General features: G+C 33.0%; 55 protein-coding genes (2 of these 55 cut by a window edge). 40 read left to right on the top strand and 15 right to left on the bottom strand.

The window, feature by feature from the left end:
* On the top strand, positions 1-96 hold the 3' portion of the coding sequence (locus EV196_RS12970) for a right-handed parallel beta-helix repeat-containing protein (RefSeq protein WP_132218201.1). 1281 nt of this gene lie to the left of the window's left edge; the window shows 96 of its 1377 coding nt (coding positions 1282-1377); its start codon lies beyond the left edge, outside the window; the stop codon is at positions 94-96.
* A 144-nt stretch (positions 97-240) separates the two neighbouring features.
* Here the strand turns inward: EV196_RS12970 and EV196_RS12965 are convergent, their stop codons facing one another.
* Complete coding sequence (locus tag EV196_RS12965) at positions 241-873, bottom strand: dioxygenase family protein (protein WP_132218200.1); 633 nt, start codon at positions 871-873, stop codon at positions 241-243.
* A 285-nt stretch (positions 874-1158) separates the two neighbouring features.
* Here EV196_RS12965 and EV196_RS12960 point away from each other — a divergent pair, with 285 nt between their 5' ends.
* From EV196_RS12960 to EV196_RS12940, 5 genes are all read left to right on the top strand, one after another.
* Positions 1159-1728, top strand: a complete 570-nt coding sequence (locus EV196_RS12960; RefSeq protein WP_132218199.1) for an acetate uptake transporter — start codon at positions 1159-1161, stop codon at positions 1726-1728.
* Positions 1729-1973: 245 nt separating this feature from the next.
* Positions 1974-2552, top strand: a complete 579-nt coding sequence (locus EV196_RS12955) for a TetR/AcrR family transcriptional regulator (protein WP_132218198.1) — start codon at positions 1974-1976, stop codon at positions 2550-2552.
* 7 nt (positions 2553-2559) lie between these two features.
* Entirely contained in the window at positions 2560-3225 is a 666-nt protein-coding gene (locus EV196_RS12950; RefSeq protein WP_132218197.1) for an NAD(P)H-binding protein, read from the top strand.
* A gap of 19 nt (positions 3226-3244) precedes the next feature.
* Entirely contained in the window at positions 3245-3877 is a 633-nt protein-coding gene (locus EV196_RS12945) for an NAD(P)H-dependent oxidoreductase (protein ID WP_132218196.1), read from the top strand.
* Positions 3878-3912: 35 nt separating this feature from the next.
* Positions 3913-5073: an iron-containing alcohol dehydrogenase gene (locus tag EV196_RS12940; protein ID WP_132218195.1), complete on the top strand. Its 1161-nt coding sequence runs from the start codon at positions 3913-3915 to the stop codon at positions 5071-5073.
* A gap of 203 nt (positions 5074-5276) precedes the next feature.
* Here EV196_RS12940 and EV196_RS12935 read toward each other — a convergent pair whose 3' ends face one another.
* Positions 5277-5831, bottom strand: a complete 555-nt coding sequence (locus EV196_RS12935) for a DUF4251 domain-containing protein (protein WP_165876168.1) — start codon at positions 5829-5831, stop codon at positions 5277-5279.
* 83 nt (positions 5832-5914) lie between these two features.
* Positions 5915-7147 carry a glycoside hydrolase 5 family protein gene (locus EV196_RS12930; protein ID WP_132218193.1) on the bottom strand — a complete coding sequence of 411 codons (1233 nt, stop codon included), beginning with the start codon at positions 7145-7147 and terminating at the stop codon, positions 5915-5917.
* 94 nt (positions 7148-7241) lie between these two features.
* Here EV196_RS12930 and EV196_RS12925 point away from each other — a divergent pair, with 94 nt between their 5' ends.
* Entirely contained in the window at positions 7242-9587 is a 2346-nt protein-coding gene (locus EV196_RS12925) for an outer membrane beta-barrel family protein (RefSeq protein WP_132218192.1), read from the top strand.
* Here the strand turns inward: EV196_RS12925 and EV196_RS12920 are convergent.
* From EV196_RS12920 to EV196_RS12895, 6 genes are all read right to left on the bottom strand, one after another.
* Positions 9584-10633 (bottom strand): glycosyltransferase family 9 protein, encoded by a 1050-nt coding sequence (locus tag EV196_RS12920; protein ID WP_132218191.1) that lies wholly within the window; start codon positions 10631-10633, stop codon positions 9584-9586. The genes EV196_RS12925 and EV196_RS12920 overlap by 4 nt on opposite strands.
* A 45-nt stretch (positions 10634-10678) precedes the next feature.
* Positions 10679-11524: a DMT family transporter gene (locus EV196_RS12915; RefSeq protein WP_132218190.1), complete on the bottom strand. Its 846-nt coding sequence runs from the start codon at positions 11522-11524 to the stop codon at positions 10679-10681.
* The gene (locus EV196_RS12910; RefSeq protein ID WP_132218189.1) at positions 11514-12428 is read right to left on the bottom strand and encodes an EamA family transporter; all 915 of its coding nucleotides are present in this window, start codon (positions 12426-12428) and stop codon (positions 11514-11516) included. Before EV196_RS12910 ends, EV196_RS12915 begins: the two co-directional genes overlap by 11 nt.
* A 33-nt stretch (positions 12429-12461) precedes the next feature.
* On the bottom strand, positions 12462-12914 hold the full coding sequence (locus EV196_RS12905; RefSeq protein ID WP_132218188.1) for a cold-shock protein: 453 nt from the start codon (positions 12912-12914) through the stop codon (positions 12462-12464).
* 25 nt (positions 12915-12939) lie between these two features.
* On the bottom strand, positions 12940-14058 hold the full coding sequence (locus EV196_RS12900) for a DEAD/DEAH box helicase (protein WP_132218187.1): 1119 nt from the start codon (positions 14056-14058) through the stop codon (positions 12940-12942).
* A 94-nt stretch (positions 14059-14152) separates the two neighbouring features.
* Positions 14153-15706 carry a DEAD/DEAH box helicase gene (locus tag EV196_RS12895; RefSeq protein WP_132218186.1) on the bottom strand — a complete coding sequence of 518 codons (1554 nt, stop codon included), beginning with the start codon at positions 15704-15706 and terminating at the stop codon, positions 14153-14155.
* 160 nt (positions 15707-15866) lie between these two features.
* Here EV196_RS12895 and EV196_RS12890 point away from each other — a divergent pair, with 160 nt between their 5' ends.
* Both EV196_RS12890 and mgrA read left to right on the top strand, forming a co-directional pair.
* Positions 15867-18146, top strand: coding sequence for a S9 family peptidase (locus EV196_RS12890; protein WP_132218185.1), 2280 nt, complete (start codon positions 15867-15869; stop codon positions 18144-18146).
* Positions 18147-18282: 136 nt separating this feature from the next.
* Complete coding sequence (gene mgrA / locus EV196_RS12885) at positions 18283-19296, top strand: L-glyceraldehyde 3-phosphate reductase (protein WP_132218184.1); 1014 nt, start codon at positions 18283-18285, stop codon at positions 19294-19296.
* A 4-nt stretch (positions 19297-19300) separates the two neighbouring features.
* Here the strand turns inward: mgrA and EV196_RS12880 are convergent, their stop codons facing one another.
* Positions 19301-19984: a hypothetical protein gene (locus tag EV196_RS12880; protein WP_132218183.1), complete on the bottom strand. Its 684-nt coding sequence runs from the start codon at positions 19982-19984 to the stop codon at positions 19301-19303.
* Between the two features lie 250 nt (positions 19985-20234).
* Between EV196_RS12880 and EV196_RS12875 the strand changes: the two genes are divergently transcribed.
* Entirely contained in the window at positions 20235-20792 is a 558-nt protein-coding gene (locus EV196_RS12875; RefSeq protein WP_132218182.1) for an ExbD/TolR family protein, read from the top strand.
* 2 nt (positions 20793-20794) lie between these two features.
* On the opposite strand, the gene EV196_RS12870 is transcribed toward EV196_RS12875, so the two are convergent.
* A complete protein-coding gene (locus EV196_RS12870; protein WP_394343247.1) occupies positions 20795-21217 on the bottom strand; it encodes a 3D domain-containing protein in 423 nt (140 codons plus the stop codon).
* Positions 21218-21411: 194 nt separating this feature from the next.
* On the opposite strand from EV196_RS12870, the gene EV196_RS12865 reads away from it, so the two are divergent.
* The 7 genes from EV196_RS12865 to lgt all read left to right on the top strand — a co-directional run bounded on the left by EV196_RS12865 (position 21412) and on the right by lgt (position 27437).
* On the top strand, positions 21412-22362 hold the full coding sequence (locus EV196_RS12865; protein WP_132218181.1) for an isopenicillin N synthase family dioxygenase: 951 nt from the start codon (positions 21412-21414) through the stop codon (positions 22360-22362).
* 59 nt (positions 22363-22421) lie between these two features.
* Positions 22422-22751: a translation initiation factor gene (locus EV196_RS12860; RefSeq protein ID WP_132218180.1), complete on the top strand. Its 330-nt coding sequence runs from the start codon at positions 22422-22424 to the stop codon at positions 22749-22751.
* 5 nt (positions 22752-22756) lie between these two features.
* On the top strand, positions 22757-23698 hold the full coding sequence (locus tag EV196_RS12855; protein ID WP_132218179.1) for a DUF1835 domain-containing protein: 942 nt from the start codon (positions 22757-22759) through the stop codon (positions 23696-23698).
* The gene (locus EV196_RS12850) at positions 23688-24557 is read left to right on the top strand and encodes a nucleoside phosphorylase (RefSeq protein ID WP_132218178.1); all 870 of its coding nucleotides are present in this window, start codon (positions 23688-23690) and stop codon (positions 24555-24557) included. The genes EV196_RS12855 and EV196_RS12850 overlap by 11 nt, the downstream gene beginning before the upstream one ends.
* Before the next feature lie 12 nt (positions 24558-24569).
* Positions 24570-25424, top strand: coding sequence for a substrate-binding domain-containing protein (locus EV196_RS12845; protein ID WP_132218177.1), 855 nt, complete (start codon positions 24570-24572; stop codon positions 25422-25424).
* A 79-nt stretch (positions 25425-25503) separates the two neighbouring features.
* Positions 25504-26535, top strand: coding sequence for a TlpA family protein disulfide reductase (locus tag EV196_RS12840; RefSeq protein WP_132218176.1), 1032 nt, complete (start codon positions 25504-25506; stop codon positions 26533-26535).
* Between the two features lie 50 nt (positions 26536-26585).
* Positions 26586-27437 (top strand): prolipoprotein diacylglyceryl transferase, encoded by an 852-nt coding sequence (gene lgt / locus EV196_RS12835; RefSeq protein WP_132218175.1) that lies wholly within the window; start codon positions 26586-26588, stop codon positions 27435-27437.
* A 166-nt stretch (positions 27438-27603) separates the two neighbouring features.
* On the opposite strand, the gene EV196_RS12830 is transcribed toward lgt, so the two are convergent.
* Positions 27604-29166 (bottom strand): NAD(P)H-hydrate dehydratase, encoded by a 1563-nt coding sequence (locus EV196_RS12830; RefSeq protein ID WP_132218174.1) that lies wholly within the window; start codon positions 29164-29166, stop codon positions 27604-27606.
* A gap of 133 nt (positions 29167-29299) precedes the next feature.
* Positions 29300-29950 carry a T9SS type A sorting domain-containing protein gene (locus EV196_RS12825; protein ID WP_132218173.1) on the bottom strand — a complete coding sequence of 217 codons (651 nt, stop codon included), beginning with the start codon at positions 29948-29950 and terminating at the stop codon, positions 29300-29302.
* Between the two features lie 612 nt (positions 29951-30562).
* Here EV196_RS12825 and thrA point away from each other — a divergent pair.
* From thrA to EV196_RS12715, 23 genes are all read left to right on the top strand, one after another.
* A complete protein-coding gene (gene thrA / locus EV196_RS12820; RefSeq protein ID WP_132218172.1) occupies positions 30563-33007 on the top strand; it encodes a bifunctional aspartate kinase/homoserine dehydrogenase I in 2445 nt (814 codons plus the stop codon).
* A gap of 86 nt (positions 33008-33093) precedes the next feature.
* Positions 33094-34017 carry a homoserine kinase gene (locus EV196_RS12815; RefSeq protein ID WP_132218171.1) on the top strand — a complete coding sequence of 308 codons (924 nt, stop codon included), beginning with the start codon at positions 33094-33096 and terminating at the stop codon, positions 34015-34017.
* Between the two features lie 70 nt (positions 34018-34087).
* Complete coding sequence (thrC, locus tag EV196_RS12810) at positions 34088-35383, top strand: threonine synthase (RefSeq protein ID WP_132218170.1); 1296 nt, start codon at positions 34088-34090, stop codon at positions 35381-35383.
* A gap of 19 nt (positions 35384-35402) precedes the next feature.
* Positions 35403-35729 carry a DMT family transporter gene (locus EV196_RS12805; RefSeq protein WP_132218169.1) on the top strand — a complete coding sequence of 109 codons (327 nt, stop codon included), beginning with the start codon at positions 35403-35405 and terminating at the stop codon, positions 35727-35729.
* A gap of 115 nt (positions 35730-35844) precedes the next feature.
* On the top strand, positions 35845-36711 hold the full coding sequence (locus tag EV196_RS12800) for a DKNYY domain-containing protein (RefSeq protein ID WP_132218168.1): 867 nt from the start codon (positions 35845-35847) through the stop codon (positions 36709-36711).
* A gap of 233 nt (positions 36712-36944) precedes the next feature.
* Positions 36945-38486 carry a T9SS type A sorting domain-containing protein gene (locus EV196_RS12795; RefSeq protein WP_132218167.1) on the top strand — a complete coding sequence of 514 codons (1542 nt, stop codon included), beginning with the start codon at positions 36945-36947 and terminating at the stop codon, positions 38484-38486.
* Between the two features lie 114 nt (positions 38487-38600).
* Positions 38601-39143 carry an Hcp family type VI secretion system effector gene (locus EV196_RS12790; RefSeq protein ID WP_132218166.1) on the top strand — a complete coding sequence of 181 codons (543 nt, stop codon included), beginning with the start codon at positions 38601-38603 and terminating at the stop codon, positions 39141-39143.
* A 362-nt stretch (positions 39144-39505) separates the two neighbouring features.
* Positions 39506-40588: a glycine cleavage system aminomethyltransferase GcvT gene (gcvT, locus tag EV196_RS12785; protein WP_132218165.1), complete on the top strand. Its 1083-nt coding sequence runs from the start codon at positions 39506-39508 to the stop codon at positions 40586-40588.
* Position 40589: 1 nt separating this feature from the next.
* Positions 40590-41504, top strand: coding sequence for a glutaminase (locus EV196_RS12780; RefSeq protein ID WP_132218164.1), 915 nt, complete (start codon positions 40590-40592; stop codon positions 41502-41504).
* A gap of 14 nt (positions 41505-41518) precedes the next feature.
* A complete protein-coding gene (locus EV196_RS12775) occupies positions 41519-42349 on the top strand; it encodes a sugar nucleotide-binding protein (RefSeq protein WP_132218163.1) in 831 nt (276 codons plus the stop codon).
* A gap of 243 nt (positions 42350-42592) precedes the next feature.
* The gene (locus EV196_RS12770; RefSeq protein ID WP_132218162.1) at positions 42593-42889 is read left to right on the top strand and encodes a 4a-hydroxytetrahydrobiopterin dehydratase; all 297 of its coding nucleotides are present in this window, start codon (positions 42593-42595) and stop codon (positions 42887-42889) included.
* Positions 42890-43027: 138 nt separating this feature from the next.
* Positions 43028-43738, top strand: a complete 711-nt coding sequence (locus tag EV196_RS12765) for a YebC/PmpR family DNA-binding transcriptional regulator (protein ID WP_132218161.1) — start codon at positions 43028-43030, stop codon at positions 43736-43738.
* Between the two features lie 278 nt (positions 43739-44016).
* Complete coding sequence (locus EV196_RS12760; RefSeq protein WP_132218160.1) at positions 44017-44478, top strand: GbsR/MarR family transcriptional regulator; 462 nt, start codon at positions 44017-44019, stop codon at positions 44476-44478.
* A gap of 66 nt (positions 44479-44544) precedes the next feature.
* The gene (locus EV196_RS12755; protein WP_132218159.1) at positions 44545-45882 is read left to right on the top strand and encodes a TolC family protein; all 1338 of its coding nucleotides are present in this window, start codon (positions 44545-44547) and stop codon (positions 45880-45882) included.
* Positions 45883-45904: 22 nt separating this feature from the next.
* A complete protein-coding gene (locus tag EV196_RS12750; protein WP_132218158.1) occupies positions 45905-46969 on the top strand; it encodes an efflux RND transporter periplasmic adaptor subunit in 1065 nt (354 codons plus the stop codon).
* A gap of 4 nt (positions 46970-46973) precedes the next feature.
* Positions 46974-50108 carry an efflux RND transporter permease subunit gene (locus EV196_RS12745; protein WP_132218157.1) on the top strand — a complete coding sequence of 1045 codons (3135 nt, stop codon included), beginning with the start codon at positions 46974-46976 and terminating at the stop codon, positions 50106-50108.
* 90 nt (positions 50109-50198) lie between these two features.
* Positions 50199-50432, top strand: coding sequence for a hypothetical protein (locus EV196_RS12740; RefSeq protein WP_132218156.1), 234 nt, complete (start codon positions 50199-50201; stop codon positions 50430-50432).
* Positions 50432-51118, top strand: coding sequence for a mechanosensitive ion channel domain-containing protein (locus EV196_RS20290; RefSeq protein WP_317128020.1), 687 nt, complete (start codon positions 50432-50434; stop codon positions 51116-51118). Before EV196_RS12740 ends, EV196_RS20290 begins: the two co-directional genes overlap by 1 nt.
* Positions 51115-51549 (top strand): mechanosensitive ion channel family protein, encoded by a 435-nt coding sequence (locus tag EV196_RS20285; RefSeq protein ID WP_317128019.1) that lies wholly within the window; start codon positions 51115-51117, stop codon positions 51547-51549. Before EV196_RS20290 ends, EV196_RS20285 begins: the two co-directional genes overlap by 4 nt.
* 10 nt (positions 51550-51559) lie before the next feature.
* The gene (locus EV196_RS12730) at positions 51560-52555 is read left to right on the top strand and encodes a hypothetical protein (RefSeq protein WP_132218155.1); all 996 of its coding nucleotides are present in this window, start codon (positions 51560-51562) and stop codon (positions 52553-52555) included.
* A gap of 66 nt (positions 52556-52621) precedes the next feature.
* Positions 52622-52894 carry a hypothetical protein gene (locus tag EV196_RS12725; protein ID WP_132218154.1) on the top strand — a complete coding sequence of 91 codons (273 nt, stop codon included), beginning with the start codon at positions 52622-52624 and terminating at the stop codon, positions 52892-52894.
* 62 nt (positions 52895-52956) lie between these two features.
* Entirely contained in the window at positions 52957-53559 is a 603-nt protein-coding gene (locus tag EV196_RS12720; RefSeq protein ID WP_132218153.1) for a GrpB family protein, read from the top strand.
* A 271-nt stretch (positions 53560-53830) separates the two neighbouring features.
* Positions 53831-54502, top strand: coding sequence for an ATP-binding cassette domain-containing protein (locus tag EV196_RS12715; RefSeq protein WP_132218152.1), 672 nt, complete (start codon positions 53831-53833; stop codon positions 54500-54502).
* A 119-nt stretch (positions 54503-54621) separates the two neighbouring features.
* Here the strand turns inward: EV196_RS12715 and EV196_RS12710 are convergent, their stop codons facing one another.
* Together EV196_RS12710 and EV196_RS12705 are read right to left on the bottom strand one after the other, a co-directional pair.
* Positions 54622-56940 (bottom strand): patatin-like phospholipase family protein, encoded by a 2319-nt coding sequence (locus tag EV196_RS12710; protein WP_132218151.1) that lies wholly within the window; start codon positions 56938-56940, stop codon positions 54622-54624.
* 209 nt (positions 56941-57149) lie between these two features.
* Positions 57150-57671 carry the 3' portion of an outer membrane lipoprotein-sorting protein gene (locus tag EV196_RS12705; RefSeq protein WP_207902863.1) on the bottom strand. The gene runs 228 nt beyond the window's last position, so only the last 522 of its 750 coding nucleotides appear in the window; its start codon lies off the right edge, out of view; the stop codon is at positions 57150-57152.

The following is a 57671-nucleotide window of genomic DNA, read 5'->3' as shown; positions in this document are numbered from 1 at the left end:
TTTGCAAGCGGTAATTATTTAGGTGATGAGCTTCAAGACCTACCATTATTTGAAACTAACCCATATACCATGCAATGTGTGCTTGATGGTTGGTAGAAAAAAAAAAAAATGAATTACCATCGACCCACGGGTGTTAGGTAATTCATTTATATATTTAGTACTTATGGTATTACATTGCATAAAAACTGGTATTGAATAGTTTCAATACACTACATTTATTTGCAACAAGGAATAAAAACATTATTGTTCGTATGCCGTTGATTTAGAAGATCTAAGTTTAATATCTTTTTTTGCTACAATCATGTCCCCTTCTTTTTCAAGTCTAAGCATACTTGGAACAGCTTTAGCACGACATGCTAGGGTTAATTCTGGTATTAGCGGATCGTCGTTAAAGAAAAAAGAGGCCATATCATATTCTGCTTTTCCTGGTTCTTTAATAACGCGGTGTATTTGTTTTAGTTCTTTACTTCGTAAATATTTTCCTGGCATAAAGGTATAAAAGGTATAATGCCCATCGGCATCTGTTTTTACCCAAGAGCGGTGGTATACGTAACGTTTACGGTTAGCATCTTTCTTAATTTCATAATCGCCATTTTCATCTGGTTGGTATATGAACAGAACAACATCTTTAGCTGGTGTTTTTCCATCACTTTGATAAATGGTACCCGAAATTTTAAGTTTATTGGGTTTTATATCGAAATCTGGAATGGTATCTGTGTTGTTTAGTTGCTCTTCAGAAACATCATAAATGGGATTATGTGATTTTTGATTAACAGATACATTTTCTAAAGTACTGGTGTATTCTTGGGCATTTAATGTAAAAATTGTGCTTATATAAGCGACAACAAGGCTTAATTTTGTTAGATTTTGCATGAACGTGAGGGATTTTAATTAGTTTAAAATTAGATAATTTGATTCATTAGTAAATTAAAAACCTTATGAAATCTAAAAATTTTCGTTAAAAAGACTAAATGTCGATGAAATACAAATGAACTCTACAAGAGGCAAGCAGTTATTTTATATTTTTGAATTTTATGCAACAATAATAAAAAAACCAACGTTATTGCTTTGACGAAAATTTATAATATGAACTGATAAAAATCATAATATGAATTAAGATTAAGTTGGTATTTTTGCTCGATTTTAAAAAATATATAAATGAATACTATAAAATTAGGAAACCCTGCGGTTGTAGGTTTGGCAGGTTTTGGATTAACGACCTTATTATTACAATTTCACAATTTAGGATGGTGCGGTTTAGGACCTGTTGTAGCCATGGGATTTGTTTTTGGAGGATTAGCACAATTAGTTGCTGGCTTTATGGAACAAAAAACGGGTAACAACTTTGGGTTTGCTGCTTTTTCAAGTTATGGCTCTTTTTGGATTGGATTAGGCATTATTTGGATACTAAACCATTTTGAAATTTACACTTCTTCAAAAACCGATGTTGGATATTATCTAATAGCTTGGACTTTATTAACTATTATTTTTTGGATTGGGTCTTTATTTATTCATACTGCTATGGCCTTTACATTTAGCACTTTAGCTATAGGTTTTATTTTGTTAGATTTAGCTCATTTTGGCTTTCCGGAAGCAACTACTTTTGCCGCTTATGTTTTAATTGCATGTGCCCTATCTGCTTGGTATATGATGGCCGCTATTATTATTAATGATGTGTCTGGCAAACAACTACTAAAAGTTGGAAAACCTTGGTTAAAGGTTAACTAATTTAAATTCACATATTTAATACCCATTTTAATTTTTTAAACGAAGTTAAAATGGGTGTTTTTTTTATCACCAATTTTCTTTTTAATTTTCAATATTCAGTTTACTACATCCATTTATCTGGAATGTATGCACTTCTTTTTTTATTTAATCTATTAAAGCCATAATACCTCAATAAGTTAAATCTATGCAAAAAAAAGAATGAACGTTCATTTTTATAGTTACATTTGCATTAGAATTTAAATGAAATGGCAAAACTTCAAAAAAGCATCGATAAGCGTAACGCATTAGTTAAGGCTACCATTGAGTTAGTTAACAACAATGGTTTTCATGCTACGCCCATGAGTAAAATTGCTAAAATGGCTAATGTTTCTCCTGCTACCATCTATTTATACTTTGAAAATAAGCAAGATTTAGTGAATCAAACTTATATAGATGTAAAAGCTGAATACACAAAATATGCGTTTGAAACTTATAATGAAAGCATGTCCGTTTCTGAAGGGTTTGAAATAATATGGAAGCGTATTGCCGATTTTAAGCTTAAAGAGTGTGAAGAAGCCATGTTTTTAGCACAATGTGATAACACACCCATGATTGACGAACCAAGTAGACAAGAAGGGATTAAGCACCTACAACCCCTACTCGACTTATGGGAACGTGGCAAGAAAGAAGGTGTTATAAAACCTTTGTCAGATTATTTGTTATATGCTTATTCCATAAATCCCTTGTCATTTTTAATGATAGCTCAAAAGCGTGGCGCATTTCAATTAGATAAAAAACATATAGAACAAGCTTATCAAGCTGCTTGGAATAGTATAAAAGTTTAAAAATAAGATGAAAAAAACAGCTATTATTTTAGGTGCAACTGGTTTAACCGGTAAAATATTACTTCAAAAATTAATTGAAGATGATAGATATGAAAGCATCAAATTATTTTCACGTTCAAAAATTGGTGGATTACCTAATAAAGTAACACAATTTATTGGAGATCTTTTAAATCTCAATCAATTCAAACAAGATTTTATAGCAGATGAGGTGTATTGTTGTATTGGCACTACAGCAAAAAAAACACCAGATAAATCACTTTATAAACAAATAGATTACGGTATACCTGTTGCTGCTGCAAAATTATCAAAAGAAAATAATATACCAACATTCTTAGTAATCTCTGCCATGGGAGCTCATGCAAAAAGCAGTGTGTTTTACAATAAAACAAAAGGTGAAATGGAAGAAGGCGTCCTGCAACAACACATTAAAAACACCTTTGTTTTAAGACCTTCTTTAATTGGTGGAGACCGTAAAGAAAAACGGCTATTAGAAAAAATAAGTTTAAGCATTTTTAAAGTTATCGAGCCTTTATTTATAGGCAAATTAAAACAGTACAAAATAATTGAGCCAGAGGATATTGCACAATGCATGATAAATTTGGCCAATGGTAGAAGTAGTGATCAAGTGATTATTAGTTCAAATAATATAAAAAAACTATCAGAAAGAAATTAAATTAAAAACAAGTAATTACATGGAATTATTAGATAAATTGAATTGGAGATATGCTGCAAAAGCAATGAATGGTAAAAAAGTACCTGAAGATAAAATAGCTCGTATTTTAGAAGCTGCTCGATTAGCTCCAACATCAAGTGGATTACAACCTTTTGAAATTATCGTCATTAAAAACCAATCGATTAAGGAAAAAATAAAACCTGTAGCTTGGAATCAATCTGTTATTACAGACTGCTCTCACCTACTCGTTTTTGCTGCTTGGGACACTTACACTGTCGAGCGTATTAACTATATGTTTGATTTAACAAACGAAATTCGTGGGTTTAAAAATGAAGGATGGGAAAACTACCGTCAAATGCTATTAAATGCATACCCGCAAAAAGATGCCGAAGTAAACTTTAACCATGCTGCAAAACAAGCGTATATCGCATTTTCTCAAGCTATTATTGCTGCCGCTTTTGAAGGTTTAGATGCAACGCCTATTGAAGGCTTCGACCCTACTGCGGTAGATGAAATTTTAAACTTACGTGAAAAAGGTTTGCGCAGTGCTGTGTTATTGCCAATTGGTTACAGACAAGAAGATAAAGATTGGTTAGTAAATCTGGTTAAGGTTAGAAAACCAATGGAAGATTTGGTAACTGTAATTGAATAAATTAAACACTTCATTCATAATTTTAATAAAATAAGATGAACAATTTTGAATTTAAAAACCCTACCAAAATCATTTTTGGTAAAAACACAATAGAAAAATTAACAACTGAAATCCCTCAAGAAGCAAAAGTATTATTGCTTTACGGCGGCGGAAGTATTAAAAAAAATGGTATTTACGAGCAAGTAAAATCAGCTTTATCAAAACATACGGTTATAGAATTTGGTGGTATTCCTGCCAACCCAGAATATGCCATTTTAATGAAAGCTTTAAAAGTTATAAAGGATGAAAAAATAACTTATTTATTAGCCGTTGGAGGTGGTTCTGTGATAGATGGTACTAAGTTTTTATCATCTGCAGCTTTATTTGATGGAGATTCACCTTGGGATATTTTGTCAAAAAGTATTAGAACGGAAACGGGTATGCCTTTTGGAACCGTATTAACCTTACCTGCCACTGGATCGGAAATGAATTCTGGAGCCGTCATTACTCGTGAAGAAACTAAAGAAAAATTAGCTATGGGCGGCCCCGGTTTATTCCCTCAGTTTTCCATACTAGACCCACAAGTGATTGCTTCTATTCCAGAACGTCAATTGGTAAATGGCATTACCGATGCTTTTACGCATGTTTTAGAACAATATATGACCTACCCAATTGGGGCTTTATTACAAGATCGTTTTGCTGAAAGCATCATGCAGACATTAATAGAGGTGGCTGCAAAGGTTATAAAAGATCCAACGGACTATAAATCAGCATCCAATTTTATGTGGAGTTGTACTATGGCTTTAAACGGATTAATACAAAAAGGTGTGCCAACAGATTGGGCGGTACACGCTATGGGACATGAATTAACCGCTTTATTTGGTATCGATCATGCACGTACTTTAGCTGTAATTGCACCTAGCCATTACAAATTTAATTTTGAAACTAAAAAAGAAAAATTAGCACAATATGCTGAACGAGTTTGGAATGTTACTGAAGGTACTACCGATGATAAAGCCTATGCTGCCATTGAAAAAACTGAAGCATTTTTTAACGAATTAGGAATCGATACAAAACTATCAGATTATACTAAGGATTACGAAGGAACCGCTGAAAAAATATCCAAACGCTTTACAGAACGTGGTTGGTTAGGTTTAGGTGAGCATCAAAATTTATCACCAGATAAGGTTGAAAAAATAGTAAAAATGGCCTATTGATGCCTAAATAGTAAAAAGTTATTATAAAAAAAAAGCTGTCTGAAAAGTGTGTTATATTTACTTTGTCAGGTTGAACTTGTCGATACCGGTATTGATTATCAATAAGTTGAAATATTTCGAAAGTCCTGATAGTTACACTTTCCAGACAGCCTCTTTTATGTTTTTCAAAATCTCCTTAATAAATTATTTAAAATATAGCTAATTTATAATTCATCCTCTACTATTGGTTTTACTGTTCCAGTGTATCGTATGCTGCTGCGAGTGTTTCCACTAATAGTCATATCACTTTTTAAATTCGGACTTAATTTTATAAAAACTTTGAAACCTTCAAAATTACTTTTCGCATCAAAAGTAATGGTATAGCTCATGTCTTTGTTTTGTTCAATTTGGTAATTATTTACGGTACCATCAAACTCAATAGTGCTATCTCTACCTCCATAATCCACGCTCATTTGTCGTTCACCATAATAAGGTAAGTAAGATGAAATACTGTCGCCTGAAATCTTTAAAAAATTAGAGTTACCACCTAAACTAATGCTATTGGCGTTGTTACCTGCTGGTAAAACCCCAGAATTTAAAACCTGCTGTAAAGCCATGGAAGCATGAGGATATAACCAATCGGACTCAATTTCATAGTGTTGGCTTTTCACTAAAGTATTGAAAGCATCCATATCTGCTTGAGACATTATAGGCTTTTGCGATTTACACGATACCATCGTTAAAATACTTAAACTAACAAAAAGATAAAAAAACTTCATTTTTATTATATTATACATAAACCTAATATACTAAATACTTAGAAATGTTACTAATAACAAAAAGTTAAAATGATATATCTAAATTATAAATAGGTTTCATTTCGCTTTTTTAATTCTGTATTATATTCTTTAATAAGTTGTAACGTTGTAGTATCACTTTCAAAAATACTATACCAACCTTGAGGCTCGTGTGCAGGGTCGCCAATAAATTCCTTGTTATTATTTGAAACTTCACCAGGGGTATTTACATGCCCTAAACCACCCCACGCCCAAAAATTACAACCAACTAAATTGCTATTGTTTTTAGTGCTTTCTAACAGGATATTAAAAATATCATTAAAATATGTATTTCTATGATTTACAGATGCTTGTTTGGTGTATTCTAAATAATCTCTTGATATTCCAAATTCTTCCAAAACTACTGGTTTATTCAATGTATTCGCAATTGCTAAGTGTTCATTAATATAATTTATAGCTTTTTTTAAAGCCTTTTTATAAGTTTTATCGTGTTTTTTAGGATTGAACCATTCCCAGTTTTGAATCCAGATATGGATGCTTATATAGTCTAAACTATCAAATTTATAATCGGATAAACAGTTATTATTTGTAAACCATGGGAAAGGTGTATTCCCTTCTCCTCCTATAGTTAACAATTGATTTGGAACAAGTTTTTTAATAAGTAGACTAGAGTTTTCTATCCATTTTAAATATTCAATTTGATGTTGAATGGCGTAAGGTTCGTTTGCCAATTCCCAACTCATAATAGTGGTATCTTCAAAATAAGGAATTTGGCTCATACTATTTACGCGAGTAATAATGGTTTCAACATGATTATTATAAGCTTTTATTGCATTTTCATTTGTATAAAATTTTGCAGTAAAACGCATGTACTTTTCCCAATCGTTTGTGTCATTTGGATACGGAATAGTTTCACCGGTAATCCAAGAAAGATATTGCGATAAACCACCAGACCAATACCAAAAATTACTCAAACAAACCACAGCATGCATGTCTCGTTTTTGCATTTCAACAAGTAAAAAGTCTAAACCTTCTAAAATATCCTCATTATAAACACCTAGTTCGGGTTGCATGGATATGGGAATGCTATAAGGTAAATGGTCTGCACCTTCAGAACCTGCCATAATTCTTAAATTAGTAATGCCATGTGCTTGTAAAACATCTAGTTCTTTTAACAAACGTTCTCTATTTCCCGATTGTTGGGCACCTAAATGTGCACCGTACCAAAAGTTTGTACCAATAAAATGATATGGTTTACTATTCTTAATAAACTGATTCCCCGCTACTTTTATAAACATAATTTGATAAGTAATTATTAAGCAAATTAAAATTCTTTTTCGAATATCTTAACTTAGTATGGTTATATTTGCTTTTCACTAATTAATTATCCTTATGTGCAAACAGCTCTACACATATTTATTATTATTCATAGTTCTGCCTTATTTTACTGTAAATGCTCAGCAAACATCAGTAGAAATTACAGGTAAAGTACTTGAATCTACAAACAATCAACCCATTGAATATGCTACCATTTCGGTTATAGACCATACCACTAAAAAACCCATTACTGGCACTGTTACAAATGCTAACGGTACGTTCTCAATAAAAGTAGAAACTCATAATTTTTATATTGAAGTGAGTTTTATGGGCTACACAACAAAACGATTTAATAAAGAAAAATTTGTTGGCAGAAAAATAAATTTAGGAACGATATTATTGTCTGAAGATCAACATGCGTTAGATGAAATTGTTGTGAATGCTGAAAAATCCCAAACAGAATTTAAGCTAGATAAACGCATCTTTAATGTAGGAACCGATTTAAGCAACACAGGTGCGAGTGCTCTTGAAGTTTTGAATAACGTACCTTCTGTAAACGTAAATATTGAAGGTGAAATTAGCTTACGCGGAAGTTCTGGTGTTCAAATTTTAATTAACGGAAAACCTTCCGTTCTTTCAAGTGCTGGAAGCAATGCTCTGGGAACGATTACCGCAGATATGATTGAGCAAATTGAGGTAATCACCAATCCATCAGCTAAATATGAAGCTTCTGGAACTGGTGGTATCATCAATATCATCATGAAAAAGTCAGAAAAGCGCGGACTTAATGGTTCAGTTTCTTTAAATGCTGGTGTTCCTAACAGCAATAGTTTTGGTATGAGTTTAAATAAACGTACCGAACATTTTAATATTTTTAGTCAAATGGGGTTCGGGCGTCGTACTTACCCTGAAGATAATAAAACAATAAATTCCGATTTAACAGATAATACTACCGTAAGCAGTGTTGGAAAACGCGAAATGAATGAAAAGTTCAAAAACTTCATACTAGGAACCGATTATCACATCAATGCTTTAAATGTACTTACGCTTTCTGGATCGTATGCCTATGAAATTGAAGATCAGAATTCAAAAGCAAATTATAATGAAACTGATATAACCGAAACCATAACAGATAGTTGGTTACGAGAAGAAACAACAGAAGCTACCAACCCTAAATTGAGTTACGAATTACAATATAAAAAGAATTTTAAAAGACATAAAGACCAATCATTATTATTCAGTGCGATAGGTAGTTCTTTTAAAAAAGATGAATCTTCCATTTTCAACAACACAACCATTTTAGGTGACGAACCAGATGAAACACAACTATCTAGAACCGATTACGCCTTAGAAGATTACACCTTTAAACTCGATTACACACATCCCTTTCTTGAAGTTTTCACTTTAGAAACGGGTAGTCAATACGCTATTAATAAAGTAACAAACGATTATGCCGTTGATGGTTTAGGAGACGTGTTCAACTTTAATCAAAATGTACTTGGTATTTACAATACGCTGGCTTATGAAGGTGAAATTTGGGGGATTAAATTAGGCCTCAGACTTGAAAACACTGAAACTAATACGCTTTTAAAAACTTCAAATGTTGAAAACAGTAAATCTTATACCAATCTGTTTCCTACTATACATACTTCTTACAAATTTTCAGAAAACACGTCTTTTCAGGCAGGCTATTCAAAAAGAATAAACAGACCGAGTTTGCGGGAATTGAATCCTTTTTCTAATATTAGAAATAATTTTAGCATTTCTACAGGAAATCCAGATTTACAACCAGAATATACCGATTCTTTTGAAATTACAACCATTCATAAATTTGAAAAAGCATCGTTAAATTTTAGTTTTTATAATCGTTATACCGAAGATGTTATAGAACGAGTAAATACGTTTGAAGATGGTGTAAACACATCAAAACCAGAAAACATTGGGACTAATAATACGTCAGGATTGGAGATGAATGGAAAATACAATCCAATAGATTGGTTTTCATTGAATGGCGATTTTAATTGGAACCATTTTAATAGAAAAGGAGATTTTGAAACAACTTCGTTTGATTTTAAAGGAAACCGATGGTCTGCAAGTTTAACATCTAAATTCAATTTACCGGCACGATTCGATTTAGAAATTTCTGGAAATTACAATTCTAGTTTCAAAACGTTTCAAAATGAGATATCCGATAATTTATTCGCGGATGTTGGACTGCGCAAAAAAATATTTAAAGGAAAAACAATTTTAAACATAAGTGTGCGCGATTTATTCGCATCGCGCGTAGATGAAACTACCACAACACAACCAACCTATTACTTATATAACAGCCGAAAAAGAGGACGTTTTATAACCTTTGGAATTAGTTATGGTTTTGGAAAAGGTGAAGCCATGGAATTTTCAGGTCAACGCATACGTTAACCTGTAAGTATGGTATCGATGCTATGAATCCAATCTTCAATAGTCGATTCATTGGTATTTAGCGCAATACTCCCATTTCCATAAGGCGCATATTTTTGTGGTTGGGTAACCGAAAAGAAGCCAACCGTTGGTGTTAATGAGGCACTAGCCAAATGCATCACCCCATTATCGGCAGCAATAAAAATGGCTGTATTTTTTATAATGGCTCCCATTTCACGAATATCTTTACTGTAAAAATGAGGAGCTTTAAAATTAATTTTTGAAATGTTTTCAATGGGTAACATTTCAATAATGTTGTATTCTGGGTATTCTTTTAGTAAACGGGCATAAAAAGTTTCCCACCAAGTTTCAGAATAACACTTATTACCCGTCGCATTGGTGTAAATGCAAATCGTTTTTTTATCGTTCTTAATAATAGCGTCTAAAATGGCTTTTCCTTTAGCCAATTCAGAATCACTCAACTTAATATCCAACACAGGAACAGCACCCAAGTTTTCTGGTAAACCTAATTTGGTTAAGTAATGTCTTAAATTATAAATGGGCGATTTGGAAATATGCTTATAATCTGCATATTGCTTTTTGATATCTTCATTTACATCTCCAAAAACTTTAAAAGTTGCATTGGAAATTTGTGTTAATAAACGACCAGACGATGAGTTTTTATCACCATTTATAACTAAATCGTAAGATTTACTTTTAATTGAAATCCATCCACCAGCATATTTAAATAAATTACTAAATGGTTTTTTGGGTAATTGAATAATTTTTTTAACCTGTTTATAATTTTCAAAAACAGGAAAGGCAACCCCGCCCTTCACAAACAAATCGATTTCACAATTTGGAAAGGTATCTATAACTTCTTGTACCAGAGGCGTAAGAAGTAATTGATTACCCAATCGGTGATTGGGTCTAATAATCAAAACTTTCTTAATGTCTATTTTTTGACCCGGAATAATTTTTGGCTCCGAATGAGAATTACCAACACTTTTGGTAATTTTATGCATCAGTTGTCTTCTTACTTGATTGATGCTTTTTTTAAACCCCATAATATAAATTCTAGTTAAAAAATAAAGGTGCGTAAAATTACAAAATTATTGTTTCAATCGTGCCTTGTACCAAACGTTCAAAACCAAACCGGTAATAATTAAAATAATACCTAAAATACTCCAAAAAGTGTAAATTTCATTAAATAAAGCAACGCCTAAAAGCATAGAAAACACAACTTCAACATATTTTAAAGGCGCTATAATATTGGTAGATGCCGTTTGAAAAGCTTTGGTCATATAAATCTGTCCGAAATAACCAAAAACACCCAAACTAAATAATAACGGCCATTCCATTCCTGTTGGCGTTACCCAATTTCCTATAGAAAGTACACCGCCTAAAACCATAGCGGTAATCATAAAATAATTTACTACCACCACGGGATGTTCGGTTTGCCCTATTTGATTAATCATGATATAAACCAAACCACTTAGCACTGCGGCTATTAATACAAAAATTAAACCAAGTGTATCAATTTGAGAATCAAGCCCTTTTAAAACAAGCACGCCAATAAACGATACTATAAAAAATAGCCACTGAAATGGTTTTATTTTTTCCTTAAGTATGAATACAGCAAAAATAGCAGCAAAAATAGGTGCGATGTAGCGTAATGAAACGGCTGTTCCTACGGAAAGATATTTGAGAGATATAAAGAAAAATAGCATGGATCCGGCACCAACTATCGACCTTAGAATAAGTAATTTGTTTTTATTCCCTATAAACGGAATTTTGTTTTTTATTAAGTAGCCAAAAGTAAAAAACAAAGAGCCTAAAGACCTAAAAAACACTATTTGATAGGAGTTTACATTGTCAAGATGCTTTACAATAATATTCATAATTGCAAATGCTAAAGCACTTATTATCATGAATTTAATAGCGTTTTTAACGTCCATGCATTCTTGGTTTTATGGTACGTTTTGAATTTATAAAATACACACCAGTTAATAAAATTATAGCAGCAATAATGGATTGCATCGTAATGTGTTCATCTAAAACATACCAGCCCAAAATTAAGGCAATTACTGGATTTACGTAAGCGGAAGTTGATACTTTTTCAGTCGAAACTTCTTTAAGTAAAAAATTAAATGCCGTAAACGCTACAATACTTCCAAATATGATGAGAAGTCCCATTGATAATTGAGCTGAACCGCTCCATTGTAAAGGCGACAACCAAGTTTCACCCAATAATAAACTAATTAAAGATAATAAGATGCCAGAACTTAGCATTTGGTAACCGGTATTCACAAAATAACTGGGACCTAATTCGGCTCGCGCCACAAACAAACTCCCAAAACTCCAACTGATGACACATGTAAATATCATGATAATACCAATTAAGCTATTTTCTTGATAAGTTAATTGCTGTTGGCTAACCAATAAGTACATACCAATAATACCTAATGAAATCCCTATGATAGAACTTGTTTTTATTTTCTTTCCGTCAATCATGCGCATCAACGCCAAAACCATTAATGGTTGTATGGAAGCTTCTAAAGCACCGAACCCACTATCTACATATCTAAGTGCCCAAACAAAGACACCATTGCCATATACTAGAAATAAAAAACCTGCAAAAATATTGTTTAGAAATTGCCGCTTACTAATAGCTAAATTTAGTTGTAAAATTTTAGCAATTATAAATATTAATATTGAAGCAGCTGTAAAGCGAATGGATGCTAAATATAAAGGTGCTACTTCTGTAACCACAATTTTATTGAGCAAATATGTAGAGCCCCAAATGACATATATGGCAAAAAAGGCCAATATAATGAGCATCGTTTTACGAGGTAAACTCATAAATTATTAAAATAAACTATATAATAAAACGCGTTAAATCTTTTTTACACGTACTGCATTCATTCCTTTTTGACCGCGTTCTAGTTCGTAAGTAACTTTGTCATTTTCTTGTATGGGTTCTAATAAACCACTTACATGAACGAAATATTTTTCTTGATTGATGCTGTCTAGAATAAAACCAAAACCTTTTGTGGTATCAAAAAAGGATACTTTACCTTCTTTTGCTGTTGGTTCTTCCTCTTCTCTATCTTCCTTTTTAGGAATACCTAATTCAATACTTTCTGCATCCACTTTCACTTTTAAGTTTGGATCTGGTGGTGTATCGGTTAAATTTCCATTATAATCTACATAAGCAAACTGAATACCTTGTGGGTTTTCCTTTGCCTCTGCTTTACGAGCCTCTTTTTTCTTTTGCTTATCCTCTCGTTTTTTTAAGCGTTTCTTTTCTTTTTCAATTTTGTTAAAAGTTACTTGCGATTTTGCCATTGTTTACGTTAACGGGGTTAATTAATTATATAATTGTTTCTTTTATTTGAATATTCAAAGCTTTTTGAATATCGAGTATTTTTTGCATTTCTCCAGGAATTATTAATGCTATGGAATAGCCTGTATTTCCTGCTCTTGCTGTTCTGCCACTTCGGTGTGTATAATATTCCAGTTGTTCTGGTAGTTGATGGTGAATAACAAATGATAAGTTGTTTACATCAATGCCTCTAGCAGATACATCGGTTGAAACCAAAACTTGCAACGAGCCATTTTTAAAAGCACGCATTACTTTGTCGCGTTCCTTTTGTTGCATATCGCCTTCTAAAGCACCAACTGAAAAACCTTCGTCAATTAATTTCTCGGTTAAATCTTTAGTACCGGCTTTGGTTCTGCAAAAAATAATACCTCTTTCATTAGGTCTTCTTCCCAATACTGTTACTAAGATATTAAATTTTTCTTTTATATGCGTAGAAATGTATTGATGCGTAATGTTGGCATTAACCAAATCCTCTTTATTCACCTCTACTTTAACAGCGTTTGGCGACATATATGTTTTAATGATGTGCTGAATTTCTTCAGGCATAGTTGCCGAAAACAACCAGGTATGTCTTTTGCTCGTGTTGTGTTTTAGTATATTGTTCAAATCTTCTTTAAAACCCATACTAAGCATTTCATCTGCTTCATCTAAAACTAAGGTTTTAACGTTTTTTATGTTTACATCACTACGCTCTATTAAATCCAGTAATCGTCCTGGTGTTGCAATAATTATATGGGTGGTGCGTCTTAATGCTGAAATTTGTTTTTCAATTTTCTCACCTCCATAAACACCTTCTGCAAATATTTTGTTTTCAGAATACTTCGTAAACTTAAAAAGTTGCTTTTTTATTTGTTGAACCAATTCACGCGTAGGCGCTAATATTAAAGCTTGTACTTGATTTATTGAAGTATCAATTTGATGTAGAATAGGTAACCCATAAGCAGCTGTTTTACCAGTTCCTGTTTGTGCTAAACCTATAAAATCTGTGGGTGACTTTAACAATACAGGAATGGTTTGTTCTTGTATATCGGTTGGGGTTTTTATTTCTAATTCTTTAAGTGCTTTTATGAAGTCTTTTTGAACCCCTAATTCTGAAAATGTTGGCATACTTGTTTTTACGATGTTGCAAAGGTACACCTTATTTTATCAATTATCAATTGACAATTGACAATTAACAATTGATAATTCGTAATTGATTTAATTAATCTTCTGGTGGATACCCATGAATACTTTCAAAAACCTCGTCAAAGTTAGATCGCAAATATGAATTTAGTTTTTTTCTGTAATCGTCTTTCAACCATTCAACAAAATTATAGGTGCTTTTGCTAATGCATTTGGTGTAACGTTGAATTCTGAAATCAATATCATCCCCCAACATTTTAGCCAATGCCAAAGCATCATAAACATCTTCGCTATTTTCTGTGCAAATTTTTGCGTGTTGTTCAATAGAACGTTCTAAAACTACTTTTGAAGATTCACCGTTTCTAATAGAATCTACATAGGTTTTTTGAATATCAAAATACACTTCCTTCGATTTTGCGAACTCAGCACGCAATTCATCGGGCATTTCGTATCTAAAATTGCTTTCAAGTTCATCATCACTTAAAATAGAATCTAGATAATAATTTGGTGATCTGAAAATACGTTGCCAATCTAAGTTATCTCCCCAAGGCCCAAAACGATGGAAGTTATTTCCTAAATCGATAACACTAAAAGTCTTTTTATTTTTTAAGATACGAGACCCACGACCAATCATTTGATAATAAAGGGTTAACGATTTTGTAGCACGATTCAAAATAATACTATCTACCGTAGGCTCATCAAATCCAGTAGTTAAAATACTTACGGATGTTAAAATTGCGTCCGGTGTTTTCTTGAACCATCTCAGGATGGCAGCACGTTCTTTCTTAGTATTTGTATTATCAAGATGAGCTACAGGGTATCCTGCTCTCCTGAAGGAATCATAGACGTGTAAAGAAGTATTGATACCATTATTAAAAATTAGTGTTTTCTTGCCTTTACAACGCTCTTCATACGCTTGAATAAGTTTAGAAAGCATATCATCAGCCGTATATAAATCTTCTGAAGATTTAACGGTGTAATCACCATTTGCTCCAACTACTAACGAAGTTAAGCCCACATTATACGTAAACATTTCAGCTTGCGCCAAAAATCCATTAGAAATAAGCGATTCGATACTTTCGCCTACAATTAACTCATCGTAATTATCGGTCATAGGTAACTCAATACTGGAACTTAAAGGTGTTGCTGTAACACCTAAAATAAACGATTGACTAAAAAACTTAAATAATTTGGTGAACGAGTTGTAATGCGCCTCATCAATAATTACCAAACCAATATCAGAAATATCTAATTTGTCATCATTTAACCTATTGTTTAAGGTTTCAACCATCGCTACAAAACAGCTATAATTGGCTTGGTCACTTAAATCGGCTTTACTATCAATCACTTTATTGTCAACAGCAAATTCGGTAAGCATATTTGAGGTTTGTTTGCACAACTCGATACGATGCGTCATTACTAACACCTTTTTTTTGTGGTGCTTAAGGTATTGTCTTACAATTTCAGAAAATATAACAGTTTTACCACCACCGGTTGGCAATTGGTAAAGCAAATGGTAATCGTCAGGAGATTCTTCAAACGCTTTAAAAATTTTATCTATAGCACCTTTTTGGTAGCTGTATAAATCTTTACCGGCATTTCTTTCTTCTTGTTCTGTTTTTGATATAGACATGTAATTCTTAATATAAGGCGTGCAAAAATAGCATCTTTAAAGGGTTTTTAACGAATGTTTATTGTAAAAATTTTAATTAAAATATAACTGATTAACTATTTTACCCAATAATTTCTTACATTTAACTCTATTATGAGTTAATTTAAACCCTTAATTTAAAATGAAAACAAAACACTTAACATTTGGAATCTCATTGATATTACTCTTTTCTATGATAACAGAAGCTAAATCTCAAACTATTTACGGTTCGTGGAAAGGAACATTAGAAGTTCAAGGCATGGAAATTCCTTTAGTATTTCATATTACCGATGAAGCGGGAGAAATGTCTTCAACAATGGATAGTCCTTCGCAAGGCGCTACTGGAATCCCAATGGATGAAACATCTTTTATAGATAACATACTCACCATTGTATTTAAACAAGCCAGTATAAAATATGTGGCAACTTTGAATGACACAGAACTCGCTGGTACTTTTTATCAAAATGGCGCCGAGTTTCCTTTAACGCTCAATAAAACGGAAAAAACTTTGCCCGGAGACACAACCTTGCCAACAACTGAAGAAGATTTAGCAAAAATGGCTAATTGGGACCAAATGGATTATAAATATTCGGTTGAAGATTATTTCTCAAAACCGAAGGCTAGCTCATTTAAATTTTCACCAAATGGAAATTATTTAGCTTATAGAGAAAAGGATGAAAATTTAAAAAACCATGTTTATATAAAAAATGTTAAAACCGAAGAAGTAAAAAAAGTCATTGAGGAAAAAGAAGAACTTGTTAGAGGTTATGGATGGGCTAATGAAAACAGGTTAATTTATATAATGGACAAAGGTGGTAATGAAGAATATCATTTATTTGCAGTAGATATTGATGGTAATAATCAAAAAGAATTAACCCCTTTTGATGGCGTTAAAGTAGAAATTTTAGAAGGGTTGAAGGAAGATAAAGATCATATGATTATTTCCATGAACAAAAACAATCCTCAAATATTTGAGCCTTTTAAAATTAACATTGTTACTGGCGATTTAGAACAACTATATAAAAACGAAGATACTACCAACCCTATTATGGGATATCAATTTGATAAATATGGTAAATTACGAGGGTTTTCAAGATTGAGAGATGGTGTTAACATAGACTTATATTATACGCTTGATGGTTCTAATTATACATTAAAAAAACAACTAAATTGGAAAGATGCTTTTTCAATTATAAGTTTTAATTATGCCTCTAGCAACCCCGATGAAGCTTATGTAGTTTCAAATCTTTTAAGCGATAAATCAAAAATATATTTATACGATTTAAAAGAAGACAAAACGATTAAGGAATTATTTTCTAATGATAATTATGATGTTTCTGGTTTGAGATTATCAAGAAAAAGAAATTACGAACTGGATTATTTTAGTTATGAAGGTGAGAAATCGGTAGTGATTCCTGTAAGTGATTATTATAAAAAACTACACAAACGAATATCTTCTAAATTTCCAAACTACGACTACTCTATTGCTGATGTTACTGATGATGAAAGCAAATATTTAATTTTTATTCAAAGTGATAAATTGTATGGCACCTATTATTCTTATGATGCTGTAAAAGATGAATTCAAGTTATTGTATGATTTAATGCCAAATTTAGCTGAAAAGGATATGGCAGAAATGCGACCCATCACGTTTAAAAGTAGAGATGGTATTACACTACATGGCTATATCACCTTGCCTAAAGCCGCTATAAAAGGCAACAAAGTCCCCGTAATTGTAAACCCTCATGGTGGTCCACAAGGTGTTAGAGATTCTTGGGGGTTTAATCCTGAAGCGCAATTATTTGCAAGTCGTGGCTATGCTACCTTACAAGTAAATTTTAGAATTAGTGGTGGTTATGGCAAAGAATTTTTAGAATCTGGTTTTAAACAAATAGGCAGAAAAGCGATGGATGATGTTGAAGATGGATTGCAATACGTAATTGAACAAGGTTGGGTTGACAAAGATAATGCTGCCATTTACGGTGGTAGCCACGGAGGCTATGCGGTATTAAGAGGCTTAACAAAAACACCAGATTTATATGCCTGTGGGGTTGATTATGTAGGAGTTTCAAATTTATTTACTTTCATGAAAACGATTCCTCCATATTGGGCACCTTACTTAGAAATTCTCAAAGAAATTTGGTACGACGAGTCTATTCCTGAGGAAAAAACCATAATGGAAAACGTATCTCCTGCTTATCAAATAGATAAAATTAAAAAACCACTTTTTGTAGTTCAAGGTGCTAACGATCCGAGAGTTAATATTGATGAATCGGATCAAATTGTAAAAGCATTACGGGAAAAGGGAGTCGATGTTCCTTATATGGTTAAATATGATGAAGGCCATGGCTTTGGAAAAGAAGAAAATAGAATTGATTTATATAAAGCTATGATGGGTTTTTATGCTAAACATTTAAAGTAAAACATTAGGAACCCTTCAAAAAAACAATTGTTTTTCACCTATTAAAAAGTCTTTTGAAAAATTTTCAAAAGGCTTTTTTTCATTTAATCAATAATAAAACATAATTTAGTTTTTTTATTTTCAAACAAAAGTAATCATGCAAATCAACGATAAATCTGGCACAAAAGAATATATAGCAAACGCGCAACGTTACGAAACCATGACCTATAAAAGAACCGGCAAAAGCGGCGTACTTTTACCAGCTATTTCTCTTGGTTTATGGCACAATTTTGGGTTTGTAGACAACATTCAAAATGGTAGAGAGGTATTAAAATGTGCGTTCGATTTAGGTATTACCCATTACGATTTGGCAAACAACTACGGACCTCCTTATGGTTCGGCTGAAGAAAATTTTGGAACCATTCTTAAAAAAGATTTCAAAAATTATAGAGATGAATTGTTTATCGCCAGTAAAGCAGGTTATGATATGTGGCCGGGACCTTATGGAAATTTGGGCTCCAGAAAGTATTTAATTTCGAGCTTAGACCAAAGTTTGAAGCGTATGGGATTGGATTATGTGGATATTTTCTATCATCACAGACCAGACCCGGACACCCCGTTGGAAGAAACCATGGGTGCTTTGGCAGATATAGTTCGACAAGGAAAAGCTTTATATGTGGGTATTTCCAATTATCAACCTAAAGAAACCCAAGAAGCCGCTAAAATTTTAAAGCGTTTAAATGTGCCTTTTATATTGCACCAAGCACGTTATTCTATGTTCGATCGTTGGGTTGAAGATGGACTTTTAAATACTTTAGATGAAAATGGAGCGGGTTGTATTGCTTTTTCACCTTTAGCACAAGGTATGCTGACAGACAAATATTTAAAAGGCATTCCAAAAGATTCTAGAGCTGCTAAAGATTTAACCTATTTGGATGTCGATACCGTGACTAACAATTTAGATAAAATTCAGCGTTTAAATACGTTAGCTATAGAACGAGGTCAAAAATTATCGCAAATGGCCATTGCTTGGATTTTAAGACAACCACAGGTTGCATCGGTTTTAGTTGGTGCAAGTTCGGCTAATCAATTAAAAGAAAATGTAAAAGCGTTGGATAACTTAAGTTTTTCTGAAGACGAATTGAAGTTGATAGATAAGATAGTTTCTTAAAAAACTAATCTTTTACAATAATAATAGTTGCTTTTACACCTGTTGCTAAATTCCAACGGTTTGCAGACACTAAAATACCTTTATCGTCAACCACTCTAAACTCGGCGGTATTTGGTCCAGATTCTCCTTGGTTTAAAGCTAAAAAGTCTATTTTGTTAAAACCCTTTTGTAAGTCGAGTTTAAAGCCTCTAAATCCACCATTTAGAAATACCCTGGCTTGTACCACATCGTCATTTACCAAAACCTGTATTAAATCGCCATCCACATAACCATGATCTCGATATGATACATTTACAGACTTCGCATTACTTTTAAAATCACCAAAATACTGGTCGGTTAAACTGCCGTTTCTAGCTTCTACTTCCTCTGGTGTTAGCTTCGTGTTGGCTAATTGATCATCCAATTGCTTTGTGTAAAGCTCACCAGGATTTCCAAATTTTTCACCAAATAATGAAAATTCTTTTTTAGGTGCTTCAACACCCGTTGAAAGATTGGGTACGTTTAAGCTTCCAAATGTAGAGTTGTTTGTATTGTTATTGGGTTGCGAAGGTGTTATTTTAGGAGTATTATCAACTTCTTTCTTACTTTCAACCGCAGGAATAGCTGTAGATTTATTCTGACTATCTATTTGAGCGTTAGCAAAAAAAGTTGCTGAAATTAAAATTAAAAATGATAAAAAAAACTTCATCAGTTTTGTAAAATAATTTTGGGTTTATATTGATTACAGGACTAATTATTTATCAAAGATATTTTTTTATCTTAAAAACATCCTTAAAAGCTCCTATATTTTACAATCATTTAACAAAAACCGTTCCTTAAAACGGGTTTTATAAATTTTTTTCAGAAAAAATACAACTCTATATAACAACTTGAAAATGTATAATTTATGGCATTGTCTTTGTTATTTAAGTTTTTATTAACATTTAAACTTCATAAACATGAGACATTCAAAATTAATGCCCGAAGTAAATGCAGGCTCCATGGCAGACATTGCATTTTTATTACTTATTTTCTTTTTGGTTACTGCTACTATTTCTTCAGACGAAGGAATTAGCAGGGTTTTGCCCGAAGCATGCCCACCTGGAGTCGATTGTACAAGCCCTATAAATGAAAGGAATATTCTACGTATCGTAATAAACAATAATGATGAAATAATGGTTGAAAACGAGCTTGTTTCAATTGAAGCCTTAAAAGACATCACAAAAAATTTTATTGACAATAACGGTGATGGTACTTGTACCTATTGTGCGGGCGATAAATCGATTAATGCATCAAAAAACCCAAAAGAAGCTGTTGTTTCTTTACAGAACGGACAGCAAACATCTTACAAGAAATATGTTAACGTTCAAAATGAATTGGCAAAAGCATATTATGAATTAAGAAACACTTATTCAGAACAAATAATTAAAAAAACTTCGGATAAATTAACAATTGAAGAGTTGAAAAATGTAAGAGATGCCTATCCTTTTACACTTATAGAAGCTGAAACAAAATAAGTTTACTTTACAACAATACTATCAACAGGTTTCAATATGCCATAGGAAATTGAAACCTTTTTTCTACCCCATTTTTTTGCAGCTTTCACATCAGTTCCCATATAAATATCAATTTTATTTTTCCAGCGTGGGTGCATACGGTCTTTTACAAAAAAAATGCTATCGAATCCTTTAATTTTTACAGGTGTATCCCGTTTTAAGCCTTTTCTATATAAATCCCTGGAAACAGCAATGTAATTTAAACCAGGTTTTAAACTATCGCCAAATGCTGTAATATGTGGATTGGAATCGGTTTGATTTTTTACAGAATTATAGGCAGATGCCGTCACTTTCAAATCATGCCACGTATAGTTTTCTTCAAAAGGAATTTCTTTCTTTTTGCAACCAAATGTAACCAATAAACATAAAATGACTATAATCCTCAAAACACTGTATTTAGTTTAGTAAATATACCATATATCTGTACAGTTGTTGTTTTAAAAAATAAAATTACAATAAAACACAATCAAATAGTCCATAAACATTATACTAAACGCCCCAAAGTTCTCTCAAATAGATTACCTAAAACTTTTACAATGTTTTTGTACATTTGCTATACAACAAATTAAAGAGACTCCTTATGAACACAATACCAAGCGTAGATTTAAGTGATTTTATTTCGGGAGATCCCGTTCGAAAACAAAAATTTGTGGATGCTATTGGAAAAGCTTACGAAGATATTGGGTTTGTAGCATTAAAAGGTCATTTTTTAAATGATGCATTAGTTGAAACTTTATATAGCGAAGTAAAGAATTTTTTCAATTTACCAGTTGAAACGAAACGCAAATATGAAATACCAGGTATTGGCGGTCAAAGAGGTTATGTTTCATTCGGAAAAGAAAGTGCTAAAGGCAAAAAAGAAGGCGATTTAAAAGAGTTTTGGCATTTCGGGCAATATGTTGACGACAATCCAAAACTGGAAGCGGAATACCCCAATAATGTCATTGTTGATGAACTTCCGGAATTTAATAAAATAGGAAAAGAAACCTACAGAATGCTTGAAAAAACAGCTAAATATGTATTACGTGCTTTGGCTTTGCATTTAGGTTTGGAAGAAACTTATTTTGATAATTATATACACAACGGAAATTCCATTTTGCGACCCATACATTACCCACCAATTACCGAAGAACCTAAAGAAGCCGTTCGTGCCGCAGCGCATGGCGACATTAATTTAATTACACTGTTAATGGGGGCTCAAGGTCGTGGGTTGCAAGTACAAAACCATAAAGGCGAATGGCTTGATGCCGTGGCGGAACCCGATGAATTAATGATTAATGTGGGCGATATGCTATCGAGACACACCAATAATAAACTAAAATCGACCATTCACCGCGTTATAAATCCTCCAAAAGAACTTTGGGGAACGTCTCGATATTCCATTCCATTTTTTATGCACCCCATTAGTGATATGAAATTAGATGTTTTAGAAGGTTGTATTGATAAAAATAACCCAAAAGCATTTGATGATATTACTGCTGGAGAATTTTTAACTGAACGCTTAATCGAACTTGGTTTAATAAAAAAATAAGTTTTCAATCGCAGTTTTCTTATCATTGAACCTGCGAATGAGACTGAATACTTAAAAAGATGGATTTACAAGATCAATTAAAAAACCTATTTCCGGACCATATACAAGAAGAACCTGTAGAGGATTCTGAAAACACATCAAAAATATGGATGCAAGACGATCCTATTCTTTGTAAATACGAAAAACGTAAAGGGAAGCCCATTACTATTTTGGAAGGCTATACAGGAGCGACTGATGATTTTAAAATTCTAGCCAAAGAAATTAAAACAAAACTAAGTGTTGGTGGTAGTTTTAAAGATGATAAAATTATTATTCAAGGCGATTATCGTGATAAAATCATGAAAATGCTAAAAGACAAAGGGTTTAATGTAAAACGCGTAGGCGGTTAATTTATATGGAAAAACATCCGCTTCACGTTACCAATGGTTCCGTTTTAACCAATCGCCTCAACGAATTAAATGTTGAAGGAGACATTATCACATGGCAAGAAATGCTTTGTGAAGGCTCTACTGTTGAACAGGTATATTCAGAAGAATTTTCAAAAATTAGAAAAGATTTTTTTAGTTCATTTTATGATGTTGAATTAAATATTTCTGAAATTGAAACGGAGTTAGAAAAGTTAAATCATCCTGAAAATTATTCAGAAATCATTCTTTGGTTTGAATATGATTTATTCTGCCACATCAATATGATAGCTGTAATAAGTCTTATCAAACAGAAAAAAATCAAGCTTCCACTCTACTTAGTTTGCAGTGGCAAAGTTGAAAGAAACAAGCATTTAAAAGGTCTGGCCGAACTTAATTCGGGACAACTATTAAAACACTTTAGAGATAAAGTAGCTCTTACGCCAGAAGATTTAGATATGGCTACCAATGCTTGGAGTATTTATTGCGGAATGGATCATAATTTATTAAAACCTCTTATTGTTCAAAAATCATCTTTTAAATATTTAAGCAATTGTTTAAAAGCTCATTTAGAACGATTCCCGGAAACTAAAGACGGTTTAAACGTGATGGAACGTAATATTTTGGAAATAGTTAGAGATAAAACCATAAAGTCCAGACACCACTTATTGGGCTATGCACTCAATTACCAAGGGTATTATGGCTATGGCGATATGCAGGTTAATAGAATTATTGAAAAATTGAGTATCTTTTTTATTGAAGAAGAAAACCTGATAAAATTAAGTAGGTATGGACACGAAGCCTTACTTGGGCTGCACAATTTCGCTTTTGAAATTGATAATGCAATGACTTTTGGCGGTGTTCGAAAATTGGATTTTCAATTCAATAAAAAAGAAAATAAATTAATAAAAACCATTAATAATGCCCATTAAAGAATCTGAATTAATACTCAACCCAGACGGCAGCGTATATCACTTAAACTTAAAACCAGAGCATGTTGCTAAAACCATCATATTTGTAGGCGACCAAGATCGTGTTGAAAAAGTTTCAAAACATTTTGATACGATAGAGTTTGAAACCCAAAAAAGAGAATTCAAAACTCACACAGGTACTTATAAAGGAAAACGATTAACGGTTATTTCAACAGGCATTGGTCCTGATAATATTGATATTGTTTTAAATGAATTGGATGCCCTTTTTAACATCGATTTAAAAACAAGGCAAGTAAAAACAGAGTTGACGAGTCTTGAAATAATCAGAATTGGAACATCGGGTTCACTACAAGCCGATATTCCTGTAGACAGTTTTGTTTTAAGCACTTATGGTCTCGACCTTAATGGTATGCTTCACTTTTATCAAATAGAATCTATTTGCCATCCAGACATTGAAGCTGCTTTCATGAAACATACCAACTGGCATCCTGATAAGGCAAAACCAATTGTAATAAAAAACAGTGGATTACTACAAAAAAAGCTTGAAAGTGAGGTAACGTTTAAAGGTTTAACGGCTACCGCAGGTGGTTTTTATGGCCCACAAGGTCGAGTTTTACGTTTAGCTCTTCAAGATAAAACATTAAACCATAAAATGGATCATTTCAATTTTAATGGTTTGAATATCGCAAATTTTGAAATGGAAACTTCTGCTATTTACGGGTTAGCAAAATTGCTTGGGCATCATGCTGTATCTTTAAATGCGGTCATTGCTAATAGAGCCAATGGCACATTTAGCAAAAACCCTTCACAAGTTGTTGCAAATCTTATAACATATACCCTTAATAAACTTACTGAATAAACTATTGAATTCATGAACAAAGTAAACATAGGTGGCGTACCAGAACATTTTAATTTAGCTTGGTATTTAACCTTAAAAAATGGTGAATATAAAGATGAAAACATCAATTTACGTTGGCAAGATTACCCCGAAGGTACAGGCGCCATGTGTAAAGCTTTGCGTAATGAAGAAATTGATATTGCCGTAATACTTACCGAGGGTATTATTAAAGATATTATTGATGGCAACCCTAGTAAAATTGTACAAACATTTGTGCAAACACCTTTAAATTGGGGTATTCACGTTGGCAAAAATTCACCTTATAAAACTATTGAAGATTTAAAAGGAACCAAAGCAGCTATTAGTAGACACGGTTCAGGATCGCATTTAATGGCTTATATAAATGCTGAAAAAAATAGTTGGGATTTAAAAAAAGATTTAAATTTTGAAGTCATAAACAATTTAGAAGGTGCGGTTGAAGCCTTAACAACTGGTACGGCCGATTATTTTATGTGGGAGAAATTTACCACCAAACCACTTGTTGATAATGGTACTTTTAGAAGAATTGGCAACTGCCCAACGCCTTGGCCTTGTTTTGTAATTGCCGCTAGAGACGGTTTTATTGAATCGAATAAAGAAGATTTAAAAACCATTTTGAAGATTATCAATAATACCACTATTGAATTTAAGGACATACCAAGTATAGATAGAACCATTGCTAATCGTTATGAACAACAGCTTGAAGATGTACAAGAATGGTTAGGTATTACAGAATGGTCTCAAAGCTTGATTGATAAAAAAACAGTAAACACCATTCAAAAAGAGTTGTTTGCTTTAAATATTATTCCAAAAATCGTTCCTTATGAAAGGTTAACTCATAAACTTTAGAAAATGTTAATGTTTATCAAAATTAACCCTCAAAAATTATAAAAAAGTTACTTTTGAATTCCAAAAAATAGAAAAAAGCATGAAAAAACTACTTTTATTAACTGCCGCCATTGCTATAATAGCTTGTAATGAAAAACCAAAAGACTATGTAACGTTATCTGGGAAAATCACTGATAAAAATAGCGACTCACTTGTAATAAGATCACGTACGTATTCAAAAACCATTAAAGTAAATACAGATGGTACTTTTGGTGATACATTAAAAGTAGAAACAGGTGTTTATAATTTATTTGATGGTAATGAATCTACAAATTTATTTTTAAAAAATGGTTTTGATATCAGCATTACTTTAGATACCAAGCAGTTTGATGAAACTATAACATACACAGGAACTGGTGCAGAACACAGTAATTTTTTAGCTAAAAACAGCTTAATGCAAGAACAACTTTTAGATATGGATGCTTTGAGTAGTTTGGATATGGAAAGCTTAGAATCAAGATTCGGTGAGATTAAAATTAAATTAACCGAATTTTACAATGCAAATAAAGATGTAGATACCTCAATAACTAACGTTTTATCTAAAAATATCGACCCTATGCTAGATTACTATAAAGGATATTTAGCAGAATCTATTGCATTAAAAACAGACTTGGCAACTGGCGCTCCTTCACCAACTTTTGAAAATTATGAAAACTATAATGGAGGAAAAACTTCGTTAACCGATTTAAAAGGAAAATATGTGTATGTAGATGTTTGGGCAACTTGGTGTGGTCCATGCAAAGCAGAAATCCCTTCGCTAAAAGCTTTAGAAAAACAATATCACGGAAAAAACATTCAATTTGTAAGCCTATCTATTGATGATGATAGAAGCCACGGCGGCTCTTGGGATAAAGCCCGTGAAAATTGGAAAGCTATGATAGCCGACAAACAATTAAGTGGTGTACAATTATTTGCACCAAATGGATGGCAATCACAATTTATTTTAGATTATAAAATTCAAGGGATTCCTCGTTTTATTTTAATTGATCCAAATGGTAACGTAGTAACTCCAGATGCACCAAGACCTTCAAGTAGTGAGCTGACCAAATTGTTTACATCTCTGAATATCTAATTAAGTATCTAGCAATGTTATTCACTAGACTGATAAGCACACAATAACTAATGAACGATACTATTTTAAATTGGAATCTGGATCCAGTAATTTATTGGATAACAGGCAGTTTTCCTTTAAAATATTACGGCTTATTTTTCATAACAGGTATTCTATTAGCAAATTACGTTGCGAAACGCATTTATATTAAAGAAAATATACCCCTTGAAAATTTAGAGAAATTATTTATCTACATTGTTATTGGAATAGTTTTAGGCGCAAGACTTGGGCATTGTTTCTTTTATGAACCTTCATATTACTTTAACAACCCGATTGAAATTTTGTTGCCAATTAAGAAAATTGGAGATTCATATCAATTTATTGGCTTTCAAGGATTAGCAAGTCACGGAGGAGGAATTGGAACGTTAATTGCCATCGGCATTTACTGCAAAAAGTATAAAACAAACTTTTTAGGGGTTTTAGATAGAATTGCCATAGTTACTCCTATAGTAGCTGTATTTATAAGATTAGGGAATTTTATGAATTCTGAAATTTATGGAAAACCTACAAATGGAAATTGGGGAATTGTTTTTCAAAGAGATGATTTAATACCAAGACATCCTACTCAACTCTATGAGGCATTTTCATATCTTTTAATTTTCGGAATATTAATGTTTACCTACAAGAATAAAACTAAATATAACGGACAGATTTTTGGACTGCTTTTAGTTTTGGTTTTTTCGGCTAGATTTATAATTGAATTTTTTAAAGAAAACCAAGTTGGTTTTGAAGACGGAATGTTTATAAATATGGGGCAAATTTTGAGTATTCCTTTTATAATAGTTGGATTAATTTTAATTTTTATTAAGAAAAACCCCAAACAAGAGCGAAACGTTTTAGCAAGCGGAAATATTAAAATTTAGCCAAATGAGGCTGTCCGAAAAGTGTATTGTATTTACTTTGTCAGGTTGAGCTTGTCGAAACTGATATTGATTATCTGTAAGTTAAAATATTTCGACAGGCTCCATATGACACAGAATTACACTTTTCAGACAGCCTCATTAGTGTATTCGCAGTAATTTTTTAAACTTATTTCTTTTTATCAACAGCTTCCTCTTGTACTTGTACTTGTGGTTGCTCAGGTTGTTTAAACAAATCTTTATAAGCTTCACCTAAATATTCAATAACATGACTTGCAATTAGGCTTTGGTAACCAAAATCTTCCACAGCGATATCTGCCGATTTTCCGTGTAAATAAACACCAAAAACACTTGCGCTTAATGGATTGTACCCTTGTGACATTAGGCCTGTAATGATGCCCGTTAGCACATCCCCACTTCCTCCAGTTGCTAAACCAGGGTTTCCTGTGGAATTAATATATAGTTTTTCTTGAAACACGGTGATGCTATTAGCGCCTTTCACAACAACAATTAAATTATGCTTTTTCGAAAAAGCTTTTACTTTTTCTAATTTATCAAAATCGTCTGTCCACTTCCCTATTAAACGCTCTAATTCTTTAGGATGCGGTGTTAAAATGGCTTGTTCTGGCAGAAGTTTTAATAAGGTTTTTCTTTTTGCTAAAATGTTAATACCATCGGCATCAATAACAAGTAGTGTTTTATTTGTTTTTAAAAATCCTTCAATAGCTTTCATGGTTTTAGTATCGGTTCCTATACCTACGCCTAAACCTATCACGGTCGGTTCAATTTCAAAAGAAATATTGGTTATTTTTTTTTCATCTTCATCTGTAATCACCATAGCTTCAGGAAATGAAGCTTGTAACGGTATGTACCCACATTTTGGAACATACACCGTAACCAAACCAGCACCAGAAGCCAAAGCTGCTCGACTAGCCAAAATAACGGCACCTATTTTCCCGTAGCTACCACCAATAATCAAACTATGACCGAATTGCCCTTTATGTGAAAATTTATCTCTTGGTTTGTATATTGGTAGTACTTCATGTTTTCCTATTAATTCGGCTTCCGTTGTTGTTTCAGATAAGAAATTCATATCCAAACCAATATCCAATACTTCCCAGTGTACTGTGTATTTTGCGGTTTCAGGCAAAAAGAAAACCAACTTAGGTGTAACAAAACTTAAAGTATAACTTGCCCAAACAACGGCGTCTTCATCTTTAGGAACGCTATCGGTACTTAATCCAGAAGGCACATCGATTGACAAAGTAAAAGCCTTCGTTTTTCTAAAATAGACAAATAAAGCTTTTATCCATTTATCAACAGGTCTATTTAATCCAATTCCAAAAATGGCATCAACAATAATATCTTGATCGTTAATTTCAGGAAAATCTTCTGTACAACTTAAAAGTGTTGGCCATTCTTTTGTTACATTTTTAACCCGATCATAATTAATTAAAAAATCTTTGGAGCGTTTATCACTACAATTAACAACGTACATTTTAACATTATAACCATCTAAAATTAAATGTCTTGCCAACACCAAACCGTCCCCACCATTATTGCCAATACCGCAAAAAATATGAATAGGCACTTGAGCGCCTTGTAAACGCACATGCATCCAATTAAAAATTTGTGCACCGGCACGTTCCATTAAATCTGTTGATGTGATTTTTTGGCGCTCTATAGTTAGTTGGTCTCCTTTATAAATTTGTTCCTTCGAGAATATTTTCATTAATCCATATATTTTTAAGCAACACTAATATTACGAATTTTTATATTTTAAATCAAACCATAGCTTTATATAAATGAAAAATCCTTGACCAAAATTAGTCAAGGATTCATTCTTATTTTCTTAATTAAAGCTTTTATTCCTTTATAAACTTAATCATTTCAAAGTCATCTAATTTAAGAAGGTACATACCATTATCTAAAAACCGAACATCAATTTTGTTGTTATACGATATGCTACCTCTTACCAATTCTTTTCCCGTTATATTGTAAATAATATAATTTTTGGTTTCCATTAAACCAGATAGACTAATATAACTGGTTGATGGATTGGGGTATGTTTTAATTCTATTTTTTAAATTCACTTCAATATTGGATTGTGTACTGGTATCGACCGTGCTTAAACTTCCATAAAACGTTCCTTTAGCAGTAGTTGCATACGAGCGAATATAATAAATTGTGTTTGCTGAAATATCCGATAATTTATCGCTAAAAATAGCTTCTGTATTTTCTACAATAATTTTAGTATCTAAAACCGTGGGAAGATTTTCTGAAGTACTATAAACAAAGCCTCTTTCGGTTATCACAGCTTCGTTATTGTTTATAATTTCTCCAGTCATATCTATTTCGTTGGTCGCATTATTTAAACCTGCACTACCAATCACTTCTGCTTTTGCTAGTTCAGATTTTTCTAAGGTCGATTTTGAAGTTTCTTGTGCCTGTACAGATAGTACAAACATTAAACATAGAATTCTTAAAATTCCTTTTAAGAGTGTTTGAGGTTTCATTATTGAAGGATTTTATATTAATTAACAATACAAATATATGAAAAAACTTATTAAAAACAAATTTTATCGAATAAATTTGATTTTAATCGATTATTTAATAAATATTGTAAGAATATAATTCTTATTTAAAATACACACCCACATAAATAAATATGGTAAATGAAATTTCACAAACACCTCTTTAGTATTATAGATTTTTCAGTACTTATTAAAAATTGTTGTTTTTATTAAATGAAACTTGATTGAAAATAAGAATACTATAAAAAGGAATTTTTAATTTTTTTATAAGGTTAAATGTGATATTTTTGAAATCTATTATTATAGATAATAATGAATCATTTAAACCAAAATATAAACACGACACTTCCTTTTATAGCAAAAGGAACCGCTTCTATTTTTGGAACCACTACAATTATTACAACCCTTTGGGGTTGCTAATTAAATATTCTTCGGTCTATCTTTGTGATTTTTATAATCACAACATCTTTAATATTCTATTTAAATCATCAATTCATTAAAAAACATGAACCTTCCATAACGAGGTTTCGAAACCAAAGAGAAAAAATTATATGGAAGCACCATGTGACCATTGAAAAAAATAAATAAAAACACATGAAAGTTTTAAAATTTGGAGGAACTTCTGTAGGTTCGTCAAAAAACATAAATAACGTTATTAGCATTTTAGAAAATTATGCTAAAAAAGATAAAGTAGTATGTGTGGTATCAGCAGTTGGCGGTATTACCGATAAATTGCTTTTAGCTGGAAAACAAGCACAAAACAAAGAAACAGACTATATTGATACGTTTAATTTAGTTAAAGACATTCATTTTAATATAGTGAATGAACTTAATTTAGATAAGAGTTCAAACATCATCGCTTTTGTGGACGAAAAACTCAATGCTCTTAAAAGTTTGTTAGATGGTATCTTTTTAATAAATGAATTATCGCCAAAAACATCTGATAAATTAGTGAGTTTTGGTGAGTTACTATCATCTTATATTATTGCTGAAACCATGAAAAATCGTGGATTATCTGCTGAAAGCAAAAATTCACAAGAATTAGTAGTCACAAATTCAAACTTTACAAAAGCTGAAGTAGATTACACCCTCACCAATAAAAATATACAAGTTTATTTTAATTCAGCAAATCAACAAATCACCATACTTCCTGGGTTTATCTCTAAATCTAAAATAGGTGAACAAACTACCTTAGGTCGTGGTGGATCTGATTTTACAGCAGCTATTGTTGCTGCAGCTCTAAAAGTTGAACAATTAGAAATCTGGACCGATGTTAGTGGCATGTTCACTACCAACCCAAAATTGGTTAAGCAAGCCTACCCTATCGAGAAAATATCGTATCAAGAAGCGATGGAATTATCGCATTTTGGAGCAAAAGTACTATATCCGCCAACGGTACAACCGGTTTTAAATTTGAATATTCCCATTCACATAAAAAACACTTTAGAGCCTGAAGCAGTTGGAACGATTATTTCTAACGATGAAATAACTACTACTTCACCAGTAAAAGGCATTAGTAATATTGGAAATATTGCGCTGCTAACCCTTCAAGGAAGCGGCATGATTGGTATTCCTGGATTTTCCAGACGTTTATTTGAAGTGCTTTCTCAGGAAAAAATTAATGTCATTTTAATTACACAAGCGTCATCCGAACATTCTATTTGTTTAGGAATTGATGAAAATGATGCTGAATTAGCAAAAACAGCTATTGATGCCGCGTTTGAAAATGAAATCGCCTTACATAAAATTGATCCAATTATTGTTGAAAAAGAATTGTCTATCATTGCTTTAGTAGGTGATAACATGAAAAACCACCAAGGAATCAGTGGTAAAATGTTTAGTACATTAGGTAAAAACAATATCAATATTAGAGCGATTGCTCAAGGGGCTTCAGAGAAAAACATTTCAGCAGTTATATTGCAAAGCGATGTTAAAAAGGCATTGAACACTCTACATGAACAATTTTTTGAAATCAAAACCAAACAGCTAAATGTGTTTATTACGGGTGTTGGAAATGTGGGCGTAAAATTAGTAGAGCAAATAAAACAACAACGAAAATACCTGAAAGATAATTTAAAAATTAATTTACGTATTGCTGGATTATCAAATTCCAGAAAAATGATTTTTAGTGAAGATGGTATCGATTTAACAAATTGGAAAGAGCAATTAGAAAACGGTGAAAAAGCGACTTTAAATGGTTTTTTCGAAAACACAAAATCCTTAAACCTTCGCAACAGTATATTCGTGGATGTTACTGCAAATAAGGATGTTGCAAATTTATATGAAAAATATTTACGTCAAAGTATTGGCGTGGTAGCGTGTAATAAAATCGCCTGTTCTAGCGATTATGAAAACTACAAATTATTAAAGCGATTATCGTTAAAATACAATGCACCTTATTTATTTGAAACCAATGTGGGAGCGGGATTACCTATTATCGATACGTTAAATAATTTAATAGTTTCGGGAGATAAAATCACCTCTATACACGCAGTGTTATCTGGTAGTTTGAATTTTGTTTTTAACAATTTTGATGACACAACCAAGTTTTACGATGTAGTAAAACAAGCTGCAGCCGAAGGTTACACAGAACCAGACCCAAGAATAGATTTAAGTGGTGTGGATGTGGCTAGAAAAATTTTAATTCTTGCCAGAGAAAGCGGTGTGGAAATGAATTTGGAAAATATCGAAAACACACCTTTCTTATCAGAATCTGGTATGGAAAGCGATACTGTAGACGATTTTTATGAAACATTGATTGCAGATGAAGCACATTACCAAGCTTTATATGCTTCCGCGAAAGCGAAAGATTGCCAATTAAAATATGTGGCACAATTTAACAATGGAAAAGCAAGCGTAAGTTTGCAAGAAATACCTAGCGTTCACCCATTCTATAATTTAAAAGGAAAAGATAATATTGTGATGTTTTACACGCAACGTTACCCAGAACAACCCATGATCATTAAAGGTGCTGGTGCGGGAGCCGATGTAACAGCTTCTGGTTTATTTGCAGATATTATTAGAATTGGAAACGACTAAAAAAAAAGACTTGGGAATAGAGAAAAAAGAATAAAGACAGCATTTTAGTCTATTTTCTTTTCTCTATTTTCTTTTATCTGAATAGAATGAACGAAATAAAAATATTTTCACCTGCAACCGTAGCCAATGTAGCTTGTGGATTTGATGTGCTAGGCTTTTGTTTAGACAGTGTTGGAGATGACATGGTGATTAGAAAAACCGATAAAAAAGGCATTTTCATTACAAAAATTGAAGGCGGTTTCGATTTACCTTACGAAACTGAATTAAACGTAGCAGGTGTTTCAGCTTTAGCCATGTATGAAGCAATAAAACCTGATTTCGGATTTGAAATTGAAATCAACAAAAAAATAAAACCGGGAAGTGGCATTGGAAGCAGTGCAGCAAGTGCTGTTGGAAGTGTTTTTGGAATGAATGAACTTTTAGGAAGACCTTACAACAAAACCCAACTTACCGAATTTGCCGTTAAAGGTGAAGCTTTAGCTAGTAAATGTGAGCACGCAGATAACCTTGCCCCTGCCCTATTTGGGGGTTTTACGCTCGTTAAAAGTATGTCTCCTTTAGAAATCTTACAAATTCCATCGCCTAACGATTTGTACGCTACTATCATTCATCCACAAATTGAAGTTAAAACATCCGAAGCGCGAGCCATTCTTCCTAAAGAAGTTCCGTTAAGTCACGCGATAACACAGTGGGCTAATTTTGGCAGTTTAATTCACGCACTACATACCAGCGATTTTGAGCTTATAAAGCGTTCATTAAACGATGTGATTGTAGAACCTTATAGAAGTCAGTTGATTCCACACTACTACGAAGTAAAATCCGAAGTTATAAGAGTAGGCGCTTTAGGTGCAGGTATTTCAGGCTCAGGACCTTCAATATTTTCATTAAGTAAAGGATTGGAAACTGCTAACAATGTGAAAGATGCTATGCATAAAGTATATGCAAAAACAGGAATAAATTTTGATATTCATGTATCTAAAATTAACACGAGTGGCGTAAAAATTATTTAAGAGATTAGATCAAGGAACATTAAGAATAACTAATAAAACAGATTTCTGCCTTTGCAGAAATAACAACAATATGAACTACTATTCATTAAACCATAAAGCACCAAACACAACGTTTAAAAATGCTGTTATAAAAGGAATTGCTCCAGATAAAGGCTTATATTTTCCAGAAACCATTACAGCTTTACCTAAATCTTTTTTCGATAGCATTGATAATTTGTCACACTCAGAAATTGCTTTTGAAGCAATTAAACAATTCGTTTCTCCAGAAATTCCAGAGGAAATTTTAAAAACGATTGTTGAAGAAACGTTGTCTTTTGATTTTCCTGTTGTGAAATTAAATAAAAATATTTCAACATTGGAATTATTTCACGGGCCAACTATGGCGTTTAAAGATGTGGGCGCACGCTTTATGGCACGTTGTTTAGGTTATTTCAATCAAAATAATGATAGAGAAGTTACTGTTTTGGTAGCAACATCGGGAGATACTGGTGGCGCGGTTGCCAATGGGTTTTTAGGTGTAAAAGGCGTAAATGTGGTGATACTTTACCCTAGCGGAAAAGTGAGCGACATTCAAGAAATGCAATTAACTACTTTAGGTCAAAACATCAAAGCATTGGAAGTTCATGGCACGTTTGATGATTGTCAAGACATGGTAAAAACAGCTTTTTTAGATGAAGCATTGACGAGCCAAATGCAATTAACATCAGCAAACTCTATAAATGTAGCGCGTTGGCTGCCCCAATTGTTTTACTTCATGTTTGCTTACAAGCAATTACACAAACAACACAAAGACATCGTTTTTTCTGTTCCAAGTGGGAATTTTGGAAATATATGCGCAGGTATGATGGCGCAACAATTAGGCTTACCAATCAAACACTTTGTAGCTTCAAACAATGCCAATAATGTGGTAACTCGTTATTTAATATCTCAATTATACGAACCAAAGCCATCCATACAAACCATTAGCAATGCCATGGATGTTGGAGCACCTAGCAACTTTATTCGTATTCAAGAAATTTATAAAAACAATTTTGATGCTTTAAAATCAAACCTGACATCTTATAGTTATTCCGATAAGGAAACTAAAGAAGCGATGTTAGAAATGTATAAAAATTACAACTACGTAGCCGATCCACATGGTGCGGTTGGATATTTGGGATGTAAAGATTATTTAAAAGAAAAGCCAAACGCACATTGCGTATTTTTAGAAACAGCACACCCAACAAAATTTTTAGATGTAGTTGAAGAAGTAGTTCAAGTGAAACAAGCTTTACCATCACAAATACAATCTGTTATGGGTAAAGAAAAAGAATCTACTATCATTTCGACATATGATGATTTAAAGGCTTTTTTATTGAAAAAGTAAACATGTTATTTGAAGTGCTATGAATTGGCTCATTTTAATTATTGCAGGATTATCGGAAGTGGCGTTTGCTTTTTGCCTCGGAAAGGCTAAAGTAAGCACTGGCAACGAATCCTTATATTGGTATGTAGGCTTTTTAGGTTTTTTAATATTAAGTATGTCATTACTTATTAAAGCCACAAATCAACTTCCTATTGGTACTGCTTATGCGGTTTGGACAGGTATTGGAGCCGTTGGAACCGTGTTGCTAGGTATTTTCGTTTTTAAAGAACCGGCCAGTTTTTGGAGAATTTTCTTTATTACTACGCTTATTGCCTCAATTATTGGTTTGAAGGTAGTTTCTAATTGATTAGAAATTTTTATTTCTTGTTTCATTTTGGAAAAACGCCCTGCTACCTTCGTTTAAAAAACGATAAAGTTTATTGAAACGGAGCTTTATCTTTGCCTTGTAAACTATTAAAATAATGAAGATTTCTGAAAGTCTATTTCCTAATAATGTACCTCAATGCAGAGAGTATCAAATAATATCTACTATCATAATAAAAGATAACCGTCTTGTTGAAAATTATTTTCGTGATTATAAAACGAATATATATAAGAATTGGTTTATAAATGACAGAAAAGTTACCCCTGTATTTTTTGACGAAAATGATTGCGAATGGTTAAGTCCAACATTTATTAGAAATAAAAAAGAACTTTATGGATTTAGTTTGATTGAAAAAAGTAATTCTACAAAGTTATTCTTAACGCAGGTAAAAGGCAATGTTGATTTTAAGTCATTTAAAGCTATTGGACGTTTTTACGCAAAAGACAATAATCGTTTTTATTTTGGACCTGGAGGAAAAATAATTAAAGGTGATAGCTTAGAATTATTTTTTGACGACACTTACAAAAAGGAATGGATTAATTCAAGTCCTAATAGCAATAACACTTTTGCTAATCTATGGAATTCGAAAATAGCAATTTCGGGAGAACGAATTTATTGGAATGGAAAATTATCAAAAGATATACATTCCAGTTTAAAACGGATTACTAAATTCTTTTGGGCAGATAATTATTCGGTGTTCTCATATGACCTTCAAAATCTAAAAAAAATAAATGATTTCGATAGAAAATCGTTAATCTACGAAAACACTATTAATGAAAAACCTATAAACGGACTTGTTTCCGATAAATATAGACCTGCTTATTGTTACGTTAATAAAACCGAACCAAATGAAACATATGACTTCCAACAATTTGCGCCACTATTCGACAAACTAAGAGGTACAATAGACGAAGACTATTGGTGGTATAAAATGGAGCACAGATTACAACAAAAACGTATGTAATTAATTGCTTGGTTTTAGATTGTTTACAAAAATTTTCACGATTTTTTGAAAGTGAGTTTTATACTTGCTTAGGTTCGTGCTAAAACCACGCAACAGTTTATATCCATAAAATGTTAATCGAAAGCCTAAAACAAAAAAACATCTACTTCTCACCTACTTCACGTAAATATTAAAACAAAGTTCAGTTTAAAACTTTATTTTGTTAATATGTATTCTAACTAAACCAATACCTCATGAAGATAAACAACCTATTTTCTTTATTGTTTACAATTTCAAGTGTACAGATTTGTTTAGCACAAGCCACCGAACTTCCTTTATTACAAATAAACAAATTAAAGTATGAAGGCGCTTTTACTATTCCCGGAAATGAATATGGCGATTCCAATGCCAATTATGCTTCAGGAACATTAGCGTTTAACAGTGCCAATAATTCCTTATTCCTAGCTGGTTTTAATTTGCATGGTGCTGTTGCTGAATTTTCAATACCAATTTTAGTAAACAGCACAAATTTAAACGATTTAAATAGTGCTTCCATTTTACAGAATTTTAGAAGTATTTTAAATGCAACACCAGACTCTAATCCTCAAAACATCGATAGAATTAGTGGATTATACCTTTTCAACAATAAGCTTATAGTCAACGCTTTAGAATATTACGATGCAGCTGCTAACAATTCGCACACTACTTTAATTGTCGATAATGCTTCAGCTATAGAAACGAGTGCTATTACAGGGTATTTCTCTTTAAATGGAGAAGCACATGCTTCGGGTTGGATTTCTGAAATCCCAACAGAATGGCAAACCTTACTTGGTGGCTCTCATATTACTGGTAACTCAAGTAAATATCCTATTAATAGCCGACTCGCCATGGGAATTTCTGCATTTTCCTTTAATGTAACAGATTTAATAAATGCGTCGACTACAAACATATCAACCACAACATTGTTGAATTTTGATCTCAGCAATCCGTTGTATGCAGATTTCAATACTTATTACAATGCCAATTATAATGTATTAGAACTCAATGGCACTACATTTTCTGGTCATACTTCAGCCGATGCAGATATTGTTGTTGGCACTAATAATTTATGGACAGAACAATCGCAAGCAAGCTATGGTTTTATTGTTCCCAACACGCGAACCTACATAACCATTGGCTCCTCCAGCGGGCATAATTCTGGTATTGGTTACAAAGCCAAACAAAATAATGGTAATGTTTGCGGCGGCCCTTGTGCTTATGATGCAGAAGATAACTATAACTATTATTGGCTTTGGGATGTTAATGATTTATTAGCTGTAAAAAACGGAACCTCTGAAGCATATAGCGTTAGACCTTATGCTTATGGAGAATTTAGTGTGCCTTTTCAATATGATGCTTATTCCAGTACACCAGAGCATCACGAAATTGTTGGAGGTACTTATGATGCCGATTCTAATTTACTTTACCTTTCTATTTATGATGGAGCTTCTACTGGTGCTTACGACGTAATACCCGTTATAGTTGCTTATAGTATTGATCAAGAAAGTTTATCCGTTGATGAACTGGAAATGAATACTTCAATAAAATTAATACCAAATCCCGCTAAGAACACGTTTAGTTTCACAATTACTTCTGGTAAGTTTGAAGAATTGATTATTTATAATAACTTAGGTCAGCGTGTTAACTCATCAACATCTCAACAAATAGATATTACTATGTTGAATTCAGGGGTTTATGTTGTAAAATTCAAATTTGAAGGAGGAAATATTATTTCAAAACGACTTGTAGTGGAATAAAAAAACATAATTTTTACTCGTCTTGTATAAAAACGTAATAACTCAAAATATTATTCTGAAAATTATATTGTGAATTTCGAAAAAAAATTATAACTTTAAGAAAATCAATTTATTATGAAATTAATTCAGCTATTATTTGTCAGTTTGTTTTTGTTTTCAATAACAGTAAATGCTCAAAGCACCCAAGAAAACCCAATCACGTCGACTAATGTTACTGGCTATTTAAAAATCCCAGATATATCAGGAGAATCAAAATCAAGTCGATTTAAAGATGAAATAGAGATTTTCGGATTAGCCTCTTTAATTGAACAAACTAGTGGAAACAGTTTGGGAACTGGAAGAATTAGAGCAAAAGCCAATATGACTCCAATTTCTTTAGTAAAAAATATTGATGCTGCAACACCATATTTAATGTTAGCAAATATGCAAGGTAAAGTTTTTCGCGAGGTGATCATTACTCTTGTTAAATCTGAAAACAACGCACAAACCCCCTATTTGATTATAAAACTTCAAAACGTTTCTATTAAAAAGCATCAAATAGATTCAAGCTCAAACCGGCAAGAAATTATTTCTTTAGACTTTGAAAAAATTACCACAAAGTATATTAATAAGGGAAAGGAACACGAAATAACGTATGATTTGTCTGTGGGCAAATAAAATATTTCATTTAAATACTTAAATAATATCCGCAAACATTACCTTTTCATCAATTGTGATACTGATGTAATACATAAGATTGTTTAAATTTTAGCAACACATTTGAAGAAGTGTCCGTTAAATTAAAATTTAATAATAGTTATAGAAAATCTGACTTTGCAGAAAATTCAACTATCTTCATTTAATATAAAACATAGTTTACACTGAAATTTATTTTTATATTAAACTAACATACTACTATATTTCTTTACACATTTTTAACTCCCATCCCAAAACCACCTTCCATAAAATTTCAATACATTTGCTTTCGTTAAAAATAATTTTATTTCTCGCTCATAAGAAATAATAAAAATATATTTAAAATGAAAGATACAGCCTTAACTAAAACTCACGAAGCACTTGGTGCTAAAATGGTGCCTTTTGCAGGATTTAATATGCCTGTTCAATACGAAGGTGTCACTGCAGAACATGAAACCGTTAGAAAAGCCGTGGGCGTATTTGATGTATCGCACATGGGTGAGTTTTTAATTGAAGGTGAGCATGCTTTGGCTCTTATTCAAAAAGTAACAAGTAATGATGCTTCAAAATTAACCATTGGAAAAGCGCAGTACAGTTGTTTACCAAATGATGATGGCGGCATTGTAGACGATTTAATTGTTTATCGCGTTAAAGAAGATACATATCTACTAGTTGTAAACGCTAGCAACATTGAAAAGGATTGGAACTGGATTAGCTCTAAAAACACAATGAATGCGACCATACGCAATTTAAGCGATGACTATTCCTTACTTGCCATTCAAGGGCCAAAAGCTATTGAAGCGATGCAAAGTTTAACAAGTCATGATTTGTCCGCCATAAACTTTTACAATTTTATTGTGGGCGATTTTGCAGGTATCGAGCATGTTATTATTTCGGCAACAGGGTATACCGGTAGTGGCGGATTTGAAATTTATTGCAAAAATAGCGAAGTCAAACAAATTTGGGACAACGTATTTGAAGCTGGGAAAAATTTCGGCATCAAACCCATCGGGTTGGCTGCTCGTGATACCTTACGTTTAGAAATGGGTTATTGCCTTTACGGAAATGATATTAACGATACCACTTCACCTATAGAAGCTGGTTTAGGGTGGATTACAAAATTCACAAAATACTTTACAAATTCCGAAGCCTTAAAAAAACAAAAAGAACAAGGTACTGAACGCAAATTGGTAGCTTTTGAGTTAGACGAACGTGGAATTCCACGTCACGATTACGATATTGTTGACAGCAACGGAAACAAAATAGGCATCGTAACTTCGGGCACTATGGCACCATCACTAGGCAAAGGCATTGGTTTAGGTTACGTTCCTACTGTTTTTACCGAAGTGGGAAGCAAAATTTATATTCAAATTCGTAAAAATGCGGTTCCTGCAACAATTGTAAAGCTTCCGTTTTATAAAGGCTGATATGCAATATTTAAAAGCTGTTTTGGATGGAATTTATTCAGATGCAATAAATGCAAAAGATAAAGGCATTGTAGCATCCTACATTCCAGAATTAGCACATGTTGATAAAAATAATTTTGGAATTCATTTAAGAACTCTAGATGGTTTTGAATATGGTGTTGGCAACTTCAATACGCTTTTTTCAATACAAAGTATCTCCAAAGTTTTAGCTTTATCAAAAGCCATGGCATTAATTGGCGAATCGGTTTGGGAGCGTGTAGATGTAGAACCCTCTGGTCACCCATTTAATCAATTAGCTTTATTAGAAATTGAAAATGGCATTCCTAGAAACCCATTAATTAATTCGGGAGCTATTGTTATAGCAGATATTCTTTTAACCCATTTAAAAAACCCGAAAGAAGATTTTTTACAATTTGTAAGAGATTTAGCGAACGATGCCTCCATTAACTTTAATTTAGAAGTTGCTGAATCAGAAAGAAATACAGGTTTTAAAAATTACGCGGCAGCAAACCTTTTAAAATCCTTTAACAATTTAGTAAATCCCGTTGATGCTGTTTTAGATTTTTATTTTCATCAATGTTCCATAGAAATGACTTGCAGCCAACTATCAAAAACATTTTTCTTTTTAGCAAACAAAGGAGCCTGTTTAAAAAATGTAGCTCATTTAAAAGAGTCTCAAGCAAAACGTATAAATGCCATCATGCTAACTTGTGGGTTTTATGATGAAGCGGGCGAGTTCGCTTTCGAAGTAGGCTTACCAGGTAAAAGTGGCGTTGGCGGAGGTATTGTAGCACTTCTACCCGACCAATATACTATTGTTACCTGGTCTCCCGGACTTAATAAAAAAGGAAATTCACTACTAGGCATGCAAGCCCTGGAGCAATTTACCACAAAAACAAAACTATCCATTTTCTAAAAAAAAATTGGTTTATGGATAAAAAAGAAAGCAAACATAGAATTTTAATTTTAGGCGCTAACGGCTTTTTAGGAAACGTTTTATACAGAGAACTATGCTCCTATTTTAAAACTTTCGGCACTTATAGAACATCAAACACACAATTAGAAAAAAACAACCATTTTTTTCAATACAACATAGAGGAAGATGATATTTATGAAATTTTAGATATCGTTAAACCAACCATCATTATCTCCGCACTTCGTGGCGATTTCTCAAAGCAAGTGATGGTACATCAACATCTTACAGAATATGTATTCGCTAGTAATATCAAACTCCTTTTTCTATCATCTGCAAACGTTTTTGATGCCTACAGCAAATACCCAAGTTACGAAACCGACAAAACCTACAGCAACAGCATCTACGGTCATTTCAAAATAAAAATCGAAAATATGCTATTGCGCTTGCCAAAAAATCAAGTCGCTATATTGAGGTTACCTATGGTTTTCGGATCAAAATCACCTAGAATTCAAGAAATTATTCAGCAAGTAAAAAATAAAGAACCCATTGAAGTATTTCCTAATTTAATAATGAATGTCACCACCGATACCAAGGTAACACAACAAATCCATTACATCATCAACCGCAATAAATCGGGTATTTTTCATTTGGGCAGTAGCGATTTGGTGCATCATGACGATTTTTTTAAAGACATCATCAAATCCCTAGGCATCACCAACCCCATTTTCAAACAAGTGTACACCACCAACAACGAGCGCTATCTAGCCGTTTTGCCCAAATACAATTTACTCCCAAAAAACCTACAATTAATAAGTCAGGAAATACTAACCGAATTAGAAATATAAACCATGTGGGCGTTCCCCTATCGGGTCGGGCTTTTTGCTGCAAGTCCTCGCTCCTGCGTCCCTGTGGGCTTTCCGCTTCAATCCCTAACGCGGGCATACTTGCTAAATAAAGGCAAAACCAATGTTTTTCTTCCGTCTAAATTTTATAAAACTTTGTAAGCTTAAACCAAAATAAGCCACAACAATAATTCTGTTTTTCATTTTGAAATTAGTAAATTTACAATCAACATTAAAAACTAAATTATGAGCAAACTTACAGCAGAAGATATAGAAAAAAGATTATTAAGCTTACCAGAATGGGATTATTATGATGATGCCATTCACGCCGAATTCGAATTCGAAAACTTTAAAGATTGCTTTAGTGCCATGAGCAGAATTGCTTTCGAGTGTGAAGCGCTCAACCACCACCCAGATTGGTCCAACGTTTACAACGTGCTTAACATCTCATTAACAACACATTCAGCACACGGTGTAACCGAAAAAGATTTCAAACTAGCAAAAGCCATCGAAGCTATTGTTGTACCAGAAGACGAAGATTAAAATTCAATTTACAGAAACAGGTTTTAGTCAAATATTTTAAGATAAATATCATTATTTCAATTCACGGATTTTTTTAAATTTGCCACAGTTTTAAAATAGACTTTTAAACTTTTTACTTTTTAACATTAAACATAAATTATGGGAAGAGCTTTTGAATTTAGAAAAGCACGTAAAATGAAACGTTGGTCTGCTATGAGTAAAGCATTTACTCGTATTGGAAAAGACATTGTTATGGCTGTAAAAGAAGGCGGTCCAGACCCAGCAGGAAACGCCAGGTTAAGAGCCGTTATGCAAAATGCCAAAGCGGTAAACATGCCTAAAGACAATGTGGAACGTGCTATAAAAAAAGCAAGCGAAAAAGGTCAAGGCGATTATAAAGAAGTTATTTTTGAAGGGTATGCACCCCACGGTATTGCTATTTTAGTTGAAACCGCTACCGATAATAATACCAGAACCGTTGCCAATGTACGTAGCTATTTCAACAAATGCGATGGTAGTTTAGGCACATCTGGTTCGGTTGTATTTATGTTCGACCATACCTGTAATTTTAGAATCAATGCTGAAGGTTTAGACCCAGAAGAAGTAGAATTAGAATTTATAGACTATGGTGCCGAAGAAGTATTTGCCGATGAAGATGGCATTTTAATTTACGCTCCTTTTGAAAGTTTTGGAACCATTCAAGCCGCTTTAGAAGAAAAAGGTATTGAAATACTTTCATCTGGTTTTGAGCGTATTCCTCAGGTTACAAAATCAATTACTCCAGAACAAGCAGCCGATGTTGAAAAACTTTTAGAAAAGTTAGATGATGATGATGATGTACAGAATGTATATCACACCATGGAGGAATAAATCCTAAAAAGCCCTTTAATCATTAGTAAGCGCCTCATTTCTAAATCAAAACATATTATATATAATCGTTTATATGTGTTCTTTTTTAGGACTAATATAGAAATGACTTTAACAGACATTTTTATAATTACAAGCATTTAAATACAATCAAACATTTATGATAAACTAATTTTTTCAAGTATATTACCATAATATTCAATTTTATAACGTTAAAATTATCTTAATATTTTGGTTCTCTTATCGCAGAACTAATAAAACTAACTATATTTGTACCCGATATGGAAAATTCAATCACAGAAAAGCAAAGAGAACTTGTTGAAAAGTTCGGGGTTATTGAGGAGCAAATGGGAATTGCACCTGCACCTGCTCGTGTTAATGCACTTTTAACAATTTCCGATTCTCCTGAATTGACTTTTGATGAAATTCGCGAAGCACTACAACTTAGCAAAAGTGCTACTAGTAATGCTATTAATTATTTATTGACTCTTGATAGGATTGGTTACAAAACAAAACCTGGTGATAGAAAAAGATATTTTTATTCCAGACTAAACCAATGGAAAGCTTCCTTTCGAAAAAGTATTTTAGGGTTGGATGGCTACACCAATATGATTAGAGAAATACTTGAAAATAGAACTACCGATACGGTTCAATTTAACAAACAACTGGAAGAACTGGCAAATTTCATGGACTACTATATTAAAGAAAGCATCGCCATTATTGATCGTTGGGAAAAACGCTAAGCTATTTTTTTAACTAAATTAGTTCTTTTTATACAGAACAAACTATACTTACTATAACTAAAAAAAATGAAATCAATACTAATAACTATTATTTTTTATATAACAACTTATACAATGGGTTCCCAAACCTTCAATTTTAATGTTGAAGAAGCGGTGACGTATGCCGTAGACCACAATATAACTTTATCAAAATCAAAGATTGACCAAGATATTATTGCTGCTCAAATTGCTGAAGTTAAAGCGGCGGCATTCCCACAAATTTCTGCAACCGGCGGATTTACCGATAACTTTTCGCTTGCAGAACAACAATTACCTGCCGAAATAGTTGGAGGTGAACCAGGAACCACCGTGGGTGTAGCCTTTGGAAACCGTTATGCCTTCACAGGAGGCGTTCGAGCTGAACAACAGCTTTTAAATTTTCAATTGTTTAACTCTATAAAAGCGGCAAAGGCCTTAAATGAAATTCAGGCACTTGCTACACTTCAAACTACCGAAGATTTGATTATTAACGTGGTTCAGGTTTATATTCAAATACAAGTAACCGAAAAACAGGTGCAACTCTTGGAAGAAAATTTTAACCGTACCAACAGTTTAATTAACCTTTCCGATTTAAAATACAAAGAGGGCATTATCAAGAAACTGGATCTTAACCAGTTAAAGGTTAATAGAAGTAATTTGCGCACCCAAATTGAGGATGCCCAATATCAAATGGACGAGCAAAAAAGGCTTTTTAAACTGTACTTGTACATTCCTATGGATGCTGAGGTTAATCTCACCGAAAAACTAGAAGATAACGAGGCTTTTCCGTTGCAAAACAATTTGGATCTCCATTCAAATATTCAGTATCAACAATTAGAAAAACAAGTGGATTTATCAATCCTCGACCAAAAAGTGGAACGCGCCAATTATTTACCTAAAATAAGTGCATTTTTCAATTACAATTATCAAGGAAACACTAACGAATTTACGTTTGACACACCACCATATACGGATCAATGGAACGGAACTTACGGGCTTTCGGCAACCTTAAACGTGTTTGACGGAGGTGCCAGACGAAAACGCATACAACAAAAACAGCTGGAAACGCTTAAGCTTGAAGAAGACCAAAAAATGCTAAAAACATCTATTGAAAAAGATTATCAGGATGCTTTACAGCAAATGCTATTAAGCCAAAGCCAAATTACAAGCCAAAATGAAAACATGCAATTGGCTTATGAAAATTACACCGGCATTAATACATCATACAAGGAAGGTGTTGCCGATTTAACAGAGCTATTGGATTCAGAATTTGCATTACGCCAAGCACAATCCAATTATCTAAATGCTTTATTACAATCTAAAATTGCCACCTTAAGAATACTTAAAACAAGTGGTCAATTGGCTCAACTTATCTCAAAAAATTAATTAAATACCATACCAAATAGAAATGAAAACCAAAAACATCATAGCCATTATAGCAGTAATCATTGTTTTAGCCATCGCTTATACCTTGTATGCCAATAAAAAAGAAATGACCGAAAAAGCTCAAATGGTTGAAGAAGCTTATGCCATTCCTGTTCAAACTGCCCAAGTAGGTTCTAAAAAAATATCTAAAGGTTTAATGGCAACAGGTGAATTTAAAGGTTGGGAAGAAGTAACCTTGGTTGCAGAATCTCAAGGGAGTATTGAATATTTAAGAGTTGAAGAAGGCCAGCAAATAAAAAAAGGACAAGTTATCGCCAAAGTAGATGCCGTGTCATTAAATTCTCAATTATCCAGTGCACAATCTGCTTTTGCAAAAGCCGAAAAAGACGTAGAACGTTACGAACGTTTGGAAAAAGTAGGTGCCGTAAGCCAGAGTGCTTTGGAAGATGCACGGATTCAACAAGAAAATGCACGTGCCAATATTGCGCAAATCAATCAACAATTAAGTTTTACGGTTATAAAATCTCCTATTAACGGCATTGTTAATGATTTAATGGTAGAAGAAACCAGCTTTGTGATGCCAGGAAATAACATCGCAGAAATTGTACAAGTTGATAGACTTAAAATTATAGTAAACGTAGCCGAAGATAATCTTTCAAAAATAAAAGAAGGCCAAGTGGTTGCTATTAAAACCGATGTTTATCCCCTTAAAACCTTTCAGGGGAAAGTGAGCAATATTAGTGTAAAAGCAGATGTTTCCAGAAAATTTAAAGTTACCATAGAAGTTGAAAATACTACCGACCATCAATTAAGAGCAGGACTCTTTGCAGAGGTAAATTTTGACGGGCTAAAAGCCAATGAAATTGAAGCAACCATAATTCCGCGAGAAGCTATTGTAGGCAGTCTTCAAAGTCCTTCGGTTTACGTTATTGAAAATAATAAAGCCAAATTAAAGAAAATTGAAACGGGTGCCGTCATTGATGGCGATGTGGTTATTCTTGCCGGTTTATCAAAAGGAGAACAGGTGGTTACCAAAGGCATCATCAATTTAACCGATAATACATTAGTAAAAATAACAAACCAATAAGCGCATGACCATTACAGAATTATCAGTAAAAAGACCCACACTAGCTGTTGTTGTCTTTACCATAATCGCGCTTTTAGGGATTATAAGTTATACCGGTTTAGGCTACGAATTGTTGCCGAAAATCACTTCGCCCATGCTGTCAATAAGCACAACATATCCGGGTGCATCACCATCAGAAGTTGAAAATTCGGTGACTACCAATATTGAAGACGCAGTTAGCGCTTTAGAAGGTGTAAAAAGTATCAAATCCATTTCTCAAGAAGGTATTTCTATTGTTTCTGTGGAATTAACATATAATGCCGATGTAGATAAGGCTTTACAAGATGCACAAAGGAAAGTTAACAATATTATAGGCCAATTGCCAGAGCAGGTAATCCAACCTAGTGTAGATAAATTTTCGTTTGATGACATGCCAATTATGCGTTTGGGAGTATCTTCCAAAATGGATGCCATTGCTTTTAACGACTTGGTTGACAACGACATAAAAGAAACCTTATCGCGTATTGAAGGTGTTGCAAGAGTTGAAGTTATTGGAGGAAATGAACGCGAAATACGCATCAATGTTGACCGAGATAAATTAAAGGCCTACGGATTAAGCATCCTACAAGTAACCCAAGCCATCGCGTCTGCAAATCTTGATTTTCCAACAGGAAATATTAAAGATAACGACCAACAAGTAACCGTTAGACTTTCAGGTAAGTTCAATTCCATTGAAGATATTAAAGGGTTGAGCATTAAAACAGCGCAAAATGGCGGCAATGTTAAGATTGAAGAAATTGCAGAAGTATATGATACCACAAAAGATGTAACCACCATTTCCAGAATTGATGGCATTAGCTCCATCGGTTTAACCATTTCAAAACAATCTGATGGAAACACCGTACAAGTTGCAGAAGATATCATTAAGGAAATTAAAAAAATTGAGTCGGAGCACACCGCTGATGATTTAAAGATTGCCGTTGCACAAGATAGCTCCGTTTTTACTTTGGAAGCCGCTGATGCCGTAATTTTCGATTTGATGCTTGCGGTTGGTTTAGTGGCCATCATAATGCTATTCTTTTTAAAGAGTTGGAGAGATTCTATCATTGTTATGGTATCCATTCCTGTATCTATTGTAGCTACATTCATCGCAATGAGTCAATTAGGCTATACTTTAAATTTGATGACCCTCTTAGGATTATCGTTAGTAGTTGGTATTTTGGTGGATGACAGTATTGTGGTTCTGGAAAGTATTCACGCCGAAATGGAAAAAGGCAAAACCAGAATGGAAGCCGCCATAGAGAGTTGGAAAAAAATAGGGCTTTCGGTCATGTCCATTACCCTGGTACTTATTGCCGTATTCCTTCCTATTACGTTTGTAACCGGTTTAATTGCCGATTTATTGAAACAATTTGCGGTAGTAGTTGCGTTTGCAACAGCTATTTCATTAGCCGTTTCATTTACATTAACACCTTTATTGGCATCACGTTTTTCAAAAGTTATCAATCTGGAGAAGAAAAACATATTGAACACACCTTTAATTGCTTTTGAGAATTTTTTGCAAGGGGTTAATAAATTTTATAGAGATGTTTTAAAATGGACACTCGTTCGGAAACGTGTTACCGCATTTTCATTACTTGCTTTGGTAATTGGGTCTTTATCTTTAATGGTCTTTGGCTTTATAGGAAGCGAGTTTGTTAAAAATGGTGATAATGGTGAATTTTTGGTAGAATTGGAATTACCCAAAGAATCTACCATTGAAGAAACGAATCTGGCGGCTTTAAAAGTTGAAGATATATTATTGAGTGACGCCATTGTAAGCTCCGTTTTTACTACAGTTGGAACAGGAACTGGAGGTAGTGGAAATTCATCTAATCTTGCACAGATTAATGCAAAAATGATTAGTCCAGATAAACGTACTATTTCTTCGGAAGAATTCTCGCGCGCTATTAAAACAAAATTAACCAAAACAATTTCTGGAGTCAAATTTAAAACTGCGGCTGTGGGAATGGTTGGTGGTAGTACTGCTGGCCCCATTCAAGTGGTATTAACAGGAAATAGTATTGACGAACTTTTAAAGGTTGCAGATGAAGTAAAAGCAACCGTTGAATCGGTTCCTGGCGCTCGAAATGTGGAGCTTTCTGTAAGTGGTGGTAATCCTGAAGTTGCCATTACCGTGGATAGAGATAAAATGGCAATCCTTAATTTAACCATGAGCGATGTTGGGAATACCATGCAAAATGCCTTTGCGGGAAATACGCAATACAAATTCCGTGATGGTGAAAATGAATATGATATTAATGTGAAATTAGATCAGTTTGACCGTAGAAATATTGAGGATATCAAAAAAATAACCTTTCTAAACACCATTGGCGAATTGATTGAATTACAACAATTTGCAGATGTTGCCCAATCTACAGGACCAACACGATTAGAACGAGACAACAAACGTTCGTCTTTAAGTGTTGGTGCACAAGTAGCCGGATTGCCTGTTGGCGATGTGTCAACAAACGTGCAAACGGCCATTGAAGGCATGACCTTTCCTGATGGTGTAGAATTTGAAATGGGCGGAGATTTAGAAAGTCAGACTGAAGCTTTTGCAAGTTTAGGATTGGCTTTATTAATGTCCATTATTTTGGTGTATTTAATTATGGTGGCACTTTATGAATCGTATGCCTATCCCCTAGTAGTTATGTTTTCGGTACCTACAGCATTAATTGGAGCCTTTTTAATACTGGCATTATTTCAAGAAAGTTTAGGCGTATTTACTTTTTTAGGATTGATTATGCTTGTGGGGTTAGTAATAAAGAATGCGATTCTGATTGTTGATGCCGCAAACCAGTTTAAGACCGAAGGAGACAACACTTTAGTTGCTATCGAAAAAGCTGGATTAACCCGTTTACGTCCCATTTTAATGACAACTTTAGCCATGGTAATCGCCATGATTCCTATTGCATTTGCCTCTGGTGCTGGTGCCGAATGGAAAAATGGATTAGCCCTGGTATTGATTGGTGGATTAACAAGTTCGTTGATATTCACAGTGATTATTGTTCCTGTAATGTATGTGGTTATTGATATATGGAAAGGCGACATTAAAAAGAAAGATGCCAAATTAGAAGCCAAAAATATTGGAACCATCGATATTAAAATGACACATTAGTATATAATTCCCAGCCTAAAAGCAAAATTTGACTAACTCGCAATTAATAACACGCTTTTAGGTTTGGGGATTTAATTAAAAACAACAGATATGTTCTATTATAAATCTAACCGAAAAACATCAAAGCTTGAAGTAAGCGTCCAACAATCTTTTTCAGAAATGGATTTTGAACGCATGGTATTTTTTATAGAAACATTTATTGAAGACCTAAACGATTCTGTTATTTTTAATGTACTTCCAGAATTGCATGAATATCTCCAATATGAGATTAACATTCATAATCAACAACTTCCAAAATATAACATTATCGTAAACCTAGCCTAATGATAGATTTTTTTAACGACCACAAACAAGCAATTATATACGCAACAATAGTGGTTACCATGGTATTGCTCCTAATCTTTTTATCCAACCTTTTATGCAGATGGTTGATTAAAAAAGTAAAAACAAAATTCCCTAATGAAGAACCTTCAACCATTTTATTAATTAGAAGGATATTGAGAGTGATGTGGATAGTTTTAGGTATTGCTGCTATCAGTTTTATTTTCATTGATAAAGAATCCTACAAAGTTGCTACCGAAAACTTTTACCTTATTTTGTATTTAGGTATTGTAGCCATTTTTACTATTGTATTTGCCTCTTCTGCTAATGTGTATTTTTCACGTTCCATAGCAAAGAAGAAAGCTGCTGATACAGATTTCACCAGTGATAAGTTTTTACACTATTTGGTGGTTTTTGGTATTTATTTTATTGGTGGCATATTAGCCATATTAGCTTTTCCTTCCATGCGGGGCATTGCGCAAACAGCCTTAGGTGGAGCAGGGATTTTAGCGGTTATTGCTGGTGTGGCATCACAAGAGGCACTAGCAAATCTGGTAGGTGGTATTTTCATTATTGCTTTTAAACCTTTCAAAATTGGCAACATTATAAAACTAGATGAAACCATGGTTGGCACGGTTACAGATATTACTTTAAGACATACCATCTTTGTAATTATGAAAATAAAATGATTGTTATTCCAAATGCGGTCATCAATAAAGAAAAAGTCATTAATTACGATTTGGGCGAACGTATGTGCTGCCAATGGATTGAGATTGGCATTTCGTATGATAGCGATATTGACCTTGCAAAGCATATTATGCGTGAAGAATGTGAAAGTCACCCCAACTTACTTGACCACCGTAGCGAACTCGATAAATATAACAATGTAAAAAAAGTAATCATACGTGTGATACGATTGGACGATAGTGCCGTAACACTTAGAGCTTGGGCATGGGCCTTAAATTTTGACCAGGCCTTTGTTATGAAATGCGATTTATACGAAAGCATTAAAAAACGCTTTGATAAAGAAGGTATTTCCATTCCTTTTCCTCACAGAACGATGGTGTTCAAAGAAAGCCAATTAGCGCAACTAAAAACCGAATTACAACCTAACCTATAACCTATATTTCATGATTAAACTAGCCATATTAATTGTATTATTTCTAACCTCAGTATTTGGATTTTCACAGCAAACACCAGATTCCTTACAGAAACAAACTGCAATAATTATAAAGGAAAAATTTCCGAGAGCACGTATTTTAAATTTTGAATATGGACAGAGTTTAAACAGAAATTTCAATTCAGAATTATTTGATGAAGTTTTTCAGGAAGGAGACATTAAAACCCAGAGAAACTTTATGGCTTCGGCCAATATTCCTATTTATAAAACTCGAAAATGGAGTTTAACCGCATCTGGGAATTATCAATTCAACGAATTTGAATTTGATAATCTGTCCAATACCTCTGCCACGAATGTTTTTGAACAAAACGGCATCGTCGATTTTCACAATTTTTCAACAGCTTTAAGTTCAACCTATTTTTCAAGTTTATTTAAAAAACCTGTTATTTATAACGCCTCTTTTATAGCTGACGGAAACGACAAAGGTTTTGAGCGTATTAAAGGATTGGTGGGTCTGTCCTTTATTATGAAACGAACAGAGCGCACTATGATAACCTTAGGGGCTATTGTGTTTATAGACCCAACGGCACAAATTCCATTTTTTCCTACGTTTACGTACAGTCACAGATTTAAAAATTCTGAATGGGAAATGGATTTCATTATGCCGCAACGTCTTTTATTCCGCAGACTGGTTGGTGAAAATGGGCGGTTTTCTATTGGAAGCTCTTTTGGAAGCACAGGTTTTTATGTGAATGTTGAAAGTCCTGGATTTGGAGATGTTTTTGAATACAGCCAATTGGAAATAAAATCTGGAATTACTTACGAACATCGTATTAACGATTATTTGATTGGAACCTTTCAAGGAGGCCTTCAAAATTTTATCAGTAATCGTTTAACCGAAAAAGGAGAACCTACACAAGATTTTATTTATAAAAACAAACAAGATGTCACTGGTTATTTTCAAGTTGGTGTGTCTATTGATCCTTTTGCTAAAAGAAAAACGTAACATCAAATATTCTTATATTTAAGTTGGCAACAGTTATGTATAAAAATATGTTGAAAACTAAGCATTATGAAACATAGAAAAATAGTTCAGTACGGAATTGGCATTTTAATAATCGAAACCATACTTATGGGAGTTTGGTTTTACATAATGAAACCCGCATCAGACATTGGCCTTAATATTTTACAAGTTACCCTTGTATTATTTGGAATTAATCTGATTTTGGGACTTTTATTGTATTATCTTAAAAAACCATCCTCGGTATTGTTTTTTGCCAATGCCTTAATTAGTCCATTTATTTTTTATGCGATATGGATTATGTGGTTCACTTTTTATGCATAATTTTTGCACGATCCGTTTTACCATTTACAGAACTTTGTTCACTGAAAAAAAACTAGAATAGAATGAAAAAGAGTTTATACGAATTGACCAAAGAAGATTGGAACACCCTTTTTCCTATTGAATTGGTTGACCATAACCCCCAATGGAAGCATGCTTACGAAACCGAAAAAGAACGAATCATAAAAAAGGTTGGTAAACAAATTATTTTGCGAGTAGAACATTTTGGAAGTTCTTCAATCGCTACCATAAAGTCTAAACCATATATTGATTTGATGATTGAAATTCCAAAAGACATGTTGTTTGATGAAAATTTAATCGCAACATTCACCGAATTGGGGTATTCTCATTTTAAAGTGCCTGCAAGGGATAATATTGAAGAATACTCGACTTTTGGAAAGGGATACAATATTGACGGAAAAAAAGAACAGATTTTCCATATTCATATGTGTCCAAAAGACAACGTGATGTGGCAACAAATCGATTTTAGGGATTACCTAATTGCAAATAATAAAAGAGCCAAACAATACGAAGATTTAAAACTCGAATTGGCATCAAAATATAAAAATGACCGAGGTGCATACGTTCTGGGAAAAACAGACTTCGTGAATGAAACCTTGGACATCATCAGCAAAAAAGCCAGCACACTGCAAAAAAATGTACAGTAAAGCTTTTTGGAAATACTTTTGGGATATTAACATCTTCAACATACCTTTTTCCTTGATATTTGGTTTTGTATTTGGGGTTTTATGGAGTATCGTTATCTTTTCTTCATTTGGAATTTTAATTGGCTATTTAGGGTTTCAAACTTTCAAAAAAAATGAATATTATCTATTCTATAATTTGGGGTTTACAAAAACCAAACTAATAAAAAAAGTGTGGATTATAAATCTGATTATTTCTTCTTTATTATTTCTAATTTATTTAATAATCAGATAGATGGATTTATTAAACATAACCAACCTTAACAAATCTTATGGAAATAAACCCATTTTAAAAAACATAAGTCTTGACTGCAAAACTGGGGATATAATTGGAATTTTTGGTAGAAATGGAACAGGAAAATCAACTTTATTAAAACTCATATTCGGAACCGTCAAAGCTAACTCCATTATAATAAAGATAAACTCAAATATTTTTTCCCAAAAAGCTATTATTCCCTCAAAAAAGATAGCGTACCTACCACAAGACACCTTTTTACCAAAGGAACTTAAAGTACGAAGCGTAATTCCCTTATTTTTTCCAAATGGAGATCATCAGGATAAGATTTTTTATTCGCCAAAAGTTTCCAGTTTTGAAAAAACAAAAGTAGGAGAATTATCCTTGGGGCAATTACGTTATCTGGAGCTGCTTATTATTGGAAACTTAAATCATCCTTTCTTAATGCTAGATGAACCATTTTCAATGATTGAACCAATTTACAAAGATGTAATCAAGGAATTATTACTGAAACTGAAAGAATCAAAAGGTATTATTTTAACCGATCATTACTATCATGATGTTCTAGAAATAACCAATAAAAACTTCGTTATAAGAGAGGCTGAAAAAATCAAAATAAAGGACAGAGATGATTTAGTAAAATATGAATATTTAAACTCAAATGAAAAATAAAATAAGTCACCTCACAAGTGGAACGGAGATAAAAAAAATTATTTTTTAGCTTAGAATAATCCGATTGTTAAACAAAATAATACCCCAGAAAATTGCATGGCACTTTATTGGGTATATCTTTAATTGGATCTGTTGAAATGATACCCAATACCTATAAAAAAACGCACTTTGTTAGTATTGTTTACCCAAGAAACATCAAAGTTTATAGGGCCTAACAACGAGTTATACGAAAAAGTAGTGCCAGCAGACATTAAAAAACTGGTATCAATTGAGTTTTGCCATTTTCCTTTAGGAATAAGAACATTTTTAGTAAAATCATCAAAATCCTTAAATCCAACCGAGGCCATATCAATATGGGGTGTTACAAATATTTTGTTACCCGTATTCATTTGAAAGGCAAGGTTAAGTTTTACAAATTGACTTACGTTAAGTTCATTTTCAATTATTCCTGGAAAAACGAAACCATCAATCCTAGGATTTAAAATATTACCTCCCAAAAAATATTTTGCACCTACTCCATAATCTGTAAAAGCCACATCATCATCTTGCAGTTTGTCTTCCACGATGAAATGGGAAGACACACCAATAATGGCTGTTTTAGATTTGGTAATAAGTAATCTTCTTTCAAAATCAATTCCAAATTTGGTGAATTTATTGGTAGATCCATTAATGGTGGGCACATCCACATCGGATGATTTTACTTTTAAATTGATTTGTAATGGCCTTCCTAAAAAAGCATGAAATAAGGATCCTCTGGTAGCAAAAAAGGATTCATTCATACTATTATATTGAAATTGTCCATATAATTCAGTATCATTAAAATTATACTTAGCTAAACCGAATACATTGTCATTTAGCTGAGGTTCTATGGTAGGTTTTAAATTCGTGTTCTGATATTTTAACCCAATGCCTACATAACTTTTTAATGAACCTAAATTGCGATTTACCTGATTGTCAAAATTAATATAACGATACCGCATATCGTCAACATATTCTCCATTAAGAAATACTTTTTGCTTTAGTTGCTGGCCATATAGTTCGGTACGCCACCACCAATTTCTCGTACTCCCAAAATTTTTCTGGTGTTGAAATCTGAATTTAGGCTGTTCTGCAATATCAATAGTAACTAACGATCGGGAAGCATTCCCAATTAAATTCCTTGCCGTATAATTAAAAATAAGCCCTACGCCATTATAACCATCATAATGGATAGAGCCTTTAATCTGGTGCTTGGATCTTTCGAACCCATTTAACTGTAGGCCTAATTTGTCGTCAATATTTAAAGCCTCAAAGGTTATTTGTTTAAAAATAGTGGTTCCCATGGCACGGTTTAAACCCTCAAGTATTTCAGCGGTTAAATAAGGTTTATGAGCTTCTATATTGGTACGTGCTTTTACCAAGGCTAAATTGGTTTTACTAATACCAGTATAAACAATCGTATCCAAAACCACTTCATTGTTTACAATGGGCAACTCATGCTTAAGCTGGGTATATTTTTTCACTTGTTTTTCAAGCGCAATCAATTCATTTAAGTTTTGATGTGTTGCTATTTTGCCTTCATTATATATAAATTGAGATTTTGTAAAATCACCCGTAGTATAGGATAAATTTGGAGTATGATCTATTAGAATGTCACAAAGCGCCCTATTTTCAGGGTTTTTCAAATTACTGGTCAACATACCTGCTTGAAAAATCAAAGAACTTATATTGTCCAATTCATCCCTAGATACCATACCACTACCCACATCACTACCTATAATAATGTCGGCTCCCCATTTTTTGGCAACATCTACAGGAAAATTATTGAGCACACCACCATCTATCAGAAGGGTTTCTTGGTATGGAACTGCCGAAAAAACTCCTGGAATAGACATGCTGGCTCTCATGGCAAATGCTAAAGGTCCGGATTCAAAAACAACCTCTTTACCGTTTACAATATCGGTAGCAACGGCACGAAACGGAATTTGCAAATCATCAAAATTCTCAATATTATAAACTGGATAAGCCAAGGAAGACATAAATTCGCGTATGTTCTGGTCGTTTATTAAATAATTGCTGGCTTTTAGCTTGCCTTCAACCCAATCAAACCCAATCATATATTGGTTATACTCCGTTTTTTCTTCAACGCTTACTTGCCTTAAGGAAATTCCACCACCAATTAATTTATCCCATTTGGCATGTTTCGCAATTTGAGCAATACTGTCTCCAGAATAACCCATGGCATATAATCCACCAACCAAACTCCCCATACTATTGCCCACTACTAAATCGGGAACTATGCCTAAAGAGTCCAATGTTTGCAATAAAGGTATATGAGCTAAACCTTTAGCTCCTCCTCCACTAAGCACCAAAGCAATTTTTGGTTTTTGTTCTTGTGAATATATTTGTAGAAGGTTTCCAAAAATTAATAAAATAAATAAGAAAAAATATGATCTCATGTTATTACATGTATGAATTAAAGATTTTTAAAATATAATTTTGACTTTTGCACCTTCTATTATAGAAAATCACTCTGTTCAATGTTAAAACAATGGAAAATACATCTAATTTCGGTGGGTAGTTTATAGTTTAAATTTACTCACTAAATCACTCACTTCTTATTATATTTAAGTTATTTTGGTTAATATTTAGAATATTAGTAAAAACATTATTTCCTTAAAGACCCTTTACTAAATATTTCTACAGGAATTTTAGGGTTAAATTGAATCTCTTTTACAATAAAATCTGTCCCTTCACCCGTTTTAAGCATGTCTTTATAATTCATTTTTTTAGGATACCATCTACCATCAATTTTTTCGATATTGCTCATAGTTGTTTTTTTTAAAAGTTGTCCGCTTTTTGCGAATAATTCTTCTTTTAAAGGCACAAAACGTTCTTGGTCTACCCATATCATTCGCTTGTAATAAGTGGCATCATCTACTTTAGCGACGAGTTCCAATTTCCAGGTATTTCTTACGTTAAGAGTTTCTTCGGAAAGAATTTTAGATCTGTACATTTCTGTAAGTTTGCGGTCTTCCATCATATCTTCATATGATAAATCTGAACCCATAACTGATTGTCGTAACATGTGTCCTGACAATTGAATGGTTCTATCTGTTGATGGTGAGTAAATCCATAGTCTATCTTCCAATTTTAGCATTTTGGTGCCTTCTTCCCTTGCAGGTGCTAA

It is taken from the genome of Mariniflexile fucanivorans (genome assembly GCF_004341235.1).
Lineage (GTDB): Bacteria > Bacteroidota > Bacteroidia > Flavobacteriales > Flavobacteriaceae > Mariniflexile > Mariniflexile fucanivorans.
This window is presented reverse-complemented; position numbering and strand designations above follow the sequence as displayed.

Bases quoted from the DNA above. Each gene is read 5' to 3' on its own strand.
- EV196_RS12910 (WP_132218189.1), bottom strand. From the start codon at position 12,428: ATGAGTTTACCTCGTAAAACGATGCTCATTATATTGGCCTTTTTTGCC.
- EV196_RS12875 (WP_132218182.1), top strand. From the start codon at position 20,235: ATGAGACATTCAAAATTAATGCCCGAAGTAAATGCAGGCTCCATGGCA.
- EV196_RS12765 (WP_132218161.1), top strand. From the start codon at position 43,028: ATGGGAAGAGCTTTTGAATTTAGAAAAGCACGTAAAATGAAACGTTGG.
- EV196_RS12920 (WP_132218191.1), bottom strand. From the start codon at position 10,633: ATGGGGTTTAAAAAAAGCATCAATCAAGTAAGAAGACAACTGATGCAT.
- EV196_RS12905 (WP_132218188.1), bottom strand. From the start codon at position 12,914: ATGGCAAAATCGCAAGTAACTTTTAACAAAATTGAAAAAGAAAAGAAA.
- EV196_RS12930 (WP_132218193.1), bottom strand. From the start codon at position 7,147: ATGTTTATAAAAGTAGCGGGGAATCAGTTTATTAAGAATAGTAAACCA.
- EV196_RS12960 (WP_132218199.1), top strand. From the start codon at position 1,159: ATGAATACTATAAAATTAGGAAACCCTGCGGTTGTAGGTTTGGCAGGT.
- EV196_RS12935 (WP_165876168.1), bottom strand. From the start codon at position 5,831: ATGAAGTTTTTTTATCTTTTTGTTAGTTTAAGTATTTTAACGATGGTA.
- EV196_RS12830 (WP_132218174.1), bottom strand. From the start codon at position 29,166: ATGAAAATATTCTCGAAGGAACAAATTTATAAAGGAGACCAACTAACT.
- EV196_RS12855 (WP_132218179.1), top strand. From the start codon at position 22,757: ATGGAAAAACATCCGCTTCACGTTACCAATGGTTCCGTTTTAACCAAT.
- thrC (WP_132218170.1), top strand. From the start codon at position 34,088: ATGAACTACTATTCATTAAACCATAAAGCACCAAACACAACGTTTAAA.
- EV196_RS12725 (WP_132218154.1), top strand. From the start codon at position 52,622: ATGAAACATAGAAAAATAGTTCAGTACGGAATTGGCATTTTAATAATC.
- EV196_RS12795 (WP_132218167.1), top strand. From the start codon at position 36,945: ATGAAGATAAACAACCTATTTTCTTTATTGTTTACAATTTCAAGTGTA.
- EV196_RS12860 (WP_132218180.1), top strand. From the start codon at position 22,422: ATGGATTTACAAGATCAATTAAAAAACCTATTTCCGGACCATATACAA.
- EV196_RS12780 (WP_132218164.1), top strand. From the start codon at position 40,590: ATGCAATATTTAAAAGCTGTTTTGGATGGAATTTATTCAGATGCAATA.
- EV196_RS12900 (WP_132218187.1), bottom strand. From the start codon at position 14,058: ATGCCAACATTTTCAGAATTAGGGGTTCAAAAAGACTTCATAAAAGCA.
- EV196_RS12915 (WP_132218190.1), bottom strand. From the start codon at position 11,524: ATGGACGTTAAAAACGCTATTAAATTCATGATAATAAGTGCTTTAGCA.
- EV196_RS12965 (WP_132218200.1), bottom strand. From the start codon at position 873: ATGCAAAATCTAACAAAATTAAGCCTTGTTGTCGCTTATATAAGCACA.
- EV196_RS12715 (WP_132218152.1), top strand. From the start codon at position 53,831: ATGGATTTATTAAACATAACCAACCTTAACAAATCTTATGGAAATAAA.
- EV196_RS12950 (WP_132218197.1), top strand. From the start codon at position 2,560: ATGAAAAAAACAGCTATTATTTTAGGTGCAACTGGTTTAACCGGTAAA.
- thrA (WP_132218172.1), top strand. From the start codon at position 30,563: ATGAAAGTTTTAAAATTTGGAGGAACTTCTGTAGGTTCGTCAAAAAAC.
- EV196_RS12740 (WP_132218156.1), top strand. From the start codon at position 50,199: ATGTTCTATTATAAATCTAACCGAAAAACATCAAAGCTTGAAGTAAGC.
- EV196_RS12760 (WP_132218160.1), top strand. From the start codon at position 44,017: ATGGAAAATTCAATCACAGAAAAGCAAAGAGAACTTGTTGAAAAGTTC.
- EV196_RS12840 (WP_132218176.1), top strand. From the start codon at position 25,504: ATGAAAAAACTACTTTTATTAACTGCCGCCATTGCTATAATAGCTTGT.
- EV196_RS12865 (WP_132218181.1), top strand. From the start codon at position 21,412: ATGAACACAATACCAAGCGTAGATTTAAGTGATTTTATTTCGGGAGAT.
- EV196_RS12745 (WP_132218157.1), top strand. From the start codon at position 46,974: ATGACCATTACAGAATTATCAGTAAAAAGACCCACACTAGCTGTTGTT.
- EV196_RS12720 (WP_132218153.1), top strand. From the start codon at position 52,957: ATGAAAAAGAGTTTATACGAATTGACCAAAGAAGATTGGAACACCCTT.
- EV196_RS12755 (WP_132218159.1), top strand. From the start codon at position 44,545: ATGAAATCAATACTAATAACTATTATTTTTTATATAACAACTTATACA.
- EV196_RS20285 (WP_317128019.1), top strand. From the start codon at position 51,115: ATGATTGTTATTCCAAATGCGGTCATCAATAAAGAAAAAGTCATTAAT.
- EV196_RS12940 (WP_132218195.1), top strand. From the start codon at position 3,913: ATGAACAATTTTGAATTTAAAAACCCTACCAAAATCATTTTTGGTAAA.
- EV196_RS12770 (WP_132218162.1), top strand. From the start codon at position 42,593: ATGAGCAAACTTACAGCAGAAGATATAGAAAAAAGATTATTAAGCTTA.
- EV196_RS12825 (WP_132218173.1), bottom strand. From the start codon at position 29,950: ATGAAACCTCAAACACTCTTAAAAGGAATTTTAAGAATTCTATGTTTA.
- EV196_RS12890 (WP_132218185.1), top strand. From the start codon at position 15,867: ATGAAAACAAAACACTTAACATTTGGAATCTCATTGATATTACTCTTT.
- EV196_RS12750 (WP_132218158.1), top strand. From the start codon at position 45,905: ATGAAAACCAAAAACATCATAGCCATTATAGCAGTAATCATTGTTTTA.
- EV196_RS12815 (WP_132218171.1), top strand. From the start codon at position 33,094: ATGAACGAAATAAAAATATTTTCACCTGCAACCGTAGCCAATGTAGCT.
- EV196_RS20290 (WP_317128020.1), top strand. From the start codon at position 50,432: ATGATAGATTTTTTTAACGACCACAAACAAGCAATTATATACGCAACA.
- EV196_RS12880 (WP_132218183.1), bottom strand. From the start codon at position 19,984: ATGAAGTTTTTTTTATCATTTTTAATTTTAATTTCAGCAACTTTTTTT.
- EV196_RS12805 (WP_132218169.1), top strand. From the start codon at position 35,403: ATGAATTGGCTCATTTTAATTATTGCAGGATTATCGGAAGTGGCGTTT.
- EV196_RS12945 (WP_132218196.1), top strand. From the start codon at position 3,245: ATGGAATTATTAGATAAATTGAATTGGAGATATGCTGCAAAAGCAATG.
- EV196_RS12800 (WP_132218168.1), top strand. From the start codon at position 35,845: ATGAAGATTTCTGAAAGTCTATTTCCTAATAATGTACCTCAATGCAGA.
- EV196_RS12925 (WP_132218192.1), top strand. From the start codon at position 7,242: ATGTGCAAACAGCTCTACACATATTTATTATTATTCATAGTTCTGCCT.
- EV196_RS12895 (WP_132218186.1), bottom strand. From the start codon at position 15,706: ATGTCTATATCAAAAACAGAACAAGAAGAAAGAAATGCCGGTAAAGAT.
- lgt (WP_132218175.1), top strand. From the start codon at position 26,586: ATGAACGATACTATTTTAAATTGGAATCTGGATCCAGTAATTTATTGG.
- EV196_RS12790 (WP_132218166.1), top strand. From the start codon at position 38,601: ATGAAATTAATTCAGCTATTATTTGTCAGTTTGTTTTTGTTTTCAATA.
- gcvT (WP_132218165.1), top strand. From the start codon at position 39,506: ATGAAAGATACAGCCTTAACTAAAACTCACGAAGCACTTGGTGCTAAA.
- EV196_RS12775 (WP_132218163.1), top strand. From the start codon at position 41,519: ATGGATAAAAAAGAAAGCAAACATAGAATTTTAATTTTAGGCGCTAAC.
- EV196_RS12710 (WP_132218151.1), bottom strand. From the start codon at position 56,940: ATGAGATCATATTTTTTCTTATTTATTTTATTAATTTTTGGAAACCTT.
- EV196_RS12955 (WP_132218198.1), top strand. From the start codon at position 1,974: ATGGCAAAACTTCAAAAAAGCATCGATAAGCGTAACGCATTAGTTAAG.
- EV196_RS12850 (WP_132218178.1), top strand. From the start codon at position 23,688: ATGCCCATTAAAGAATCTGAATTAATACTCAACCCAGACGGCAGCGTA.
- mgrA (WP_132218184.1), top strand. From the start codon at position 18,283: ATGCAAATCAACGATAAATCTGGCACAAAAGAATATATAGCAAACGCG.
- EV196_RS12730 (WP_132218155.1), top strand. From the start codon at position 51,560: ATGATTAAACTAGCCATATTAATTGTATTATTTCTAACCTCAGTATTT.
- EV196_RS12845 (WP_132218177.1), top strand. From the start codon at position 24,570: ATGAACAAAGTAAACATAGGTGGCGTACCAGAACATTTTAATTTAGCT.